The 57,671-nt window shown below is 45.0% G+C and carries 62 protein-coding genes and 1 pseudogene (1 of these 63 running past the window's edge); 27 read left to right on the top strand and 36 right to left on the bottom strand.

The window, feature by feature from the left end:
- From B0680_RS03230 to hppD, 5 genes are all read right to left on the bottom strand, one after another.
- Positions 1-76 carry the start of an ABC transporter substrate-binding protein gene (locus B0680_RS03230; protein ID WP_228143741.1) on the bottom strand. It extends 917 nt beyond the left edge of the window, so 76 of the gene's 993 nt are visible here — the first part of the coding sequence; it begins with the start codon at positions 74-76; its stop codon lies beyond the left edge, outside the window.
- A gap of 19 nt (positions 77-95) precedes the next feature.
- Positions 96-851 (bottom strand): ABC transporter permease, encoded by a 756-nt coding sequence (locus tag B0680_RS03225; RefSeq protein WP_078253649.1) that lies wholly within the window; start codon positions 849-851, stop codon positions 96-98.
- A gap of 134 nt (positions 852-985) precedes the next feature.
- Positions 986-1,624, bottom strand: a complete 639-nt coding sequence (gene maiA, locus B0680_RS03220; RefSeq protein WP_078253611.1) for a maleylacetoacetate isomerase — start codon at positions 1,622-1,624, stop codon at positions 986-988.
- A 73-nt stretch (positions 1,625-1,697) separates the two neighbouring features.
- A complete protein-coding gene (locus B0680_RS03215; protein ID WP_211271251.1) occupies positions 1,698-3,098 on the bottom strand; it encodes a Na+/H+ antiporter NhaC family protein in 1,401 nt (466 codons plus the stop codon).
- Between the two features lie 338 nt (positions 3,099-3,436).
- Positions 3,437-4,519 carry a 4-hydroxyphenylpyruvate dioxygenase gene (gene hppD, locus B0680_RS03210; RefSeq protein WP_078253610.1) on the bottom strand — a complete coding sequence of 361 codons (1,083 nt, stop codon included), beginning with the start codon at positions 4,517-4,519 and terminating at the stop codon, positions 3,437-3,439.
- A gap of 123 nt (positions 4,520-4,642) precedes the next feature.
- Between hppD and B0680_RS03205 the strand changes: the two genes are divergently transcribed.
- The 3 genes from B0680_RS03205 to B0680_RS03195 all read left to right on the top strand — a co-directional run bounded on the left by B0680_RS03205 (position 4,643) and on the right by B0680_RS03195 (position 6,569).
- The gene (locus B0680_RS03205) at positions 4,643-5,542 is read left to right on the top strand and encodes a LysR family transcriptional regulator (RefSeq protein WP_078253609.1); all 900 of its coding nucleotides are present in this window, start codon (positions 4,643-4,645) and stop codon (positions 5,540-5,542) included.
- A gap of 215 nt (positions 5,543-5,757) precedes the next feature.
- Positions 5,758-6,093 (top strand): hypothetical protein, encoded by a 336-nt coding sequence (locus tag B0680_RS03200; RefSeq protein ID WP_078253608.1) that lies wholly within the window; start codon positions 5,758-5,760, stop codon positions 6,091-6,093.
- 92 nt (positions 6,094-6,185) lie between these two features.
- On the top strand, positions 6,186-6,569 hold the full coding sequence (locus tag B0680_RS03195; protein ID WP_078253607.1) for a surface-adhesin E family protein: 384 nt from the start codon (positions 6,186-6,188) through the stop codon (positions 6,567-6,569).
- A gap of 51 nt (positions 6,570-6,620) precedes the next feature.
- Here the strand turns inward: B0680_RS03195 and B0680_RS03190 are convergent, their stop codons facing one another.
- The gene (locus tag B0680_RS03190) at positions 6,621-6,902 is read right to left on the bottom strand and encodes an ArsR/SmtB family transcription factor (protein ID WP_143821340.1); all 282 of its coding nucleotides are present in this window, start codon (positions 6,900-6,902) and stop codon (positions 6,621-6,623) included.
- A gap of 164 nt (positions 6,903-7,066) precedes the next feature.
- Between B0680_RS03190 and B0680_RS03185 the strand changes: the two genes are divergently transcribed.
- The 3 genes and pseudogenes from B0680_RS03185 to B0680_RS03175 all read left to right on the top strand — a co-directional run bounded on the left by B0680_RS03185 (position 7,067) and on the right by B0680_RS03175 (position 8,776).
- On the top strand, positions 7,067-7,483 hold the full coding sequence (locus B0680_RS03185; RefSeq protein WP_078253605.1) for a YeeE/YedE family protein: 417 nt from the start codon (positions 7,067-7,069) through the stop codon (positions 7,481-7,483).
- Positions 7,484-7,490: 7 nt separating this feature from the next.
- The gene (locus tag B0680_RS03180) at positions 7,491-7,913 is read left to right on the top strand and encodes a YeeE/YedE family protein (protein WP_078253604.1); all 423 of its coding nucleotides are present in this window, start codon (positions 7,491-7,493) and stop codon (positions 7,911-7,913) included.
- 4 nt (positions 7,914-7,917) lie between these two features.
- Positions 7,918-8,776, top strand: a pseudogene (locus tag B0680_RS03175) (MBL fold metallo-hydrolase).
- Between the two features lie 149 nt (positions 8,777-8,925).
- Here the strand turns inward: B0680_RS03175 and B0680_RS03170 are convergent.
- From B0680_RS03170 to B0680_RS03135, 8 genes are all read right to left on the bottom strand, one after another.
- On the bottom strand, positions 8,926-9,153 hold the full coding sequence (locus B0680_RS03170; protein WP_078253603.1) for a hypothetical protein: 228 nt from the start codon (positions 9,151-9,153) through the stop codon (positions 8,926-8,928).
- 377 nt (positions 9,154-9,530) lie between these two features.
- The gene (radA, locus tag B0680_RS03165) at positions 9,531-10,949 is read right to left on the bottom strand and encodes a DNA repair protein RadA (RefSeq protein ID WP_078253602.1); all 1,419 of its coding nucleotides are present in this window, start codon (positions 10,947-10,949) and stop codon (positions 9,531-9,533) included.
- Positions 10,950-11,109: 160 nt separating this feature from the next.
- Positions 11,110-11,913, bottom strand: coding sequence for a hypothetical protein (locus B0680_RS10945; protein WP_228143740.1), 804 nt, complete (start codon positions 11,911-11,913; stop codon positions 11,110-11,112).
- Between the two features lie 70 nt (positions 11,914-11,983).
- Positions 11,984-12,286: a hypothetical protein gene (locus B0680_RS03155; RefSeq protein WP_078253601.1), complete on the bottom strand. Its 303-nt coding sequence runs from the start codon at positions 12,284-12,286 to the stop codon at positions 11,984-11,986.
- Positions 12,286-12,588, bottom strand: a complete 303-nt coding sequence (locus tag B0680_RS03150) for a hypothetical protein (RefSeq protein WP_078253600.1) — start codon at positions 12,586-12,588, stop codon at positions 12,286-12,288. Before B0680_RS03150 ends, B0680_RS03155 begins: the two co-directional genes overlap by 1 nt.
- Positions 12,588-13,265, bottom strand: coding sequence for a ribulose-phosphate 3-epimerase (gene rpe, locus B0680_RS03145; RefSeq protein WP_078253599.1), 678 nt, complete (start codon positions 13,263-13,265; stop codon positions 12,588-12,590). Before rpe ends, B0680_RS03150 begins: the two co-directional genes overlap by 1 nt.
- Before the next feature lie 130 nt (positions 13,266-13,395).
- A complete protein-coding gene (locus tag B0680_RS03140; RefSeq protein ID WP_078253598.1) occupies positions 13,396-14,874 on the bottom strand; it encodes an OmpP1/FadL family transporter in 1,479 nt (492 codons plus the stop codon).
- Between the two features lie 200 nt (positions 14,875-15,074).
- A complete protein-coding gene (locus B0680_RS03135) occupies positions 15,075-15,299 on the bottom strand; it encodes a SlyX family protein (RefSeq protein ID WP_078253597.1) in 225 nt (74 codons plus the stop codon).
- Between the two features lie 111 nt (positions 15,300-15,410).
- On the opposite strand from B0680_RS03135, the gene B0680_RS03130 reads away from it, so the two are divergent.
- From B0680_RS03130 to panD, 4 genes are read left to right on the top strand one after another with little or no spacing between them, the layout of a single operon-like run.
- On the top strand, positions 15,411-17,384 hold the full coding sequence (locus B0680_RS03130) for an ATP-binding cassette domain-containing protein (protein WP_078253646.1): 1,974 nt from the start codon (positions 15,411-15,413) through the stop codon (positions 17,382-17,384).
- Positions 17,381-18,427, top strand: coding sequence for an LpxL/LpxP family acyltransferase (locus tag B0680_RS03125; RefSeq protein ID WP_078253596.1), 1,047 nt, complete (start codon positions 17,381-17,383; stop codon positions 18,425-18,427). The genes B0680_RS03130 and B0680_RS03125 overlap by 4 nt, the downstream gene beginning before the upstream one ends.
- Positions 18,428-18,463: 36 nt before the next feature.
- A complete protein-coding gene (locus B0680_RS03120) occupies positions 18,464-19,693 on the top strand; it encodes an AAA family ATPase (RefSeq protein ID WP_078253595.1) in 1,230 nt (409 codons plus the stop codon).
- A 42-nt stretch (positions 19,694-19,735) separates the two neighbouring features.
- Positions 19,736-20,119 (top strand): aspartate 1-decarboxylase, encoded by a 384-nt coding sequence (gene panD, locus B0680_RS03115; protein ID WP_078253594.1) that lies wholly within the window; start codon positions 19,736-19,738, stop codon positions 20,117-20,119.
- An 8-nt stretch (positions 20,120-20,127) separates the two neighbouring features.
- On the opposite strand, the gene B0680_RS03110 is transcribed toward panD, so the two are convergent.
- From B0680_RS03110 to pheA, 6 genes are all read right to left on the bottom strand, one after another.
- Positions 20,128-20,772, bottom strand: a complete 645-nt coding sequence (locus B0680_RS03110) for an FMN-binding negative transcriptional regulator (protein WP_078253593.1) — start codon at positions 20,770-20,772, stop codon at positions 20,128-20,130.
- A 35-nt stretch (positions 20,773-20,807) separates the two neighbouring features.
- Positions 20,808-21,230: a 2-amino-4-hydroxy-6-hydroxymethyldihydropteridine diphosphokinase gene (locus tag B0680_RS03105; RefSeq protein ID WP_078253592.1), complete on the bottom strand. Its 423-nt coding sequence runs from the start codon at positions 21,228-21,230 to the stop codon at positions 20,808-20,810.
- A complete protein-coding gene (folB, locus tag B0680_RS03100; protein WP_078253591.1) occupies positions 21,227-21,586 on the bottom strand; it encodes a dihydroneopterin aldolase in 360 nt (119 codons plus the stop codon). The genes B0680_RS03105 and folB overlap by 4 nt, the downstream gene beginning before the upstream one ends.
- 27 nt (positions 21,587-21,613) lie before the next feature.
- Positions 21,614-22,507 (bottom strand): EamA family transporter RarD, encoded by an 894-nt coding sequence (rarD, locus tag B0680_RS03095; RefSeq protein WP_078253590.1) that lies wholly within the window; start codon positions 22,505-22,507, stop codon positions 21,614-21,616.
- A gap of 110 nt (positions 22,508-22,617) precedes the next feature.
- The gene (locus tag B0680_RS03090; protein WP_078253589.1) at positions 22,618-24,921 is read right to left on the bottom strand and encodes a bifunctional prephenate dehydrogenase/3-phosphoshikimate 1-carboxyvinyltransferase; all 2,304 of its coding nucleotides are present in this window, start codon (positions 24,919-24,921) and stop codon (positions 22,618-22,620) included.
- Between the two features lie 96 nt (positions 24,922-25,017).
- A complete protein-coding gene (gene pheA / locus B0680_RS03085) occupies positions 25,018-26,127 on the bottom strand; it encodes a prephenate dehydratase (protein ID WP_078253588.1) in 1,110 nt (369 codons plus the stop codon).
- 261 nt (positions 26,128-26,388) lie between these two features.
- Between pheA and B0680_RS03080 the strand changes: the two genes are divergently transcribed.
- From B0680_RS03080 to B0680_RS03035, 10 genes are all read left to right on the top strand, one after another.
- Positions 26,389-27,303: a transaldolase gene (locus B0680_RS03080; protein WP_078253587.1), complete on the top strand. Its 915-nt coding sequence runs from the start codon at positions 26,389-26,391 to the stop codon at positions 27,301-27,303.
- Positions 27,304-27,350: 47 nt separating this feature from the next.
- Entirely contained in the window at positions 27,351-27,893 is a 543-nt protein-coding gene (locus B0680_RS03075; protein WP_078253586.1) for a lipoprotein, read from the top strand.
- Positions 27,894-28,012: 119 nt separating this feature from the next.
- The gene (gene rd / locus B0680_RS03070; RefSeq protein WP_078253585.1) at positions 28,013-28,177 is read left to right on the top strand and encodes a rubredoxin; all 165 of its coding nucleotides are present in this window, start codon (positions 28,013-28,015) and stop codon (positions 28,175-28,177) included.
- Between the two features lie 23 nt (positions 28,178-28,200).
- Positions 28,201-29,205, top strand: a complete 1,005-nt coding sequence (locus tag B0680_RS03065; RefSeq protein WP_078253584.1) for an alpha/beta fold hydrolase — start codon at positions 28,201-28,203, stop codon at positions 29,203-29,205.
- Between the two features lie 155 nt (positions 29,206-29,360).
- Entirely contained in the window at positions 29,361-29,996 is a 636-nt protein-coding gene (locus B0680_RS03060) for a fumarylacetoacetate hydrolase family protein (protein ID WP_078253583.1), read from the top strand.
- A gap of 217 nt (positions 29,997-30,213) precedes the next feature.
- The gene (gene purD, locus B0680_RS03055) at positions 30,214-31,491 is read left to right on the top strand and encodes a phosphoribosylamine--glycine ligase (RefSeq protein ID WP_078253582.1); all 1,278 of its coding nucleotides are present in this window, start codon (positions 30,214-30,216) and stop codon (positions 31,489-31,491) included.
- A 136-nt stretch (positions 31,492-31,627) separates the two neighbouring features.
- On the top strand, positions 31,628-32,467 hold the full coding sequence (locus B0680_RS03050; protein WP_158078293.1) for a WG repeat-containing protein: 840 nt from the start codon (positions 31,628-31,630) through the stop codon (positions 32,465-32,467).
- A 99-nt stretch (positions 32,468-32,566) separates the two neighbouring features.
- Complete coding sequence (locus B0680_RS03045) at positions 32,567-33,934, top strand: ABC1 kinase family protein (protein WP_078253580.1); 1,368 nt, start codon at positions 32,567-32,569, stop codon at positions 33,932-33,934.
- Between the two features lie 3 nt (positions 33,935-33,937).
- Positions 33,938-34,297 (top strand): hypothetical protein, encoded by a 360-nt coding sequence (locus B0680_RS03040; protein WP_078253579.1) that lies wholly within the window; start codon positions 33,938-33,940, stop codon positions 34,295-34,297.
- Between the two features lie 173 nt (positions 34,298-34,470).
- The gene (locus tag B0680_RS03035) at positions 34,471-34,974 is read left to right on the top strand and encodes a hypothetical protein (RefSeq protein ID WP_078253578.1); all 504 of its coding nucleotides are present in this window, start codon (positions 34,471-34,473) and stop codon (positions 34,972-34,974) included.
- A gap of 16 nt (positions 34,975-34,990) precedes the next feature.
- Here the strand turns inward: B0680_RS03035 and B0680_RS03030 are convergent, their stop codons facing one another.
- The gene (locus tag B0680_RS03030) at positions 34,991-36,217 is read right to left on the bottom strand and encodes a TIGR03862 family flavoprotein (protein ID WP_078253577.1); all 1,227 of its coding nucleotides are present in this window, start codon (positions 36,215-36,217) and stop codon (positions 34,991-34,993) included.
- A gap of 55 nt (positions 36,218-36,272) precedes the next feature.
- Positions 36,273-36,920 carry a class I SAM-dependent methyltransferase gene (locus B0680_RS03025; RefSeq protein WP_078253645.1) on the bottom strand — a complete coding sequence of 216 codons (648 nt, stop codon included), beginning with the start codon at positions 36,918-36,920 and terminating at the stop codon, positions 36,273-36,275.
- Positions 36,921-37,119: 199 nt separating this feature from the next.
- Between B0680_RS03025 and dnaQ the strand changes: the two genes are divergently transcribed.
- The 4 genes from dnaQ (at position 37,120) to B0680_RS03005 (ending at position 41,603) form a co-directional block, all read left to right on the top strand.
- Positions 37,120-38,517, top strand: coding sequence for a DNA polymerase III subunit epsilon (gene dnaQ, locus B0680_RS03020; protein ID WP_078253576.1), 1,398 nt, complete (start codon positions 37,120-37,122; stop codon positions 38,515-38,517).
- On the top strand, positions 38,514-39,392 hold the full coding sequence (nudC, locus tag B0680_RS03015; protein ID WP_078253575.1) for an NAD(+) diphosphatase: 879 nt from the start codon (positions 38,514-38,516) through the stop codon (positions 39,390-39,392). The genes dnaQ and nudC overlap by 4 nt, the downstream gene beginning before the upstream one ends.
- 81 nt (positions 39,393-39,473) lie before the next feature.
- Positions 39,474-40,310, top strand: coding sequence for an RnfABCDGE type electron transport complex subunit B (locus B0680_RS03010; RefSeq protein ID WP_078253574.1), 837 nt, complete (start codon positions 39,474-39,476; stop codon positions 40,308-40,310).
- Between the two features lie 18 nt (positions 40,311-40,328).
- Positions 40,329-41,603 carry a DUF2868 domain-containing protein gene (locus tag B0680_RS03005; RefSeq protein ID WP_078253573.1) on the top strand — a complete coding sequence of 425 codons (1,275 nt, stop codon included), beginning with the start codon at positions 40,329-40,331 and terminating at the stop codon, positions 41,601-41,603.
- 123 nt (positions 41,604-41,726) lie between these two features.
- Here the strand turns inward: B0680_RS03005 and B0680_RS03000 are convergent, their stop codons facing one another.
- The 3 genes from B0680_RS03000 to B0680_RS02990 are packed head-to-tail and all read right to left on the bottom strand — an operon-like array spanning position 41,727 to position 44,088.
- Positions 41,727-42,128, bottom strand: coding sequence for an ExbD/TolR family protein (locus B0680_RS03000; RefSeq protein WP_078253572.1), 402 nt, complete (start codon positions 42,126-42,128; stop codon positions 41,727-41,729).
- A 9-nt stretch (positions 42,129-42,137) separates the two neighbouring features.
- Positions 42,138-42,686: a MotA/TolQ/ExbB proton channel family protein gene (locus B0680_RS02995; RefSeq protein WP_078253571.1), complete on the bottom strand. Its 549-nt coding sequence runs from the start codon at positions 42,684-42,686 to the stop codon at positions 42,138-42,140.
- 16 nt (positions 42,687-42,702) lie between these two features.
- Positions 42,703-44,088, bottom strand: a complete 1,386-nt coding sequence (locus B0680_RS02990) for an energy transducer TonB family protein (RefSeq protein ID WP_158078292.1) — start codon at positions 44,086-44,088, stop codon at positions 42,703-42,705.
- 419 nt (positions 44,089-44,507) lie between these two features.
- Here B0680_RS02990 and B0680_RS02985 point away from each other — a divergent pair, with 419 nt between their 5' ends.
- Positions 44,508-46,154, top strand: coding sequence for a peptide ABC transporter substrate-binding protein (locus tag B0680_RS02985; protein WP_078253569.1), 1,647 nt, complete (start codon positions 44,508-44,510; stop codon positions 46,152-46,154).
- 154 nt (positions 46,155-46,308) lie between these two features.
- Here B0680_RS02985 and leuB read toward each other — a convergent pair whose 3' ends face one another.
- The 6 genes from leuB to leuC form a co-directional block, all read right to left on the bottom strand.
- Positions 46,309-47,379 (bottom strand): 3-isopropylmalate dehydrogenase, encoded by a 1,071-nt coding sequence (leuB, locus tag B0680_RS02980; RefSeq protein WP_078253568.1) that lies wholly within the window; start codon positions 47,377-47,379, stop codon positions 46,309-46,311.
- 18 nt (positions 47,380-47,397) lie between these two features.
- Positions 47,398-48,126, bottom strand: a complete 729-nt coding sequence (locus tag B0680_RS02975) for a hypothetical protein (RefSeq protein ID WP_143821337.1) — start codon at positions 48,124-48,126, stop codon at positions 47,398-47,400.
- A gap of 11 nt (positions 48,127-48,137) precedes the next feature.
- Positions 48,138-48,788 (bottom strand): 3-isopropylmalate dehydratase small subunit, encoded by a 651-nt coding sequence (gene leuD / locus B0680_RS02970; RefSeq protein WP_078253566.1) that lies wholly within the window; start codon positions 48,786-48,788, stop codon positions 48,138-48,140.
- Positions 48,785-48,952 carry a hypothetical protein gene (locus tag B0680_RS10795; RefSeq protein ID WP_158078291.1) on the bottom strand — a complete coding sequence of 56 codons (168 nt, stop codon included), beginning with the start codon at positions 48,950-48,952 and terminating at the stop codon, positions 48,785-48,787. Before B0680_RS10795 ends, leuD begins: the two co-directional genes overlap by 4 nt.
- Before the next feature lie 82 nt (positions 48,953-49,034).
- Positions 49,035-49,352, bottom strand: a complete 318-nt coding sequence (locus tag B0680_RS02965; RefSeq protein ID WP_078253565.1) for a hypothetical protein — start codon at positions 49,350-49,352, stop codon at positions 49,035-49,037.
- Between the two features lie 28 nt (positions 49,353-49,380).
- Positions 49,381-50,799: a 3-isopropylmalate dehydratase large subunit gene (gene leuC / locus B0680_RS02960; RefSeq protein ID WP_078253564.1), complete on the bottom strand. Its 1,419-nt coding sequence runs from the start codon at positions 50,797-50,799 to the stop codon at positions 49,381-49,383.
- Between the two features lie 311 nt (positions 50,800-51,110).
- Here leuC and B0680_RS02955 point away from each other — a divergent pair, with 311 nt between their 5' ends.
- Positions 51,111-51,416, top strand: a complete 306-nt coding sequence (locus B0680_RS02955; protein ID WP_078253563.1) for a hypothetical protein — start codon at positions 51,111-51,113, stop codon at positions 51,414-51,416.
- A gap of 108 nt (positions 51,417-51,524) precedes the next feature.
- Positions 51,525-52,418, top strand: coding sequence for a LysR family transcriptional regulator (locus tag B0680_RS02950; RefSeq protein WP_078253562.1), 894 nt, complete (start codon positions 51,525-51,527; stop codon positions 52,416-52,418).
- Positions 52,419-52,523: 105 nt separating this feature from the next.
- On the opposite strand, the gene ruvA is transcribed toward B0680_RS02950, so the two are convergent.
- The 5 genes from ruvA to B0680_RS02925 all read right to left on the bottom strand — a co-directional run bounded on the left by ruvA (position 52,524) and on the right by B0680_RS02925 (position 57,394).
- Positions 52,524-53,144, bottom strand: coding sequence for a Holliday junction branch migration protein RuvA (gene ruvA / locus B0680_RS02945; RefSeq protein ID WP_078253561.1), 621 nt, complete (start codon positions 53,142-53,144; stop codon positions 52,524-52,526).
- Entirely contained in the window at positions 53,145-54,182 is a 1,038-nt protein-coding gene (gene fba, locus B0680_RS02940) for a class II fructose-bisphosphate aldolase (protein WP_078253560.1), read from the bottom strand.
- Between the two features lie 186 nt (positions 54,183-54,368).
- Entirely contained in the window at positions 54,369-54,632 is a 264-nt protein-coding gene (locus B0680_RS02935) for a lipoprotein (protein WP_078253559.1), read from the bottom strand.
- A gap of 152 nt (positions 54,633-54,784) precedes the next feature.
- Positions 54,785-55,987: a phosphoglycerate kinase gene (locus B0680_RS02930; RefSeq protein WP_078253558.1), complete on the bottom strand. Its 1,203-nt coding sequence runs from the start codon at positions 55,985-55,987 to the stop codon at positions 54,785-54,787.
- A 156-nt stretch (positions 55,988-56,143) separates the two neighbouring features.
- Positions 56,144-57,394, bottom strand: a complete 1,251-nt coding sequence (locus B0680_RS02925) for an FAD-dependent monooxygenase (RefSeq protein WP_228143739.1) — start codon at positions 57,392-57,394, stop codon at positions 56,144-56,146.
- Positions 57,395-57,671 lie beyond the last annotated feature (277 nt).

The following is a 57,671-nucleotide window of genomic DNA, read 5'->3' as shown; positions in this document are numbered from 1 at the left end:
TTTGGCAAGCAAATAGCCCTGCACTCATCAGCGCTGCCAAAGTCACACCAACCAACGGGCGAAATTTAAACTTCATCTTCATATCCTTTTTAGAGTCATTGTTGAAATTTATAAGCCATCAGGCGTTTTTCGAGCCATTTGACCAAGGCAATCAGCACCAAAGTCAAAAAGCTAATCAAAAAAATCACCGCAAACATATTATCAAGCTCATAAGACTTACGCACACGGGTCATATACACCCCAAGCCCATGATAGCCACCAAGCCATTCTGCCACCACCGCAGAGATTAGCGCATAGCTTAAGGCAACTTTTAGCCCTGTAAAAAAATACCCCATCGCTGATGGTATCTTAAGATGTCGATAAGTCTGATAAGTCGTAGCTTTCATTGAGCGGAATAAATTGAGCTCGTCTGCCCCCACCGAGCGATAGCCATCAAGTAGCGCAATAGTCATCGGAAAAAACACCGACAGCACCACAAGCACAATCTTTGGTGTGATGCCATAACCAAGCCAAATCACAAGCAGCGGCGCAATGGCAATGGTCGGAATGGTTTGATTGAGCAGCAGCACAGGATAAACGCTTTGGCGAAATCCACGGGACAAATCCATCAATATCGACAGCACAAAGCTTAAGAGCAGTCCAATCATCGTACCGATAAACGCCGTCGCCAATGTGTATTTGGCGTGCATGGCAAGCAAGGCAAAATCATCAATGAACGCCTGCACAATCTGCCAAGGACTCGGCAACAGATAATCTGGCATTAAGCCCATGCCAATCACCGCTTGCCAAACAAGCAAAATCAACAGCACAAGACTGTATTGGCGAGCCAAACGAGATAAGGAGACAGACATGGCAAATGGCAAAATGCGTGACAAAATGATGCTTATTGTAACATAATTTCACCCCAAATAGGCGAGATAATGCCGTCATGTAAGCCAAAAAAATCACCGCAGACTTAACTTGCGGTGAGTTGGATAGATTGCATTTACGCAACTGGCGTATCAGGCTGATGGTCAGGATGTGCCTTGATAAAGGCAGGCAAAGTTTCACAGTTTGCGACGATTTGGTTAATCAGCGGATAGACACTGATATCGACATCGAACCGCTTGGCATTATACACCTGCGGTATCAGACAGCAGTCCGCCATCGTCGGCGTATCGCCATAGCAGAACTTGCCTGCGTGCTGTTTTAGCATCATCTCAAGCGATGCAAAGCCTTGATGAATCCAATGTGCATACCATGCCATCTTGGTCGTATCATCGATGCCAAGCTCGCCTGTCAGATATTGAAGTACTCGTAAATTATTAAGCGGATGCACTTCACAAGCAATCAGCTGCGCCATCGCTCGTACAGTCGCACGCCCAATGGCATCGCTTGGCAATAGTGGCACAGTGTTATCCACTTCTTCTAAATACTCAATGATGGCAAGCGACTGGGATAACACCGCATCATCGACTTGTAAGCTTGGCACGAGCCCTTGTGGATTGATGGCAAGATAATCATCGGTTTTTTGGTCGCCTTTGACCAAATTCACAGGTATGATACTCGCATCCAATCCCTTTAGTGCCAAAGCAATGCGTACTCGATACGATGCCGAACTGCGAAAATATGAGTATAGTTTCATAATTTATCCTTAATAATTGTGCCATTAATCTACTGCCATCAATCCACTTCAGTTAAAGCTTGTAGTGTTAAGCTTATGCCTTATCAAGCTTGGTAATGGTAAAGCCTGTAAATCCAAAAATCAGCGTCAGCACAAAGCATAGGTAGCAAAAGAACGCGTACGGCAGATACGCCACCACAGGCATCCCAAATGTCCCTGCCAAAAAGCCCCCGTACACACCCCACGGCACAAGTGGGTTGATGACTGTGCCCGCATCTTCGATGGTGCGTGATAGGTTTTTTGGGTGTAGTCCAAGTCGCTTATACTCCGGCAAAAACGCATTGCCCGATAGTAGCAAGCTCAAATACTGCTCACCAACAAGCACATTGATACCCAGTGATGTAAACGCCGCTGCCGCCACGCCACGACTTGCCTTGGTCAATAGATGACGCATACCATCAAGTAACGCAGGCAAAATACCCAAGCCCTGTAGTAGTCCGCCCAATGACAGTGCCAAAATCACGAGTAGCTGGCTAAAGAACATACTTTGTAGTCCGCCACGGCTGACGATTTTGCCAACATCCCCCAAATTAAGATTTTCTGCTGGTGCATAGCCTGTAAAGAACCAATTACCCAAATCAGACAAGCTTGGCGTACTGTGCGTAAAGGTAAGCGCCAATGACACCGCAATGGTCGCTGAAATGGTATAAATGGCATTGACTCTCAGAACTGCCAACACAACAAGCATCACAAATGGCAACAACGCATAGCTATGCACCAAGCCACTCGTGATAAGCTGTTCTTTGAGCACAGCGACATCGCTTAAATCCGCTGCCAAGTGCGCATCTGACAAGAACCAAAACAATCCTGCGCTGATGAGCCAAGCTGGCACAGTGGTGTACATCATATTTTTGATATGGTCAAACAAATCCACACCAACAATGGATGCGGCGATACTGGTCGTGTCTGACAGTGGCGACATTTTATCACCAAATAATGCGCCGGAAACCACTGCGCCGGCGACGATGGCAGGGTTTGTGCCGAATGCTGCCGCCATGCCCAAAAACGCCACACCAATCGTCGCACAAGTCGTGAAGCCACTACCAAGCGCAATGCCGACAATGCTCGATAAAATGAATGCCGATAAATAAAACATATCAGCGGACAAAACACCAAAGCCATAATAAATCAGCGTCGGAATTGCCCCAGACATCATCAAAGCCGACACCAATAGCCCAATGAATGAGAACAGATAAATCGCCCCCATGCCCGCCCCGACACCGCTGATCATCTTATCTTGCATGGCGTCAAATTTGACACCCTTGACAAGCCCAAACATCATCAAGCCGATAATCACCAACAGTAGCGACAGATGCGGTACCCAGCCCCAAGCAATCATGGTTACACCCAAGACGATGACCATCACAATCGCCATCGGTACGGCGGCGCTTGGACTGATTTTTAATAATGGTTCGTGTTTGTTTTGTTCGTTCATATCCATATCCTTAACACTCAAAATGGATAGCAAAGCGGTAAAAAAAGCCAACATCAATCAACCATTATACCATGACCGCCAGTAGGCAATCATGTCGAGAGCAACACGAATATCCATCACGACTGCGCCGATTTGTCATTACTATAACAAACTTTTGGCACGCAATGCTTACACAAAAACTGATAAATATCGCAAAAATGGTGATATATCCCTAATCGATCATTTGCTATCCATCGCAAAAAAAAAGACACCCACCAACCCAAAGCACAGTTTGAGATGATCAACACTTGGGATGATGGATGATGTCCGCCGTTATTTGGCGGCATGGTTAATAACGCTTATTCCACCGCCAGCGCACCACGGCGAATTTGGTCACGCTCAAGGCTTTCGAACAATGCCTTAAAATTGCCTTCACCAAAGCCTTCACGATAATCGCCCTTACGCTGAATAAATTCAAAGAACACAGGGCCAAGCGCCGTTTCTGAAAAAATCTGCAGCAACAGTCGTGGCTGACCGCCTTCGGTCGTACCATCGAGCAAAATACCACGAGATTGTAGTGCTTTGACATCTTCGCCATGATTTGGCAGACGCTCATCAAGCATCTCATAATAGGCATCATTTGGCGCAGTCATCAGCGGAATACCAGCAGCGCGTAGCTTGTCAATCGCACCGAGCAAATCATCGGTCAATAGCGCAATGTGCTGAATGCCTTCACCGCCGAACGCCATTAGATACTCTTCAATCTGACCGCCACCCTGCTTGGCTTCTTCATTCAGTGGAATACGAATTAGCCCATCAGGTGCTGTCATCGCACGGCTGGTTAGCCCTGTGTATTCGCCTTTGATGTCAAAATAGCGGATTTCTTGGAAATTGAACAATTTTTCATAAAATTTCGCCCAATAATCCATACGCCCACGATAGACATTATGCGTCAAGTGATCAACGATTTGAAAGCCATAGCCCACCGGATGACGATCCACGCCTTCGATAAATTCAAAGTCAATATCATAAATGGATTTGCCTTCTTCAAAGCGATCAATCAGATACAAAGGCGCACCGCCAATGCCCTTAATCGCAGGCAGGCGAAGCTCCATCACCGATGTAGCGATATGCACAGGCTGTGCACCAAGCTCAATGGCACGCTTATAAGCAAACTGTGCATCACGCACACGAAACGCCATACCACACGCTGATGGGCCATGTTCATTGGCAAAATACATCGCTTCAGACTTCGGCTCACGATTGATGATAAAGTTGATACTGCCTTGACGGTACAGTAGCACATCTTTGGAGCGGTGTTTGGCAACGAGCGTAAAGCCCATTTTTTCAAATAATGGCTCAAGCACATTTGGTGTAGGGCTTGCAAATTCTACAAACTCAAAGCCACACAATCCCATTGGGTTTTCGAATAAATCTGCCATAATCATTCCTTGTTTGGTTCAAAAAATAAATCCAACGATACTTGTAAAGGATATGTGCCTTATCTTAAAATAGCGCCAACAAATGCACAAATTGATTTTTTCTTGAATTTATCGGATTAGACCATGAATATCACTTTTCGCCAGCTCAAGGCCTTTGTCAGTGTCGCTCGCCACAAAAGCTTTACTAAAGCCGCTGATGAGCTACATTTGACACAATCATCCTTGAGCGGACTGATTAAAGAGATGGAAAATCAGCTGGATACTCGGCTATTTGACCGAACCACACGGCAGATGCACCTATCCGAAGCAGGCGAGCGACTACTGCCCCACGCCCTGCGGGTCATTCATGATATGCAGGTGCTGGGTAATGAGATTGCCGATCTCAAGGATTTTCATCAAGGCAAGGTGCGTATCGCAGCGCCACAGCAGCTTGCCGCATCTGCCATGCCCGAGCTGATTAAGCAGTTTAAACAAGCTTATCCTGATATTCAGGTCAATCTGATTGACTGCTCTGTCGAAGATGTGATCAATTCTGTGCAAACACTCGAAGCGGATCTGGGCGTTGGGCCTGCATTTGCTTATCATACCGATTTGTCAGCGACCGAGCTGTTTTCATCGCCGTTTCAGTTGGTGGTACGCCCCGATCACCCACTAGCATCTCGCACTGATTTGACTTGGGATGCGATGAGTGATGGCGAGCTGATTACACTCCAAGAGCCATTTGCCAAATACATCGCCGATCACTTGCCACTTGATATCAGTAGTAAGGTATTTCGAAGTGATTATGAAGTGAATTTTTTGTCCACAGCGCTTGGTATGGTCAAACAAGGGCTTGGCATGACAATGGCACTTGGCTATGCTAAGCCTTGGGTAGATGAACAAAACCTTGTCATGGTACCCATCAGCGAACCACAAATCAGCTACAAATTTTTGTTATACAAACATCGCTATCGCTCGGCATCGCCTGCTGTAATGGCGTTTGAAGCGTTTTTGACCAGATATTGTAGAGCTTGGCACGCTTAACCCAACTTTTAACCATTGGTTCATTAATTAATCTACTGGAATATTTATGAAAATTTTTAAATTATGTTTGTTGCTTGTTGCATTTTTTGGTGTACAAATACAAGTTCTAGCACAAGAAAAAATTTCAAGATGAATTCGGCTTATACCGCCTCAAAACTCATGATGATTTATCATTTGAATTTGAAACGCCCAATGATGAAACCCCTTTAATTTCATTGGGTTTTGATGATTTTGACAATGAATATTTTTATCATCCAAAAATCATCCATCAAGATGGCAAAGCAATCGCCAAAGTTGCGATTAGTTTTAGATTTGCACAATTATTTCCTGTACAAGCAGAAAATGAGCATGATGATACAAGTCCATCTTATTCATGGTATGATGTCATTGATGCGATTTGGTTATTTGATTGTCAGGGTTCGGTGCAGGTCGCCAATCAAGTCTTTATTCAAAATTCTGGCGTTGCCAAAACCGAACATGAGCCAACTGATTGGAAACAAATCCAAACGGGCACAAAGGCGGCGGCTCTGCAAGCAATCCTGTGCAAATAAATTTGATTTAAATGGTACTTGAATAGTACTTGCAAATTTTTTAACCATCGTTATAATGGCAATAACTCTTGATTTATGTAGGATATAGAGCCATGAAACAATTTTTGGCAAAATTTGCGCTAATGTTAGGCTTGGTAGCGACCAGCACGCCTGCACTGTCTGCACCGGTATTTTTACTTGAAAATGACGATGGTGACGCCTTTTATTATGATGATGAATTTGACTACTCAGAAGACGGCATCACGGTAACGATGTATATTGAGCGTGCAGAAGTCCGCACTAACGACGAAGGTTATGGCTATGATGCCACGGTCGAAGAATGGACTTATGATTGTAGTGACAGTACAGTGCGTGTCGATGATGAGTATTATTATTTTAATGATGAATTGGTTGGCACATCGCTTGGTATTGGCGAATGGGAGCCCGTCCAAAGCGGTACGGTTGGTGAAGATATGCAGTCGGTGGTTTGTTCATAATTTAATCAACCGCACTCACACAACAAAGCACGGCTTTAAACCGTGCTTTTTTTATTGACAATATAATTCGTGAAGCTGAGCAATGAGCTGAACCACTTTTGGATCTGCCACACGATAATAAACATACTTGCCCTGTCTTTGGGTATGCACAATTCCTGATTTACGCAAAACACCCAACTGTTGGGATAGCGTTGGTTGTGCTACACCAGTCAAATGCTCAATCTGACTAACATTGAGCACACCATCACCTAGTACACAAACGATCTTAAGTCGCTCAGGATTAGCAAGCATCTTAAGCACATCCATCACCTGCGGCAACGCATCAAAATTCATGGCCGTGTCTTCAGATGCACCTGTGATCGGTTGCGTCATTTATTTACCCAATTGTCAGTTAAGTTATGTAATTTATTTATGTTAGCATATTTTTGTTAAAACAGCTATCATTATATAATTTTATATATTATAATAAAATAAACTATTATGAATTAGGAATTGCAATGCACCCTTTTTTGTTGGCTTTACTCGGCGGTATGATGATAGGCGTAGCAACTGTTGGCTATCTACATACCACTGGTAAAGTCGTTGGCATCAGTGGTATGATTGCCTCATTACCTAAGACCAAAATTAGCTCTGCGCTGTTTTTCTTGGTGGGGATTGGCTTATCAGCTGTGCTAGCATCGATGTTTGGTTGGATAGATGGGGATAATGTGATACTCACACACTCTACTGGACTGCTCATGATCGCAGGTATGCTTGTCGGTTTGGGGACGCGATTAGGCTCGGGCTGCACTAGCGGACATGGTATTTGTGGCATTTCACGGTTATCACGACGCTCGATTGTGGCGACGCTGACCTTTATGACGGCAGGGATATTGACCGTGCTTATGATGCGATTATTTGGTATAGTGGCGTAGGTGCATGATGACTCAATTTTTCAAACATATCTTAGCACTTGGGTTTGGGCTATTATTTGGGGCGGGATTATTGGTGTCAGGCATGGCAAATCCCGCCAAAGTCATTGGCTTTTTGGATGTTTTTGGCTCATGGGATCCAAGCCTTGCCTTTGTGATGATGGGTGCGATTGGCGTGGCGATTGTACCATTTGGACTTGCCAAACGACAAACACACACGCTGATCGGTGAGACTTTTAGCCTGCCAACTGCTCGCATCATTGATGCGCGGCTGATTGTCGGTGCGGTACTATTTGGTGTCGGTTGGGGCTTGGTGGGGATTTGCCCTGCACCTGCAATCAGTCTAGCGGGTCTGGGTCAACTGCAATCACTGTACTTTATCATACCAATGCTGATCACCATGTATCTGCATGATGTTCTTAATAAAGGATAAGATAATGATTGTTAAAGAGTTTTTTGATAAAGACAGTCAAACTTTTAGCTATGTCGTCGCTGATGACACAAGTGGTATCTGTGCCATTATTGACAGCGTACTTGGCTTTGATATGCCAAGTGCTCGCACCGATACCACACTTGCTGATGACATCATTGCCTATATCAGCACACACGCATGGACGGTGGCATGGCATCTTGAGACACATATTCACGCTGATCATCTGAGTGCCGCCAGCTATCTAAAATCCAAACTCGGTGGGCGTATTGGCATCAGCCACCGTATCGATGAAGCGCAAAGTATCTTTGGCAAAATTTATAATCTTGACTTTAAATCTGCCAATACACTGATGGGATTTGATCATTTTTTTTCAAGATGATGAAAATTTTGCAATCGGCACATTATCCGCCACAGCGATTGCAACATCAGGCCACACGCCTGCTTGTATGAGCTATTTGATTGATGGTGCAGTGTTTGTTGGTGATACGCTATTTATGCCGGATTATGGCACGGCTCGTTGCGACTTCCCAAAAGGTAGCAGTAGTGCGCTATATCATTCGGTACAAAAACTGTATGAACTGCCTGATGACACCACCGTCTATCTGTGTCACGACTATCTGCCACCATCACGGCAAGCATTCATGTATAAGACCACCATCGGCGAACAAAAACAGCACAACATCCATCTAAATAGCACCACCACAGAACAAACCTTTGTCGCTTTGCGTGATGCCAAAGACCGTACACTGCCTGTGCCAAAATTACTTCTACCATCCATACAGGTTAATTTGATGGCAGGTAATTTACCAGAACCAGCGGATAATGGTATAAGCTATCTAAAAATTCCGTTGAATCAATTTTGAGCTGATTTTAAAATATGCCTCACAAATAAACGATAATTTTATCACTTTAACAACTGTATTCTTGTAAAATCTACCAAGTCGATATAATTTTTATCTGACAAAAAAGCCATCTTGGCAACTACCAAGATGGCTTTTTAAGTTTGAACAAATTAAACTTGCGGACGGGCGTTATGTTGCTCTTTATTCATTTTAGACTGCTTTTTTGATTGTTTATTGCAATCTTTTTTGTCATGCTTATTGGCTTGATGTTCTTTTTTAACTGTTTGTGCAGCTGGATTTGGGTCAAGATACTCAGGCTCAGATTTAGCAGCAAATGCAGAAGTTGAAACGGCAAGGCTAAGGATGCCTAGGCTTAGAACTTTGGTTAAGTTTTTCATGGATATACTCTTACAATAAAAGTAATGACGTGTACTGATTGCTATGTTTGATTATTTATTATTATAAAGTATTTGAAAAATATCAGTGTAAATACTATTTATATAGGATTATACAAAGTTTATAATACTCAAAACATCTCAGTGAACAAACGTCAATTTGTTTTGATGATTGTTTATACCACAGTACCGCATTTGGTATGTGCGTATTATAGATAGGATGTTATGTACATTCCATAAGATAAAAGTAGCATTTTCTTGCTTAATCATCCAAACTGTTAAAACCCTTGATATCTTGTAAATATATCAAGGGTTTTGTTACTCAATTTTAATCAAAGCATGGGTCAGGTCGGTAAACTTTTTTTGCATAAAGTAGCGCATCACTCAATCTCAAACGCTTGAGAAATCGCATCATCGAGCCGATCGACAGCAATGATGGTGATACCATTAAACTGACGACTGCCTGCCTGCGGTGCATTGGCTCGTGGCACGATAGCATGGGTAAAGCCGTGTTTCATTGCTTCTTTTAGGCGTTCTTGACCGTTTGGCACGGGGCGGATTTCGCCTGATAAGCCCACTTCACCAAACACGCACAAGCGATTGGGCAACGCCTTTTCACGGATACTCGACGCACAAGCAAGTAGCACCGCCAAATCCGAACCTGTCTCCATCACCTTGACACCGCCGACGACATTGACATAGACATCCATACCGCTCGTATGGATACCACCATGACGGTGCATGACGGCAAGTAGCATAGACAGTCTTTGATAATCAAGACCAAGCGCCATGCGTCGTGGCTGCGCTTGAGAGCTATCGACCAGCGCTTGCACTTCAACAAGTAGCGGGCGAGTCCCTTCACGGCTGACCATCACCACCGAACCTGCAATCGGTTTATCATAGCGGCTCAAGAAAATCGCCGATGGATTGGCGACTTCTTTAAGCCCTGTATCAGTCATGCCAAAAATCCCCAGCTCATTGACCGCCCCAAAGCGATTTTTGACCGCACGAATCATACGAAAGCGACTGTCCGACTCCCCTTCAAAATACAGCACCGTATCCACCATATGCTCAAGCACTCGTGGGCCAGCGAGCGCGCCTTCTTTGGTAACATGACCCACCAAAAACAGTGCCGTGCCCGTCTGCTTGGCATAGCGAGTCAAAATTGCCGCCGACTCACGAATCTGTGCTACACCACCAGGGGCGGACTGTATCATCTCAGTAAAGAGCGTCTGAATCGAGTCAATCACCGCAATGGCAGGCTGTTCAGCAGTCAATGCCATACAGATGGTATCCACATTGGTCTCAGCCAGCACTCGCAAACGGTCGGTCGGCAGGCCAAGTCGCTTGGCACGCATCGCCACCTGCGATAGACTTTCTTCACCTGTGATATACAGTGCAGACCCTGATAAGCTATCGCCTGCCGCCATATTGATGGCAGTTTGTAGCAGGATGGTTGATTTGCCAATCCCTGGATCACCGCCAATCAGCACCACCGAACCTGCCACCAGTCCACCACCGAGCACCCTATCAAACTCGCCAATCCCTGTCGGCATCCGAGTCTCAAGCGTCACACCCACGCTATCAAGCGTCATCACGCCACTGGTCGCGCCTGCATAGTTGGCGGTCTTTCGGGGGGCAGCTGCCGCAGTGCTTGATTTTTTGGTGTGGTGTGGCAAGGCGGTATTGGGCGCTTCAATCAGCGTATTCCACTCACCGCAGTCGGTGCATTGCCCTGCCCATTTGCCGTACATTGCACCGCAGTTTTGGCAGACATAGCTGGATTTGGCTTTTGCCATAACTATTCCTAAGGCTTAAGATTTAACGAGATTGTAGCATTTTTATGGATTTTGACAAGGCTTTATCGTGCCTTTTATAACCCAAATACAGCCCAAACTAAAAAGCCCAAATCCGTGATTTGGGCTTTAATCTTAAGATACAGCATTAGCCGTATCGACATCAGCTATAATGTACTGGCTCTTCGTCATAGACATGAGCGTGCCAAAAATTCGCCTGTCGCTGAACCACGCTAGCAATCGCCGCATGAATCATCGCTTGACCGACCATGCGAGCATCACCGCCAAGCATCTCTTTGACCTTATCCGAAAAAGCAATACTCACCAGTGCTTCAGTATCGCCCACTTCACGCAGGGTCATCACGCCATTGGCATCTTCGACGAACTCAAGCATGGTTTCTTGTGCCATCGGCGTGCGTTTGTTGGCAGATTTACGGCGTTTTGGTTTAGAGCTTTCATCTGCTTGCACATCGTCACTGGCTTTTTTGCGCGTGCGTCGCTTTGGCTTTGGCGTATCCACTTCATCTGTGGCAGAGCTATCATCAGCATTAGCGGCTTTTTTGCGAGTACGGCGTTTTTTTGGTGCTTCAACGGCTTCGACTGCTTCAACTACTTCATCGGTCTTTACTTGTACATCACGGCTATCAGTGTCTGCATCGGCTGATTTGGCGGTGGCTTTGCGTGTACGGCGTTTTTTTGGCTTAGGCAGTGGTGGCAAGCCCAACTCTTCAGCCATTTTTTCGACGATGGTTGGGTCAATGCGTTCAGCAATCGCTGCCGCTAGCGTGTCAGTCACCACAGGATTTGCGCCATGTTCCATTTCTAAGAAAAACAGCTCGTGCAGCACACCCAACGCATCATCTGCATCCAAATTGGCTTTGCAGACATCATCAATCATCTGCAAACGCTCATCAATCGACAGCGCCTGCCACATTTGCGAATGTTCTAAATAATCGTCGTCATGCATGGGTAATGTATTCCAAATCAATTTGTGTCATTTTGCTCATTGATATGGGCGGTGGTGCGTATTTTCAAGGTCATCGCCAGTAGCGAAGTTTTGCCATCATAAACAAAAACGCCACAAACATCCCCAGATAGTACGCCATCTTGACATCAAAGCTGTCATCACGCCATTTCATCGGCATCGCCACAAGTGCAGTAAAGGCAGGAATGATGATTAAGCTGACCAGCCAATTTTCGAGCACGTGTAGCCACCCTTCGAGCCCACCATAGCGCAGACCCGATAAGCCAATCAAAAGACAAGCAATAATCAGTAATAAAATCAAGCCCTTAGGGATACCGACCGGCGTGATGGCATCAGGAATGAGTTTGTTCAGCATCAGCTATATACCCCCATGATGGATAATAGCGCCACCACTGACAACAGCCAGCCGAGCGTCAAGGCATTGCGTGGATGAATTGATGCTTTGCCCATTTTGTTAAGTCCGACACTGCCAAGCCACATCAGTGCAGGCAATACGATGACAAAAAATGGTACAACGACCATCGCATGACGCAAGACCGCAGCCACATCATCCCCGAACATCAAGCGAAAGCCATAGCCAGCGACGCTTAGCACGATACTTGCCAAGCACAGACCAATGGTGAAACTCATTGGCACAACGCTTTTTTGAGCACTCATCAAGCACCCACCTTGGCAAGCTCATCACGCATCGCATCAATGACTGCTTTGTAATCAGGCTGATTAAAAATCGCACTACCTGCGACAAACATATCAGCACCCGCTTCAGCGATGGCACGGATATTGGCAACATTGACACCGCCATCGACTTCCAGGCGAATATCACGACCGCTATCATCGATACGCTTGCGTACCGCTTTGAGCTTATCAAGCGTACCATCGATGAATTTTTGACCACCAAAACCTGGGTTGACGCTCATGAGCAAAATTTGATCCACTTTATCAATGGTATAATCCAAATAATGTAGCGGTGTCGCAGGATTGAACACCAAGCCGCACTTAGCACCACCATCTTTGATCAGCTGTAAGCTGCGATCGATATGCTGTGTGGCTTCAGGGTGAAAAGTGATGATATCCGCCCCCGCTTTTAAAAACTCTTCAATCATGCGATCCACAGGTGATACCATCAGATGTACATCAATCGGCGCTGTGATGCCATAGTCTTTGAGCGCTTGGCAAACCATCGCACCAAAGGTCAGATTGGGTACATAATGATTGTCCATGACATCAAAATGCACCACATCAGCACCAGCATCCATCACGGCTTTGACATCATCGCCAAGACGGGCAAAATCCGCTGACAAAATCGATGGTGCAATCAAATAAGGCTTGGTCATAATCGTATCCACTATAAAGATAATAATCGTATATCATACCAAAAAAGCAATCAAACATAAAGAAAATCAGCACAAACAAAAAACGGCTTGGCAAAACCAAACCGCTTTTTGTAGATTAAGCGAACGCTGATTATTTAGCTTGATACGCCAATTTGACACCAGCGATATAGCCATCATTGTCAGAGAACTCGCCAGCTGTCATACCATTTGGTAGATTAGCGGTTGCATCACCGAATTTCAGATATTTACCACCGACAGACACTGACCATTCAGGGGTGACGTTATATTTCGCACCCAAGCCCACACTGTAGTAGCCTTCGATAGGACCTAGCGTGCTTGCTGGGTTGCCAGCACCTGAATCATAGCCAACAGTGCCTGATACCGCAAGCTTATCGTTTAGCTTTTTACCAAGTCCGACTTCAGCCGCCCACTGGTCGTCTGAATAACTAATGATTGGCAAGCCAGACAAAGCTGTATAAGTGGTTGGTTTAATGTCAAAATTTGACCACGGCACATAGCGTACTTTAGCAGTCAATAGCGTCGTTGGGTTGACACCAGTTTGGAAGTCTAGGTTATAAGACTCTGGCAAAGTTACCTTAAAGTCCTTGGTGGTTGCAGGATTAAGGCCGCGCAAGGCGACATTTGGGAATACTTCAGCGATACTGGTCTCATGCTCAATCTCTGAGCGGTAAGTCAAAGCAGCTTTTAGGGCGATCTCAGGCTTGCTATAAGCAACACCCGCTACCCAGCCTACAGAAGTATCTGTGCTGATTTTGGCATCATAGCCAGATGCAGCTTGGTAAGCGATGCCACGCAGGTGTACTTCACCATTTAGGCGCTGTGCTGCAGGACCGCCATAAACTTGGAAATTGCGCTTTTCACCGAATTTAGCACCAACCAAAGCAGTCACATTATTGGTACGAATTTCTACATTGGTACCTTCACCGTCAAGCGCAGTAGCATTAGCTGCAACGGCTTCCAAGCCGTTTGCCGCACTCGTGGCAGCAGCTTGAATTGCTGCAAGCTGTGCAGGAGTCATTTGTGCTGCAGCTGCACCCATCAAACCTGCTAGCTGTTGTGGATTTTTTAGCATTGCTGCAACTGCTTGAGCTTGCTGTGGCGTGGTAATGCCAGCAGCGATTTGACCAACTTTTTGCTTGACATTGTCTGGCAACGCAGAATTTGCCAATTGAGATGAAATAAGATTAACGCCTGCCACAGTTGCGCTATTGGCATCAGTGACAAAATTATTATCGCCCATATATTGAACCGCTGCACCAAATGGCTCATCATAGAGTACACCGACGCTAAAGCGATCATTAACATCCGCTTTCACACCAAAGCGGAAAAAGTCATAAGCTTCTGCGCCATCGCCAGTTGCTTTGCCTTGTACATAATTATTGGTTGCAGCGCCAGCTGTTACGCCATTATCATGACCTGATACATCAGCATCGATATAAGTATAAACAAATTCAGCATAGGTACCGTCTTGCAAGAATGCGGTGACATCCTGACCTGAACGATCCAAACCTGCTGCTTGTGCTGTAGTCGCTGCCAATCCTGCAACAACGGCCAGCGTTAATGATTTATAGCCAAATGATACACTCATAGTATTCTCCAAAGTTTGAGTTCCCTAAATCCACAAAACACCGCTACTTTCTTACCTAAATGTAAGCAAATGTTTTGTCTTTTGTATATTAAATCAAAATAAATCGCAACACAAGCAAAAAATACACCAAAATCATGCCAAATACTGATAAATCGCATTTTTTTGATGTATTTTTTGACTCTGATAAATGGATGACATCATCAATAATGTGGCGGTCTATCGGCAAGCAGATCAAATGGTGCAACGCCTGCATCTTCTTTGGTGGTCATCTGTGCATAGATGAGCTTGAGCTGATCTTGTAAATCCATCAGCTGACGGTCTTGGCGGGCGATGACTTCATTGAGCTTATCACAAGTATCTTCTAGGAAGCTTAAGCGTGTTTGTAGCTCAATGATATCATCATAGCTTGGGGATGTTGTACTCATGGCGTATGGGTTTATGCTGCTAAAAGTTGCCAATATTGTACACAATTTTTGGCGAATTTTTGGTATTATATGCACCTTTATACCAAATTTTTTCTATACATTGACTGTTTTATGGCATTAATACAACTCAAAAATATCCACTTAGCCTTTGGTGTCGCACCAATTTTGGACGGGGTAAATTTTAGCCTTGAACCCAATGAGCGTGTGTGCTTGATTGGGCGAAATGGCGAAGGCAAATCCACCCTGCTTAAGCTCATCACGGGCGATCTGCACGCTGATGATGGCGAAGTGCTAATCAAAGACGGCACTAAGATTGCCATGCTCGCCCAAGATGTACCCGATGGCGATATGGCGGTCTTGGATGTGGTAATGAGCGGTAATCAACACATCGCCGATACACTCAAAGCCTATCAAATCGCAAGCGATGCCTGCGGTCTGGGTGATCATAAAGCTTGTGATGAGATGAGTCATCTACAGCATACATTAGATGTGCTACACGGTTGGGACTTTGAGCGTAAGGCTCGTGCCATCATTGATAGCATGGGGCTGGATGCAACCGCCAAGCTTAGTGAGCTGTCAGGCGGTCGTAAGCGCCGAGTACTGCTCGCCCGTGCACTGGTCACTGAGCCTGATGTGCTACTGCTTGATGAGCCGACCAACCATCTGGATATTGAGAGCATCGACTGGCTTGAAAATTTCTTATTAAATGAGCGTTTGACCGTGCTATTTATCACCCACGATCGCAAATTCGTCGATCGTCTTGCCACTCGCATCATTGAGCTTGATCGTGGTCAGCTGGGTAGCTATGATGTCAATCAAGGCGCAGGCGGCTATGCCCGCTACCAAGAGCTCAAAGAGCTTGAGCTTGCCAGTGAACAAAAAAGCTTTGCCGAATTTGACAAAAAACTCGCCCAAGAAGAAGCATGGATTCGTCAAGGTATCAAAGCGCGCCGCACTCGTAACGAAGGTCGTGTGCGCGCCCTAAAAGCTCTGCGTGAAGAGCGTAAAGCCCGCCGTGATGTCGTCGGCAATGTACAAATCAGCCAGAATACATCCGAAAAATCAGGTAAAATCATCTGCGAAGTCAATCATCTGACACTTGAGTATGGTGATAAGATTTTATTAAAAGACTTTAGTACATTACTACTGCGTGGCGATAAAGTCGGTATCATCGGCAAAAATGGCGTTGGTAAGACCACCTTAATAAAAACCATCTTAGGATTGGATAATTCTGCCGTCAAACAAGGCTCAGTCAAGCTTGGTACGAATCTTAATATCGCCTTTTTTGACCAATTAAAAGATGACCTAGACCCCGAAAAATCGGTCGCAGACAATGTCTCTGAAGGCTCAGACCATGTCGAAGTTGGCGGTCGCAAGACGCATATTTTGGGTTATCTACAAGACTTCTTATTTAGCCCAAATCGTGCTCGCACCCCTGTCAAAGCCCTATCAGGTGGCGAAAAAGCCCGAGTACTGCTTGCCAAATTACTGCTAAAACCTGCCAATGTCTTGGTGCTCGATGAGCCGACCAACGATTTGGATATGGCGACACTTGAGCTACTCGAAGAGTTTGTGGTGAATTTTGATGGTACGGTGCTACTCATCAGCCACGACCGTGCCTTTATGGACAATGTCGTCACCCAAACTTGGGTCTTTGACACCGATAAGCATGGCAATGGCGTGGTGCTTGAGTATATCGGCGGTTATGAAGATTATTTGGTGCAACATGAACGGTTTTTGGCAGCCAATCCAAAACCTATGGCAAAACCTACTGACAATAAAGCAGACAAAGTAGAGCAAACAGACAAACCTGCCCAATCTGCAACCGCTACAGCGACTGCTCAAAAAACCGAAACCAAACGCAAACTGTCTTATAAAGAACAGCGAGAGCTTGAGAGCCTACCTGATGAAATCGCCGCTTTAGAAACCGAGCAAAGTGAACTTAATGCCAAGCTAGAAGATGGCTCGTGGTTCACCACAGATTTGGCGGCAGCTACAGCAGCAAGCGGGCGACTGGGTGAGATTGATGAATTATTACTTGCCAAGCTTGAGCGCTGGGATGAGCTAGAGAGTATTGCCAAATGAGCTGCGACAACCATCAATGCGGCTGTGGCGATACAAAGCCTGTCAGCACCACGCCCGCCATCACGCTGACGGATAATCATAAGCAGACGCACATTGCCGAACCTAAGCCGTTTCAATGGGCATTTTTACACCCAAAGAACTGGGGATTTTGGCTGGCGATGGCGCTGATTTTGCCACTCATCTATCTGCCGCTACGGATTCAGTTTATGATTGGGCGAGCAATTGGCAAGCTTGTGTTTAAGTTTGTCAAACGACGGGTCAATGATACGCTGACCAACCTTAAGCTTGCCTTTCCCAATAAGACTGATGACGAACGCCAAGCCATCGCCCGCCAAGTGTTTATCAATCAAGGCATTGGTATTTTTGAGAGTCTGTGCGCATGGTTTCGCCCCAATGTCTTTGTGCGTAGCTTTAGCATCTCAGGGCTTCAGCACCTTGTCAATGCCCAAAAAGACGGCAAGGCAGTGATTTTGCTCGGCGGTCATTATACGACACTGGATTTGGGTGGCAGACTGTGCACGCAGTTTTTTGGTGCTGATTGCGTCTATCGTCCGCAGAATAACGCGCTACTTGAATGGTTCATTTATAACGCACGCCGTCGTATTTTTGATGAACAAATCTCTAGCCGTGATATGAAAAAACTCATCACCCGCATCAAGGCTGGGCGAGTGATTTGGTATTCACCCGACCAAGATTTTGGGCTAGAGCATGGCGTGATGGCGACATTTTTTGGCGTACCTGCTGCCACCATCACCGCACAGCGTCGCCTTGCCAAGATGGGCGATAAGTCCAATCCGCCTGCGGTGATGATGATGGATATGGTGCGTCAGACGCCTGATTTTATCCCGTCGGGTCGTCGTCCGCATTATCATATCACCTTAAGCCCTGCACTTGAAAATTATCCATCTGCCGATGAAGTCGCCGACGCCGAGCGTATCAACCGCTTAATCGAAGCCAATATCCAAAAAGATGTCAGCCAATGGATGTGGTTTCACCGTAGGTTCAAAAATCAAGCCGATGGTACGAATTATTATCAAAAATAACTAAACTATGAAATCATCTCATCAGGAAAGCCGCTCATGAAAATTCGCACGCTTGCCAAACTGTGTGGCGTACATCGCTACAAGAGTGATACGCCAACACCTGATGAGATTTTTAATGATGCCAACAAACGCATTTTTCATCAAGATGATGCCCTATTTCAGCTGTCCAACATTTTGCATTATCATTTAAGAAATCTTGAAAATTACCAAAAATATTCAGAACGAAAATCCAAGTACAACAGCTTTTTGCTTTATGGTCAAACCCAAAACATTGAAGGCGATTATCTACAATTTAAGCCAGCAGTACCTGCACCGCTACGCCAGCCGCCCATCTTTTTGACCGGTACTACAGGCAGCGGCAAAACGCATATTATTAAGCAGCTCTGCACACATCTTGATTTGAATTTTGCTATTGTTGATAGCACACATTTGGCACCCCAAAGCTATCGTGGTCGAAATATTTGCGATGTCGGCGAACAGCTACACATCGATGCCAAAGGTGATGAGCTCAAATTGCAGTTTTCGGTGGTGTTTTTTGATGAATTTGACAAATTATTCGCCTATCGGGACTCATCTTTTTCTGAATTTCGTCGCTCTATTGCCACTGAATTATTAACTTTGGTTGAAGGCAACGCCCTGTTTCCTTGTCGCACCGAAAGCCTGTCATTTAATTCTGAAAATGTCTTATTTATCTTAGGCGGCAGTTTTAACCTTACTAAGGTCAAAGACGATAACAGCGGTATCGGCTTTACCACGACACCACCAACCAACGCCAAAGCCAAGCCACCAAGCACCTTGATGGAGCTGTCAAATCTTGGCTTGCCCGATGAATTGGTCGGTCGCTTGGGTAAAATCATCACCATGCAGCCCCTAGACGGTACGATGCTGAGTGATATTTTGCTTAACAGTCCAACATCGCCGTTTGTACTGCTCAATAATAAGTTGCGCATGGTGCAATCGATTGCGACCATCAGCCCAGACACCATCCAAGCCTTGATTGACCAAAACCAAGAAGCCATCAAGACCTTTGGTGTGCGTGGCTTATATCAAGGTTTTAATGCACTGCCTTATCTTGCCACATTGCTCAATGAAGCGGTGAATAATTGTCAAGAAGAAATTTACAGTCAATTTGAATTAGGTTTAGATAAATATCAAGTCATCTATTCTGTTGATGAAGAAGAGGACGAGGAGGAGGCTGAAGAATCTTTGGAAAAACCATTTTTCAATACCTATATCAGCACGCCCAATGATGATATTCCATTTTAATTATTAGCTATTATTTACAATAATCATAAAAAGAGGTCAATTATGATTCGCACATTATTAGGTGGTAAAATCCACCGAGCCACCGTCACCGAAGCCAATCTTAACTATGTCGGTAGCATCACCATTGATGTCGATTTACTTGATGCTGCTGGTATTTTGGTGAATGAAAAAGTTGCCATCGTCAATAACAACAACGGCGAACGCTTTGAAACTTATACCATCGCAGGCGAGCGTGGTAGCGGTATCGTCTGTCTCAACGGCGCTGCCGCCCGCAAGGTGCAAGCAGGCGATATCGTCATCATCATGAACTATGTGATGATGGATGATGATAAAGCCAAACAGCACCAGCCCAATGTCGTGCTGGTCGATGGCGATAACCGCATCACCGATGTGCTACATTATGAACCTGCCAATACAGTTTGGTAATATTGGTATCAGCTTTTGGCAAACTTGGCGACAAGCTTTGCCATCATGTCGGATTCATGCGTATTAAGCTGTGATAATCCATCAATGACGCCCTGCCTGTTTTGGGCGTCTTTATTTTGGCTTAGCTTAAATGATGCTTGAATATCAATGACTTGCAAATCAATCGCCACTAACGCTTGGCACATCTTCTGAATAAATTCATCTGGTGCATCAGTCAGTCGCCACGGCGTGTGTTCTGAATTGATAGTATGTAGCTGATTTTCAAAATAATCAGTGGTCTTGGCGAGAATTTGGATTGCATCCGCCCCTGTTGCAATGCTTGGCATTGCACGGATATGCACCGCTTGGTAGTTATAAGTTGGCACTTCTTTGTGCGTGAGTGCCTTAGACGGATACCAATTGGCACTGATGTAGTGACTCGCCCCGACGAAAGACAGCAGCCAAGGTGTATCAAGGTGTTGCCAAATCGGATTGGCACGAGCGACATGGGTAAATAGCCGAATGCCGCCATCAGTGTGCTCGCTAAGTACAGGCACATGACAAGCTTGAGCTGTGCCATCAGCCACATAACTCACCGTCGCCAAAGGATAAGCCCCAATCAGCTCAATGATGGCATCCATGTCATATTGACGAAACGGCTTTGGGATAAACATCAAACCACACCTTATTAAGTTTAAACAATTAAAATTCAAGCAAGCAAAAACCCAGCCACTTCTTTGACACCTGATAAATCATGGCTTTTTAGCGGTAGGCGTGCAGGATTCATCTGCCACTTGTCATCAGCGAACACCGCCAAAATATCCAAATCCATCGCCACTTCATAATCATATTCGGCGCATTTTTTGGCAGGATTGCGGCCACAATCTCGCTCGATTTGTTTAAGTAGCTGTTCTATGTCTGTATATTGCATTGACTTTGTCAGTACAATATAAGCACAAGCATTGTGATAGACACGCTGACTACGCCCTGTGAAATCCCGCCCCATCACCACTTGCGATAACTGTATCTCACCAAGCTCATTAAGCTTATGCAAAGCACAGGCAAAAGCAGTATCCGCCTGATGGTTACTGCCTAAGGCAATCACAAGGCGTTCGACTTGCCCATCTGTCATACAGCTGTCCTGCGTACGATTTTGACGCCGACACTTTTGGCTGCCTTGATGGCATTGGGCTTGTGGATGGTGAGCGTGATTTGACTGCATGGATAATGGCTTAGGATATGCTCGGCAATCTTATCCGCCAAAGTCTCAAGTAGCTCCGCCTGAATCTCATGGCACAGTCGTTCGATGTCTTCGCTGACCGTTTTGTAATTAATCACGTGCGCCACATCATCATCCATGATGGCACGGCTCATATCACAGACCATCTCGGCATCAAAAATCAGCTGCTGCTTAATCGCACGCTCCCACGAATACACGCCAATCAGCGTATTCACTTCAAGACCTTGGATAAAGACGATGTCACCCATAACGGTTTCCAATGATAAAATTAGTAATTAGTTAGATTTTCTTTGCAATAAATCAGCACTAAATATCGCAAGCGCCGACCAAATCAGCCCAAAGACGACGATATTTTGGATGCTAAATGGCTCTTTGTACAAAAATACCGCAAGCAAAAATACGATGCTTGGTGTCAAATACCCCATAAAACTCAGCAAAGTAAAGCTGACCATCTTGGTGGATTTGTTGTACAACAGTAGCGGAATCAGCGTAATCGGCCCTGATAGCATCAGTAGCCAAATATCCGCCGATAGCCACAAATCAAGGCTTGAGCTTGCCACGCCTGCTTGTGATAACCAAAGCAGACACAGTGGTAACAGCAAAGCCGTCTCAAGAAACAAGCCATCAATGGCATCAAATGGCGTCTGCCGCTGAATGATACCATAGACACTAAAGCTCAATGCCAACAGCAAGCTCACCCATGGCAGACCGCCAAGCCACACCACCTGTATGCCGACGGCGATGGTAGCAAGTAAGACAGCGATTTTTTGTAGTGGGCGCAGTTTTTCTTTTAGAAAGACTAAAGATAACGCCACACCCATCAGCGGATTGATAAAATAGCCAAGGCTAGCTTCAAGCACTTGGTCGTGTGTCACCGCCCACACATAGGTCAGCCAGTTTGTGCCAATCAGCAGTGCTGCAATAAAGGTAATCCCAAGCCATTTGGGTTGATGGCGAATCACACCAAGCCACGCTGTGCGATGGCTAAGCGTCAGCACGACGAGCAATAGCACAAAAGTCCACACCACCCGATGTACGATGACTTCGATGGCATCATAATGACTTAGCTCTTTGAAATATAAAGGAAAATTCCCCCATAACAAAAAAGCCACCAAAGCGGTGATGATGCCTTGGGTGGTGGTTTTGACCGTTTTGGTTGGCTGATTCACGATGGGTTTTCCTTATTAGCCTTTCAAGCTTGGCAAATGATGCGATGCATTGAAAGGCTTTTTTGGTTAATCATCAACTAAGATGTATGAATTAAACTATCAAATACAGCTTATTTTACATCAATGCTTAGACCGACCGAATTGGCAAGTTCGGCAAAGCTTGGGAAGCTGGTATTGACCGTCTCCGTGCCTTGAATGATAATCTCATCAGATGCACGAGCTGACGCCACCGCAAAGCTCATGGCGATACGATGGTCATGATGCGATTCAATCACACCACCGCCAAAGATGGCATTGCGCTCGCCTGCCACGCCACGCCCTACAATGATGATACCATCATCAAGCACGGTCGATTCTACACCCAAAGTCGCCAAGCCATCTGCCATCACCGCAATGCGGTCTGACTCTTTGACTCGCAGTTCTTTTGCGCCGGTAAGCTTGGTTGTCCCTGTGGCACAGCTAGCAGCGACGAACAGCACAGGAAACTCATCAATCGCCAGTGGCACTAGATGCTCAGGGATGTCGATGCCTTTTAGGTCAGATGGCTTGACAGTGATGTCGGCGATAGGCTCGCCACCGACGATGGTTTCATTGGTGACAGTGATGTCAGCACCCATCAATTTTAGAATATCAATCACGCCTGTACGAGTCGGATTCATGCCGACTTTTTGGATGGTCAGGCCATCACCACCACCGATTGCACCCAGCACCATAAAAAACGCCGCACTTGAGATATCGGCAGGTACGATGATGTCTGTGGCAGTCAAGCGGCCACCGCCTGTCACCGTGATGACATTGCCATCGGTATGCACAGGATAGCCAAAGGCGTTCAGCATACGCTCAGTGTGGTCACGGCTGACTTCAGGCTCACGGATGGTAGTTGTGCCATTTGCCCAAAGCGACGCCAAAATCAAGCATGACTTAATCTGCGCTGATGCTACAGGCAAGGTATAATCGATAGCGGTCAATGACTGCGAACCTGTGATAGATAATGGCGCTGTGCCTTTTTCGCCGGTCGATTGGATGACTGCGCCCATTTCACGCAGCGGCTTTGCCACACGCTCCATCGGTCGCTTGGATAGGCTGACATCACCGGTCATTACGCTATCAAATTGTTGAGCGGATAAAATCCCTGCCAATAGGCGCATACTCGTGCCTGAGTTACCCATATACAACGGCTCTTTTGGCGCTTGTAAGCCATCAATGCCCACGCCATGAATGGTGACTTTATCGCCATCTCGTTCGATTTTGACACCCATATCGGCAAATGCCTGCAAAGTCGCAAGCGCATCTTCACCTTGCAAAAAGCCACTGACATGGGTCACGCCATCAGCCAGCGAACCAAACATGATACTGCGATGAGAAATGGATTTATCCCCCGGTACAGTAATCGTACCTGTAATGTGGTTTTGGGGGCGGATATGATAGCTTTGGCTCATAATCGTGTCCTTGATGGCATCGGTTGTGATGATGCTATTGGGTTTGTGTGTGGATTTTTTGGCAAGCATATGCCCAAAATGACGGCGTGCATGGCGAGATGTCGCCAGCCAATCAAGTAGTTTTTGTGAATTTTGTGTTTCGATAATTTCTTTAAATTCATTCAAATGCTGTTGAAATTCATCCAAAGAGTTCAGTAGTGCTGATTTATTGGCAATAAAAATATCATGCCACATCACAGGGTGGCTAGCAGCAATGCGACTAAAGTCACGAAAGCCCCCTGCGGCATAGCGGAAAATATCCAAATTATCATCATGGCTTGCCAGCTGATGCGTCAGGCTAAACGCCAACAAATGCGGCAGATGACTGGTATAAGCCAAAATCTCATCATGACGCTTGGCATCCATCTCAATGACATCTGCGCCCACGCCCTGCCATAGCTGACGCAGTTTGGCAAGTTGTGCCAAATCCGTGCTATCAGTCGGACATAGGATTAACTTATGCTGTACAAACAGCTCGCCATTTCGGGCATGAAAACCTGAATTTTCGGCACCGGCAATCGGATGCCCACCGATAAAGTGATGATGTGCGCCAAAAATTTCATCAGCAAGCATTGCCACGCTTTCTTTGGTGCTACCCACATCACTGATTAGGCAGTCTTTGGCAAGCACGCCTGCATCCATCGCAGCTTTGAGTGCAGACATCACAGATGCCATTGCCTTGACAGGCACGGCAATCACCACGATATCAGCGCCCTGCACAGCCTTGATAATCTCGGTGCTACCATCAGCAATCACGCCTGCATTGATGGCGTCTTTGATGCTGACGGCATTGGTATCCATCGCCGTGATTTTGCCAACCAGTGGCGTGCTACGGCGCTGATTGGCATTATGCACCGCTTGCACCAGCGATGCACCAATCAGCCCCAAGCCAATCACGCACAGATGGGCAAATAGCGGCTTTGTCATCTCATCCATTGGTGATATTTTCCATTCGATTGATGATAATGGTCAAACAAATATCAAGTGATTCTTTATAAAATATAAAAAAATCACCATCAATTCATACGCAGATTATAGGACGGCTTTTGGGTATGAGCCAAGCACTCGCAAATCTTTGACCAATGGGCGAATATCTTCGATGGCAGCGGCGACATTGTCATCACTGATATGACCATTCATATCAATAAAGAACACATACGCCCATTTGTTCGGACGCTCTGGGCGAGTCTCGATACTGGTCATCGATACGCCATGACGACGCAGCGGCTCAAGGATTTCAATCAATGCACCTGCCTTATCAGGACTTGACACCATAATCGATGTCTTGTCCGCACCTGATGCCGCCACGTCTTCACGACCGATGATTAAGAAACGGGTGGTATTACCTGGGTTATCTTCGATATTTTCGTGTAGCTTGTGCAGACCATATTCAGCGACTGCCACATCACCTGCGATGGCTGCTGAATGCCATTCGTTTTGGATACGGCGAGCCGCTTCGCCATTACTTGATACCGCCACACGCTCAACGCTTGGGAAATTGACATCAAGCCAATGACGGCACTGCGCCAACGCTTGTTGGTGTGCATAGATACAGCTTAGATTTTTGACTTTGGTGTGCTCGGCGACCAAAAAATTATGATGAATCGGCAGTTCAACTTCGCCGATGATTTTTAAACTTGAGCCAAGAAACGCATCTAGCGTATGATTGACCACGCCTTCTGATGAGTTCTCGACAGGCACAACACCATAAGACGCACTGCCTGATTCCACTTCACGAAACACATCGGTGATGGTCGCTAGCGACACTGTGGTCGCCGCTTTGCCAAAGTGCTTAAGCGCTGCTGCATGAGTAAATGTCCCCACAGGCCCAAGATACGCCACCTTTTGTGGGGCTTCAAGCTCTAGGCAGACCGACATAATTTCACGGAATAGGCGAGCCATTTTTTCGCCTGACAATGGGCCTTCGTTACGAGCCATCACCGCTTTTAGCACTTGGGCTTCACGCTCTGGACGATAAAAAATCGGATGGTCTTCGTGATTTTTTTTGGCAATCGCCACTTTTTGGGCGACTTTGGCACGCTCATTGATAAGCTGTTGGATTTGTTCATCGATGCTATCAATTTGATTGCGATAGCCTTTGATTTCGTCTGTATTAATCGGCAAGGTTGGCGTTTCGCTCATTACAGCTTCCTTTTTTTGAATCAACATAAATATGCCAATGATACACGATTTTTATGTTTTGGTGTAGTGATTTTGACAAACTTTCTTTTATAATCGTTTTAGCCAATACCGCTGACATTCATTGTCAAGGCACAAGATTTATCCGACCGATTTGTATCAGATTTGCCTGATGGTGATTGTCCAAATTAATATCAAAACAGTGGCGAAAATTGTCCAAATGTGCTACTTTTAACCCACCTTTTAGACCATTGAGATTTTTTTATGAATAGCTTAGAACAATTATCACAGCTCACCACCATCGTCGCTGACACTGGTGATTTGACCGCCATCGCACGCCTAAAGCCTGTTGATGCCACCACCAACCCAAGCCTAATCACCGCCGCCTTTGCTAGTGGCGAGCATGACGAATTATTAAGTCAAATCAAAGGCTTGGACACAGATACTGCCATCGACACACTCACGGTGGCACTCGGTCATCAAATCAGTCAGCTGATTGCAGGGCGAGTCTCAACCGAAGTGGATGCACGACTATCATTTGACACTGATGCGACCATCGCCAAAGCGCACGACTACATCGAACGCTATGCCAAACTTGGCGTCGATAAAGAGCGAGTACTCATCAAAATCGCATCGACTTGGCAAGGTATCAAAGCTGCCGAACAGCTTGAAAAACAAGGCATTCACTGCAATCTCACCCTGCTATTCACCGACACCCAAGCCCGTGCGTGTGCTGATGCGGGCGTGACTTTGATTTCACCATTTGTCGGTCGTATCACCGATTGGCAAAAGGCTCACGAAAATCGCCAAGACATCGCCATCAGTGATGACATGGGTGTCAATTCGGTCAAGTCGATTTATCAGTTTTATAAATCGCACGGCTATCACACCCAAGTGATGGGTGCAAGCTTTCGCAGTATTGAGCAAATCATCGCCTTGGCAGGCTGTGATTTATTGACCATTTCGCCCGCCCTACTTGATGAGTTGGCAAACAGTCAGCTGGCTGTACCAAGACAGCTTAGCGCAGCTGATAACATCACCGCCAAGCCTGCAGCACTTAGCCAAGCTGACTTTGAAAAAGCTCAAGAGTCACATCCGCTAAACAGTCTGCTTATCAAAGGTATTGATGGCTTTATCGCTGCTCGTGAAAAATTGGTCGAGCAATTAATAAAAGCTTAAATATAAATTTCTTAATACTTTCGTAAGTTTGCAAAATTGAGAATGTTATGCGTAAATTATTTCCAACAATGGTATTGTTAGCACTTCTAGCTGGTTGTGGTAATTCTGAGCAACCTGAGCAGCAAACCGAAGCACAAACCGAACAGACAGAACAGAAATCCACAGAATGGTATCAAGATGACTTAAGCCAACCTGTTGAAAAAGTTGGTGTGAATAATGCTCAAGAAATTCTAAAAAGTGCAGGTCTTACAGCTGCAAAAGTTTCTGATAGTACCGACAATAAAGGTGAGCCCAAGAAAATATACAAGCTTGGTGATAGCAGTCTAAGTGCTCAACTTGAGCATAGTAAAAATGAAATCATTATTGCTTGGTATCAAGCAGAAGATACAGATAGCGGTATTGAGCTAAGCCAAAAAAGTGTCAAAGATGCTTATTTGCTAGGTCGTGCAGTTTTGGGTGCTGATGGGGTGGATATTATTCGTCGTATCTCTCGTGGTGGGTTTTATAAACAAGAACCATTTAATGATTTCATCTTAACTGGTAATTGCTTTAGCGGTTTGTGCTCGGTTAATATAAGAGTTAATCAGTAAATTAATTGTCCAAACCCAAAATTTTACTTGCAAAAAATCGATACATCTGTAAACTAATCATCTGATAATTTTACCCAATATTGTGCGCCATCAGCACAATCAAGGCAACAAGGTGACCTATGAAAAAATATCAATGTATCGTCTGCGGTTGGATTTATGACGAAGAGCTGGGCTGTCCCGAAGAAGGTCTAGCCCCTGGCACTCGCTGGGAAGACATCCCTGAAGACTGGCTATGCCCAGAATGTGGCGTCGGTAAAGCCGACTTTGAAATGGTCGAAATCTAATCAAAAAAAATCCAATCATAGCCATGAATAGCGAAACCCCCTTTCACACACAGCCGAGTGTCGTACCCGAGAGCTGGCGACGATTTGGCGATATCGACTGGTATCCATCGGATTTATCCGAGCATCTGTATCAAGCCATCATTGACATCGGTGATGGCATACGCCTGTGTGTCGAAGCTGGGGGCAATCCTGAGCATCCGCCGATGATTTTTGTGACGGGTCTTGGCTCGCAGATGTTGTTTTGGTCGGATAGTTTTCTTAAACTGTTTATCAATGCAGGCTTTTTTGTTATCCGCTTTGATAATCGGGATACGGGGCTGTCTAGCAAAATTCAAATCGACGGTCTGCCACGACTTAACAAGCTTAAGATGATGCTCAAGGTGCAAGCTGGTTTGTCAAACAAAGGCGAGCAAGTACCCTACACGCTCACCGACATGGCTGAAGATGTGGCACGGCTGATTAAGACCATGCATCTGTCTGAAGTCAATCTCGTCGGTGCATCGATGGGTGGTATGATTGCCCAAATCGTCGCTGCTCGCTATCCCAAATATATCAAAAATCTTACCCTGCTATTTTCTACCGCCAACCGTGCGTTTTTACGCCCACCCAATCCCAAGCAGTTTATGACCTTTGTGCGTCGCCCCGAGAGTCATTCGGAGCGAGATATGGTACGCCATAGCGTATGGTTTATGACGGCTGTTGGCTCACCAGGACATCTGGATATCAAAGGCACTCGTGCCATCGCCGAAAAACGCTATCAGCGCAATTTTCACCCGCTAGGCGTGGCTCAGCAGCTGACTGCGATTTTGGCATCAGGCTCAATTTTGAAGTTTACCAAGCAAATCCGTGCCAACACCTTAGTCATTCATGGCGATAAAGATGGGCTCGTTGCACCAAGTCATGGCAAATTTCTTGCCAAAGTCATCCCCAATGCTCACTTTGTGCTGGTCAGTGGCATGGGTCATGATTTGCCTGCTTATTATCATCCTTATCTTGCGACTTTGATTAGTAATCATTGCAAATCCTAAACCATCGCCCAAATATTGATTAACCCTATCTTTACTATCAGTCATCAGCGGATAACTGGCGTTGATTTGATGGGGTAAAATTTGTTATGATGCTAGCAGTGTTACACCTTTAACGACAATCATGATAAATATTCACATGATAATAAGGATGGATAATGAAATCAGTGATTTTTAAAGATGGCAGTCACGCCCCTCTTGGCAATATCTACTGCATCGGTCGCAGTTATGCCGAGCATATCAGCGAGCTTGGCAACACACCAACCGGTGAGCCTGTGGTCTTTATGAAACCGACCACCGCACTCACCCAAGATAACACACTGACCTTACCAAGCTTTAGCGATAATATTCATCACGAAGTGGAGCTGGTTTTGTATATCGGACAAGATGTGGCAGATGATACCAACATTGATTTAAGCATCATCACAGGCTATGGCGTGGGGCTTGATTTGACCGCTCGTGATGTACAAGCCAATCTCAAGGCAAAAGGTCTGCCATGGACACTTGCCAAAGGCTTTCGTGATGGTGCTTGGTTATCACCTTTGACACACGGCACACCCCCTGCTGTCAGTACGCTGTTTTTGTCAGTCAATGATGAAGTGCGTCAGCATGACACTACCGATAAGATGCTGTTTGACTGCTTGTATCAGTTGCAGTATTTGCACCGTCATTTTGGGCTACGACAAGGCGATTTAATTTATACAGGCACACCAAAAGGCGTGGGCAAACTGGTAGCAGGTGATGCACTCGTGGCTAAGCTTGATGATGATGCCTATGTCATTAGCATTACCTAGGCTGTGCTGTTTCAGACTTATAATCGCTGAACTGGCTTTGATGGTTGGTCGCAGTCGACTTGTCATCAAAGCCATGTTTTTAGCATAGTTTAAAACACATGGCGACTTTGCCAAATCCACAACAAAAGCGTATTTAATTTCACCAAAGCCTAAAATTTTTGTTAAAATAACGCCATTGAGTTGATTTTCCCGTTTTATTTATTTTCTAAGGATTATTATGAATATTTTAGTACTGGGCACTGGTGGTCGTGAGCACGCTTTGGCATGGGCTTGTGCCAAAGATCCAAAAGTCGCCACCGTCTATGTCGCTCGTGGCAATGCAGGTACGGACATCGAAGCTAAGCTTGTCAATGTTGATCTTGATGTCGCCAATCATGCAGCGGTCATTGAGTTTTGCCAAGCCAATGACATTGCCTTTGTGGTCGTCGGCCCTGAAGCGCCATTGGTCGCAGGCGTGGTCGATGATTTGCGTGCCGCAGGTATCGCCATCTGGGGCCCGACACAGTACTGCGCACAGCTAGAAGGCTCAAAGGCATTTGCCAAAGACTTTATGCAAAAGCACGGCATCCCAACTGCCTTTTATGAAGTCTTTACCGAGATTGACCCTGCCAAAGCATTTGTGCAAAAAAATGGTGCGCCAATCGTCATCAAAGCCGATGGTCTAGCTGCTGGCAAAGGCGTCATCGTCGCCATGAGCGAGCAAGAAGCCTTTGATGCGATTGATGATATGCTTGCCGGTAATAAATTTGGCGATGCAGGCAGTCGCGTGGTGATTGAGCAGTTTTTGTCAGGTGAAGAAGCATCATTCATCTGCATGATTGATGGCGATAACATTTTGCCGATGGCAACAAGCCAAGACCACAAGCGTATCTTTGAAGGTGATACAGGCGCAAACACAGGCGGTATGGGTGCATATAGCCCTGCCCCTGTGGTGACCGATGAGGTGCATAACAAGGTCATCGAGCGAGTCATCCGTCCTGTGGTTGATGCGATGAAAGCGAACAGCACGCCTTATACTGGCTTTTTGTACGCAGGTTTGATGATTGATGAGCATAACGATCCGTATGTGATCGAGTTCAACTGTCGATTTGGCGATCCTGAAACACAGCCAATCATGATGCGCCTAGAAAGCTCATTGGTCGAGCTGATTGAAGCAGGACTCAAAGGCGAGCTACCTGCCACTGCCAACTGGTCAAAACAAGTGGCGCTTGGTGTGGTGCTGGCAAGTCGTGGCTATCCAGAAACCAGCTCAAAAGGCGATGTCATCACAGGACTTGGAAATGACACCGACAGCCTAAAAGTCTTCCATGCAGGCACCAAAAAACAAGGCGATGACATCGTCACCGATGGCGGTCGTGTGCTATGCGTCACAGCACTAGCCGACACCATCAAAGATGCACAAGCCAAAGCACTACAGGCCATCGACGGTATCAGCTTTGATGGTATGCAGTATCGCCGTGATATCGGTTGGCGTGCGATTGATAAAGGGTTCTAAAAATCAATTTATCAGACTACAAGATAATTGCGAAACGGCAGGCAGGTCATTGCCTGCCTTTTTCGTTGAAAGTATGCACTATTTTTATCAATCAATCACGGTTATTTATAACGTTTTCATATATTTGGGCACTATGATGAAATCCACCAAAATCAAATCATTGAGCCATTTGGCATTTGTTGCAACTTTGGCAGGTAATCTTCTCATCATCCAAGCCACATGGGCGTGTGAGGTCGTAGATGCCCAGATAGTCAATTCCACCACCGAACCCAACTGTTCATCCAAAGCAGAATTAGCATATTATAAAAAGGATGGCAAATCTGGTATTGTCAATCAAGCTGGTGAAATCATCATCCCATTTGAATATGATGAAGTTGGATTAATTAATGGAAATTTAATTACAGTTCAGAAAAATAACCTATGGGGAATTTTAGATTGTACAGGAAAAGCCGTCATTCCCATACAATACTCAAAACTTGGCTATTTTTGCGAAGGCTTATTATTTGCCAAAAAAGATAACCACTGGGGATATGTGGACAAACATAACAATACAGTGATTGATTTTCAATACGATTTCGCCATGAGATTTAGCGAGGGCTTGGCAGCGGTTAGAATGGGCAATAAATGGGGATTTATTGATAAATTTGGACAGCCAACAATTCCCCCGCAGTATGATTTAGCATTGGAGTTTCAAAATGGTTTGGCAATGGTTGAGAAAAATGGTCAATGGGGATTTATTGACAAATCAAACAATGTTCATATTGCAATTCAATATGATGAGGCGAGCGAATTTAGTGACGGTTTGGCAATGGTGGGCAATAACAAAAAATACGGATTTATTGACAAAACTGGTCAGGTAATCATTCCCCTGCACTATGATTATGCAACCAGTTTTAAAAATGGTGTCGCATTGGTTAAACAGGATGAAAATTTGTTTTTTATTAACAAGCAAGGCAAACAAATAGAATATCCTTAGATATTTCCTTGAACTATTAACATCATTAGCCAATCATAGCGATACAGGCGAATTTTTGCTATAATAAGCCATCATTTTTCATTATAAAATCAAACACGAATGACCCAGCCAATTGATAAGCTAAAAACCACGCCCCTATCTCGCCGTCTGTCTATCGCCAAAACTTCGCTCAATATCGGTAAAAATTGGGCAAAATCCAGTGTCGGCAGTCTGTTTATGAGCCAAGAACAGCGAGCCAATGCCAAGCATACCCTGCTCCAAGAGCAAGCGGATTATTTGGTGAGCGAGCTTGGTAAGCTCAAAGGTTCGGTGGTCAAAGTCGGGCAGATGCTAGCATTGTATGGCGAGCATTTTTTGCCACCGCAAGTGCTTGATGCCCTGCACACGCTCGATGCCAGCACCACGCCACTGGCTTGGCACATCATCTATGATGCGCTAAAGAGTGAGCTTGGTGAACGAGTGGCGGATTTTGAGATTGACCGTACGCCGATTGGCACAGCAAGCCTTGCCCAAGTACACAAAGCCATGCACAAATATTCAGGCCGTGAAGTCGTGCTCAAAGTGCAATACCCGGGGGTAGCAGCATCGATTGACGCTGATTTGTCAATTTTTAAGCATTTATTAAAAATTACCAATGCTGTACCACAGACCAAAGCGCTCGATGCGTGGTTTGAAGAGATTGGCGAGCTACTACATCGTGAAGTGGATTATACCCTAGAAGCCAATACCACCAAGCGATTTGCCCAGTATTTGGCTGATGATGCACGCTATATCGTGCCGACGATTTATGATAACTATAGCACGCCACGCTTGATTTGTATGAGCTTTGAGCATGGCGTATCACTCAATGATAACAGCCTAAAACAGCTACCCCAAGCACGCAAAAACGCCCTAGGTCAAGCCGCCATCGAAGTGGTCATCCGTGAGCTGTTTGAGTGGGGTGAGATGCAGACCGACCCGAATTTTGGGAATTATCTTGTACGCTTTGAAGATGGCATTGATAAGCTTATCTTATTAGACTTTGGGGCGATTAAGCAGTTTGACGGTCATCTGCTTGGCATCGCTCGTGGCTTGATACACGCAGGATTTTATCAAGACAAGCCCATGATGATGGATGCGATGACAGGTTATGACTTTTTTGATAAACTTAACGGTAAGCCAAAATCAGATATGGCGGATGTCTTTTTGATGGCGTGTGAGCCTTTTGCCAAAGCGGCAGCACTCAATCAAGTGGCTCACGGTCAGCATCCGCATCTAGACAGTGACGGACGCTATATTTGGGCTGGTAGCGACCTGTACGCCCGTGTGATGCAAAAAGCCAAAGACGGGATGCAATCGCTAGAATTTAGCCTACCGCCCAAGGAAATGATGTTTATCAGCCGTAAATTTATCGGTGCTTATGCGCTACTTGTGGCACTCGATGCACGGACGGATAGTGATGCGTTGGTTGGGAAGTTTGTGGAGTAATTTATGAAGAAAATCTATACAGTACTTGCTTGCTTGGCATATGGTTTGACCGCATTGGCAAGCACTCAAGCAATAGCAAAGACCTATCCAATTTATGAAGGCAATCAGCTATATTCACTAAAAATTTCTTCGGTCAAATCAGCACCCGATGGCAAAAAAGGCTTGTATGTCGTTGATTTTGATTTATTAGGCTGGCAAGGCGAGTCAATGGCGACACATACATACCGTGTCTATTGCCCCACCAAAACCGTGCGTAACATCTCAAATGGCATCACACGCCCTGCACGCACCGCCAAACAAGAAGATATGCAAGTTTGGTCTGGTGACTACACACTAAGATATGTTGTAAAAGCGATTTGCTAATTGAATATAAGCATTTTGTATCAGCTTGCTCATTGATTTACCATTGATTAGTTTGACACAAAATGATAAATTCACTTCAGGTGATAATTTATACTTCTTATCAAGTTGCCATTTGCCAAAGAACTTGCTACAATCACATTAATTCAACTTTTATTTAATTATGGACAATGAATATGAAGTTAAATTCAATCAATCCAGCCATTGCAATCGCTTGCTTGACCGCCGTTAGCACGCCATCATATGCAATGTATAATGATTTCCCCGCCGAAACAACGACTTGCACCATATTCAAAAATAATAAATTGCTCAAAAAATCAAAATGTCGCTACGAATATACAATGGGCAATGGTTTTATGAATGGTTCGGATTACTATTTCCACCATATTTTTGAAATCAAAAACATTGCAGGATATGGCAAATTCAAGCTTGAAAGTTACAGCCAAGCAAGCAATCAACAAGAAGATGGTAGTTATGCAAATTATAGTAGCTACAATGCGATTAACGGCAAAAAAGCCAATGTAAAATCCTATTATCGCCATCCAAAAACATATAAAATTCTTAGCGACTCAGAATTTGACAAGCTAACTAATGCAACACCTGCCACCACGCCATTACTTTGCTATTCACAAGGCAAGAACAAACTTGAAATTTGTCTTGTTGCTATTAAGTATGCATAATGCATCAGCGACTTAATCAGTTGGTTAAGTCGCTGATTTTTAACATCTTTAGCACACCCATCGCCGCCGCTCGCCCTGTAGCAAAACAAGCGGTCAATAAATAGCCCCCTGTTGGCGCATCCCAATCAAGCATCTCACCACAACAGAACACGCCTGCATGGGATGTTAATTGCAAATTATCCCCCATTGCCATACGCTTGACACCACCGCCTGTGCTGATAGCTTCATCCATCGGACGAAATCCTGTACAGCTGATGGCTAGCGATTTGATGTGCGTTGCCATTTTTGATAAATCCGACCAGTCGGTTTTATCCGTACATTCTCGCAATAGCGCAATTTTAACAGCATCAAGTCCGAGTTTTTTGAGCGCCGTATTGAGTGATTGTTTCTTATTTTTGGTTAAGTTTTTATAAATAAAATCAGCTGATTTATCAGGCAATAAATCCAAATACAAGGTAAAGTTTTGATGCTCATCCATCGCTTGTCGCATGGCGAAATTAAGCTTATAAATCAGTCCGCTTTCTAGTCCATAATGACTGATAATAATATCGCCTTGATGTCCGTCATCATCAGCTACCCAAGCCCGCACACGCTTGATAGCCTCACCATATAAAGGGGTCATAAACGCCGACCAACTACGTAACACACCGACATTACTGGCATACAGCGGTGTCAGCTCATCAGCACTTAGCCATCTTTGCCATGCGCCATCACTGCCTAGATACGCATACGAACCACCACCACACGCCAATATCACCGCATCAAATGCTTGGTCAAATCGCTCAATGATATTACCCTTATTATCCAAGATTTCAAAGCCAAGTACACGATTATTCATCTTGACACAGCGATGACGATAGTGAAATTTTACTTGATTATCATGTAGGCGATTTAGCCATGCTCGCACAAGCTTGGATGCTTTCATCTCGACAGGAAAAATTCGCCCTGTCGAGCCGACATAGCTATCAATACCAAGCGATGTCATCCATGCACGGATGTCATCAGCACCAAATGCCTGCACATACGGCGCAAGCCAATCAGACGGCGTATAGCGAGTGACAAAATCCGCCATCGGCTCATTGTGCGAGATGTTCAGCCCTGTTTTACCCGCCATCAAAATCTTGCGTGCGGCGGTGGGTTTTTGGTCAAATACATGGACATCGACATCATAAGCCGACAGCACTTCTGCCGCCATCAGCCCTGCCGCCCCTGCGCCAATAATCGCCACATTTGCCTGAGTCATGCTATTTCCAATAATTTAATTTTACTTATTTATCAATACGATTTAAAACGTCGATTTATAAAGACATTGCAGGTATATCATCAAAGCGAGTGAGATAGCCATCAGGCTTGGTGATGATAATCTCTTGGCACAGCTCATCTCGAGCCAAATACTTAATCTCAAAATGCGTACGAGCCGATGACTTGGCGATGGTCTGCTTGACATAAGGCAAATACCATACAGTATCAAGCAATTCTACCGCTTCATCGATGTATTCAGTGATGTTGCTAGCTAGAGTAATCGCCGCCCCTGCTTTCATACGCGATAATAAAAACTCAAAAAATGGCATATTGAGCCATCGTTGATTTTTGTTATGCGGTTCGGGATTGGGGTACAGGATAAACACGCCATCTAGGGAATTAGGATGGATAAAATGCACCGTAAACGCAATCGCATCAGCATGGATATTGGTAAGATTATCTAATGAATTGGCATGGCTTAATTTGTCAAATGCGCTAAATTTCTCACTGGTACGCTCAACCGCAATCAGTCGCTTATCAGGATTGGCAGTTGCAAATAACACAGCGTGCTTGCCCTTGCCTGCGCCAATCTCAAGATACAGCGGTCTGTCATCATGGCAGATGCTGACGGATTTTGGGGCGTGTAGAAACTTGGGATGAAACACTCGGCGAAACTGATGGCTTGGCGTGATGGTTGATGTCATGATTCTTTGTGCTAGTTGTGCTAAATGGATGAATAATTTGCCATTATACCACATTCACCCGCGCAAAAATAAATGTGAAATCTGCATCAGACGGACTGATACCCCAAAGCCATCATAAAACTACGCAGAAATTCGCATAAAGTGGTGCAATGCTTTATAATAGGCACATTTGCTACAATCATTGACACGAACGATTTTTATGACTTATCCAATCATTGCATATACCGATGGCGCCTGCAAGGGCAATGGACAAAATGCCGTATCGCCAGGTGGCTATGGCGTGCATCTACAGTATGATACAGGCGATGTGCGCAATCTGTGGGGCGGGGAAGCGAACACCACCAACAACCGCATGGAGCTGATGGCGGCCATTACCGCACTTCAAAGCACGCCTGCGCACTTGCCGATACAGATTTGGACGGATTCAGGCTATGTCAAAGATGGTATCACAAACTGGATTAGTGGTTGGAAAAATCGTGGTTGGAAAAAAGCCGATGGCAAACCGGTACTCAACCTTGAGCTATGGCAACAGCTCGATGCACTTAGCCAAAACCGCCAAATCGACTGGCAATGGATCAAAGGTCATGCAGGACACGCAGGCAATGAGATGGCGGACAAGCTTGCCAATCTTGGCGTTGATGGTCAGGGAGATGAATTTATCATCAATCCTGCTCACGTGGGTGAATCGTGGGTCATCGCCCAAGGATTGCAGCACTATCATCAAGCAGGCAGTGCTGTTCAGCCCATGTATGACTTGGCTGAACCTGTAGCGGATCATACACCGACTGCTGATTTATCCACCATGCAATCACGCCCTGCACCCAAATTAAGCGATTTTAATACCGAACAAAACCCTGATTATGACGGCGATACATCTCGTGCCAATCCTGATTTTTGGGCAATTTTGCCACGCCCTGTCAATAAAGGTGTCGCCAATCGTCAGCTGATCATGGATACAGAAACCACCGGCTTTGATGATCAAAATGGCGATCGCATCGTTGAAGTCGGTATCATTGAGCTGATTGGTCGTAAATTTACCGGCAACAAACTTCATGTCTATATCAATCCCGAAAAGCAGATGGATGATGATGTTATCCGAGTTCACGGCATCAGCAATGAGTTTGTCGCTGATAAGCCAAAATTCGCTGAAGTTGCCCAAGCGGTGTATGACTTTATGGCAGGTAGCGAAGTCATTGCGCACAATGCAGGCTTTGATATGCGCTTTTTGGATATGGAATTCAAAAAAGCAGGGCTGCCAAATTTCTTGGATGAAATTCAAGTCACTGACAGCCTTGCGATGGCACGGCAGATGTATCCTGGACAAAAAAACACCCTAGATGCACTCGTTGCTCGTCTTGGCGTCGGTCAAAAAGACCGTACATTCCACGGGGCTTTGCTGGACTCCGAGATTCTCGCCGAAGTGTATCTGGCGATGACCGCAGGTCAGATGAGCCTTGCGATGGATGATGATGGCGGTGCTGATGCAGGCGATCAAGAATTGCATTTTCATAATTTAGCCAATCTTGCCAATCTGCTCGTCGCATCCCAAGCAGACAGCGATGCTGATAGTGCATGGCGAACAGAGGTGCTCAAATGAGCATCACCCTATGGGTCATACAAGCAGACAGCCTAGTCTGTCATGCTGATGGTACGCCCTTTGTGCTAAGCTTAGCAAATGCCCCAAAATACGCCATCCATCTCGGCTATAGCGAATCGCACAATGACAGCCCAAGCACCATCGCACAGCACCACGAGCACCCTGTCAGCCATGTGATTGATAGTGAGCACGCCTGCAAGCTTGGCTTGATGATGAGATTTGGTGATGGCTTTGACACCAAAGATGTCCAAAACCTAAAAGCCATCAGCTTTCGCAATCTACTAAACACACTCGATAGCTCAAGCCTTGATGCACTAAGCCGTGCGATTATGCTTGTACAATGGCAAAATGACCATCGCTACTGCTCACGCTGTGGCACGCCGACACACGCCCACGCACACGGCGAGCACGCCAAAGTCTGCCCCAAATGCCGTCATCACGCCTATCCCCGTGTACAGCCGTGTATCATCGTCGCCATCACTCGCCATTGCCCTGATACGCATAAGCCACAGATACTACTTGCATTACATCATCGCCACCGCCAAAAAGGCGTCTATGGTTTGATTGCAGGCTTTGTTGAAGCAGGCGAAACGCTTGAAATGGGCGTGCACCGTGAAGTATTTGAAGAAGTTGGCATCCATATCCATACCCCCACCTACATCAGCTCGCAGCCGTGGCCATATCCGAGCAATCTGATGGCAGGCTTTATCGCTGACTATCACAGTGGCGCTATCCGTGTGCAGGCAGGTGAGATTAGTGATGCCAAGTTTTTTGATTTGGATAATTTACCACCCATCCCTGCGACAGGTACGATTGCCCATGAGTTGATTAGCCTTGTCAAACAACGGTATCTGCCCACCGCCACAGATGATTAAGCTTGATAAATCCGCCATTTTTTCCAATTTGCCTGTTTTGCCCAATTTGCTTAGTATTGATTAATTAAATTTAAAAACCTTATGACCGATTGCACCACCCGATTAGATGACTTGCCGATTTTATTTGAGCCATTGGCATTGGCGACACTCAGTGATGATAAGCGTATCCGCATCGCACAGATTGATGCGCTACTACCCCAGACCCAGTGCGGACTGTGCAGTCATCATGACGGCTGTCTGCCCTATGCACACGGTATCGTTATACAAGGCGAAGCGCCCAACTTATGCGTACCCGGTGGACAAGCTGTCAGTGATGGCATTGCAAGTATCCTAGATGTCGAGCCACAACCTGCCACACCGAGTAAATGGCAAATTGACCCAATTAGCCATCGCCCAATTGAAGTGCGTGCCATCATCCGTGAAGATGACTGTATCGGCTGCACCAAGTGCATCCCTGCCTGTCCTGTCGATGCCATCATCGGCACTGCCAAGCATATGCATAGCATCATCACCGAGCTATGTACAGGCTGTGAGCTCTGCCTTGCGCCCTGCCCTGTGGACTGCATTGATTTGGTCGAACATCCACGCCATATCGACGATAGCACACGCCAAAAAGAACAAGCACATCTACGCCAGCGTTATCACAAGCATCTAAACCGTGTCGCCAAGACCATTGAAGATGGCACAAAGCCTGTCGTCAGCACCATCGAATCACAGATGGTCAATGTCATGAATACAGCGCCAAGCCAAGCTATTAATGCCCAAAACGCCAAAAACACCATCGCCGCCGCCAAGCTACGCACCCAAATCAAAAAACTGGGCAAACAGCTTGCCGTGCGTGCCGATGATGAGCTACAAGCACGAGTGGATGCGCTCAGCCGTGAGCTTGCCATGCTTGAATCCAATTCCCAAACTTAAGCCAAACCATCGCTTGCTATGACTCAGACCACCCCCAAGACACCCCAAGAACACGAACGCTTAGAGTTGATTCGCCGACTTGAAGCGCGGGATTATATCTTTGCCCAAGACCCAAAGCTTGTCACCGACACGCTCAAAGGCGACAATCATTCTGCGTATGACAAGCTATTTATCCGTGCCGAAAAAATCGACAGCGACGGACATCTGCTTGATGTCATCACTAGCACGCATCAGATGATCGCATCATCTAAGCGATTGATTTATATCGTATATTTTGTGCTTGGCATGGTGGGCGTTGCTGGGATTTTGGCAAGTAGTGTGGTCAATTTTTTCTATGTCTTGGTGGCATTATTGGGCTGGCATAGTTTGTCTTTGCTGTGGTGGCTGATTGGTTTGGCTCGCCCCAAGCACTCGCTGCTGACAAGCTTTTTTGATAAGCTTATCCTACAAAGCCCCATCGCATCAGGCGTGTTATCAAGCAATCACACGGCGAACAAAACCGCCCTTAGTGTCATCCTTGATAACATTCGCCCCATCAAATCATGGTATCTATCCACCATCATGCATGGTGCTTGGCTATCGGGTTTGGTGGGTAGTATGGTAGGCTTATTTGGTTTATTTTTATTTCGTCGCTATGGCTTTGGCTTTGAATCGACATTGCTTACTGATGCACATTTTTATGAACTATTAGCCGTAATTGGCTATTTACCTGCCAAGCTTGGGCTGGTTCTGCCGACAGCGAGCGATGGCACGCCAGCGCAGTTTGCTTATCTTGTGCTTGCCTGCCTTGTGCTGTATGGACTACTGCCCCGACTGATGGCGTATCTGTATTGCCGTCTCAAATCTGTCGTCAGCGTCCGCACCGATACCAATCAGCCATATTATCAAGCGCTGATGGCGCAGTTTAGCCAGATCATCATTGATCATGATGATTATCAAGTGCCAAATGTCAAGCCAATACACCCTATCAGTGATACACCGCATGAGCGACTGATCAAAGCTACCCTTGAGCGTGCTGATACAGACTATGTGATGACATTGTCCGTGCTTAGTGATGCAGGCGTAGTGGATACTCGTGATGAGCTGATGGCACTGATTAATGAGTGCGATAGCCATGATGCACAGCTGTATCTTGGCATTGATACCAGTACACCGCCTGATCGGGGGATTTTGCGTAAGATTCACGCCCTACAACAAATCCACCACGGCATCATCGTTACTTGGCTTGGCAAACCAACTCACATCGATGCATGGCAAATGGCAATGAATGAACGGGGGATCTTGGTGGTATAAGCCAAATTATCCGATTTATTTGATAAATAGATATTAAATATATTTTAAAAGATAAAAGCCACAACACTGTGGCTTTTTTTACTGTGGTTTTGTTGATTGAGCATATCTTTATAGAGCCAATCATTATTCGCTGACAAAGGCAATCTTTTTTAGCCCTGCTTCGCCTGCCACCGCAAGCACTTGGGCAACCATATCATATTTACCCGACTTATCAGCACGCAGATTGATTTGTGGATTGTTGCCCTGTTTGACTTCTTCGCCAAATCGACGATTGAGCTCATCAAGGCTGATTGGCTCTTTATCCCAATAGATTTGGCTGTCTGCATCAATGCTGATTTGCAGCACCTGTGGCGGTGCATCATTGACGCTAGCAGCAGTTTTTGGCAAATCCAGTGGCACGGTCGGATTGAGCACCGTCGCTGTCACAAGAAAAATAATCATCAGCACAAGCATGATATCAATGAGCGGAATCAGATTCATCTCATTCATGCCTTGATCGTCATGATCTCCAAGCTCGAACGCCATATCGCCCCCTTATTGTGCCGTTTTTGCCAAGATTTGATGCGCGGTATCTGTGGCGATGTGCAGGGCTTTTTTGTTGATGCGTACAGCGATATTATAAAAAATCACCGCAGGAATCGCCACCGCCAAGCCAAGACCTGTCATAATCAGCGCTTCACCCACAGGGCCTGCCACTTGTGCAAGACCTGCTTGTCCGCTTTTGCCGATACTGTGTAGCGCATGAAAAATGCCCCACACCGTGCCAAATAGCCCAATAAACGGCGCAATCGATGCCGTCGTCCCAAGCACTGGCAAGCCTTTTTCGAGCTCAAAGCGAAAACGGGCAATGTGCTGAAGTAGCTTTTGTTCGGTAATCATCTTTTTTTGGTTAAAATCCAAGCCATCCACCGACACATCCGCCATCGCCGCTGTCAGGCATTTGTCAATCGTGCCCGATAGACGCTTGGAATTGAGCACACGGATGATGCCCACAATCCAAGATGTCACTGACAATGCCAATAGCACAAAAAACAATGCCTTGCTCACCGCATCAGTATGCGACCAATAAAATGCAAAATCCATAGTTAGTTACCTTTAATTACTTAATTTCTTCTGTAAGACTGTAAGTAGCTGTACCACTCGCAGCTGAACCCTTAACAACATGGGGATGCAATTTGGCTTTTTTAATTCGTTTAGCCAATTCATCATCCAATTTTCTATCACCAGTTGATGTAATCACTTTAACACTATCAATACCACCTTCGGCATTTACCTTTAATTGTGCTGTATATCTGATATGATTCGATATAAATTCATTTGATTTTAAAGTTTTAATCTTTGATGCCAATTGTTTATTAAATGCCTTATCACTGGTTTGAAATTTCCCAACATAACTAACCGCCCCTTTGTCATTAAAGCTTAGATTAGTAGATAGCTGAATTGTTTGCCCTGCCAAACTTACTGATTGTAAGCTTTTTACTGCTTGTTCAATTTTACCATCCAATGCCGAATCGCCTGATTTGGCATTGACTGCACTCACTTGACCTTGCTCATCAAAAGTAACACTTAATGACAAATCGGTTTTTGCTTTATTATTCTCCGATGTCTGCAAATTGCTCAAATTTGGTTTTTTTAACCAACTTGCACTACTGTTATTTAGGCTACCCCAGTTATGATTGGTAATTGGTTGAGTATTGGTTGCTGTACCGTCGGGTACACCAACTTTTGTGCCTGCACCAACATCAGGATTTTTACCCGCACCAGCTTCAGGATTTTTGCCATTGCCTTGATTGTTTGTCGTCGTATTATTAACTACATTTGTTGGTGAAACAGTATTATTGACTACATTTGTTGGTGATACATTCGCAGGCGCAGCACTCTCAGGCGGTGTAGATGTCGGCGTCTTGTCCACCGTTGTAGGTGTAGTTACTGGTGCAATGTTGTTATCCTGTACATCTGCTGGATTAGTAGCAGGTGTCACAGTATGGTCATCACTCGATGTCACTGGTGTAATGGTTGTAGTAACAACAGGTGTAACAGGCTCAACCGTCGGTGTATCAGGCACGACATCAGGCGTGGATTCCAAACTTGGCGTTATTGGTGTTGTCTGCACTGGGTCGGTTTCGATAGTTTGTGGCGGTGTTGCCACATCTTCCGTTGCAGGCGGTGTATCATCAGATGATGGACTGTCCTTGACTTCAGATACTTGCGTATCGCCTTTTGGTGGCACAACCGCTTGGGTATTTTCCATTGCAGGTTTTGGCTCTACCTTGACAGGTTCAGGCGACTCAAGGTTATTTAAAATGATTTTTTCGGGCTCAGGCTTTGGTTCAGGTTTGATAAATTCTACTTCCAAAGGCGGTGTAATTTTTGGCGGTGTCAAAGTCTTGATTTGCATATTTGCCACGCCAAAGCCTGCCACGCCATGCAAAACAATCGCCACAGCGAGCGCCACACCCTTAATCTTGTTTGCAGAATCCAACACGAACACACCCATCAGTCATACCGTTGCCCAAATCTTGGCAAGCGAATTATTGTTGTTTAAAAATACAAATAAAAACGATAACGATTATCAATTGACATATTATAAATCGTTTTGACAAAATTTCAATCACTTAATCACGTTTTTGCATAAAATTCTCATTATCATTTGATAATCAACTCAATAAAACGTGATAGTATAACATATTTTATTGCAATCCAAACCTTTACAATTCAGATAATTTAAGCTTAGAACAATTGCAATAAATATATCTACAAATCCAGTATATTTTTCTTGACAATGTCATGTAATTTGTTAATATTCTGTATGCCAAAGGTAACTGGATGTAAATTGATGTATTTTGGCATATCGATGCATATCATGCATATTGTTTTTGTAATAGTAATTAAGGAAAATTGCAAATGACCCTACTAAAACCAACCGCAATCGCCCTAGCGCTTACCACGGCATTTGGTCTAACCGCCTGCGGTAATGAAGACAAAACTGCTGCACCAGCTGCTGAAGCTTCGAAAGCCACCGCAAAAGTTCCTGCCGGTAAAGATACATTGATTATTGTCAATGGTACTGAGCACGCCACACTCGATCCAACCAAATCTCAAGATACAACCAGTTCGGCGATTATCCGCCAGATGTTTGAAGGTCTTGTGATGACCGATCAAGAAGGCAAAACAGTACCAGGTCTAGCTACAAAATGGGAAACAACAGATAATAAAGTCTGGAAATTCACCCTACGTGATGCCAAGTGGTCAAATGGCGATGCCATCACCGCTCATGATGCCGTCTATGCCCTACGCCGTCTTGTTGACCCTGCAACAGGTGCATACTATGCCAGCTACCTAGGTGATGCCAAAGTACTAAATGCTGAAGCGGTTGCAACCGGCAAAGCACCACTTGATCAATTGGGTGTCAAAGCATTGGATGATAAGACGCTTGAAATCACCCTAACTGAAGCCGTGCCTTATTTTGTTGATATGCTAGCGCTACCAGTAACCTTCCCAGTCCCTCAAAAAGCTGTTGAAGCTCATGGTGATAAATGGGTTAGTGCCGAGAATATTGTCGTCAGTGGTGCTTACAAGCTTTTGGAAGACGTTGTTGGTAGTCATGTAACTTTGGTAAAAAACCCTGAGTATTACGACGCTGCCAAAGCCACCATCGAAAAAGTACAATTTCTACCAACCAAACCTGAAGCAGGCGTTTTGCGTTATCAAGCAGATGAAGTTGATGCAGTTGGCGTACCTGGCGATCAGTATGAGAAAATCAAAGAATCTCACGGTAGTGAAATCTTGGTTTCACCTCGACTATGCACCTACTATCTTGAGCCAAATACAGTCAAATCACCAATGGATGATGTCAAAGTTCGCCAAGCATTGTCAATGGCTGTTGTGCGTGAGACCATTCCTGCCATCTTGAAACGTGGTGAAGAGCCTGCTTATCAGCTAACCCCACTGGCAATCAATGGCATGGTTGACGCAGCACCTGAGTGGAAATCACTGGATCAAGCCGCACGTAACGAAAAAGCCAAAGCATTGCTTGCTGAAGCTGGTTATTCAGCAGAAAAACCGCTGAAATTTGAGTTCTTGTACTCAACTAGCGAAACCGGCAAAAAACTAGCCAGTGCAGTAAGCGCCATGTGGAAAGAAAACCTAGGCGGTATCGTTGAAGTTTCACAAGTCAACCAAGAATGGAAATCTTTCCTTGATACCAAAAACCAAGGTAAATTCACCATTGCAATGGCCGGCTGGTGTGCAGACTATAACGAGCCATCAAGCTTCCTAAACCTGCTAAAAACTGGCAACAGTAGCAATACTGGTAAATACAGCAATGCCAAGTATGATCAGTTGATGATTGATACGCTAAAAGCAGATACCACTGCAGAATCTCGTACACAGCTATATAAAGAAGCTGAACTGCAAGCCGGTAATGATGCTGCACTTATCCCATTATATACAGCTGTTAGCGTTCGTTTAATCAAGCCGTATGTTCAGGGCTTCTCAAGTGCTGATGTTATGGACGGTTATTTGGTTAAAGATCTATCATTCAATAAATAATCAATTGATTGATTACAGATTAACACCAAAAGCACCATTGTTGATCAATGGTGCTTTTTTGACCCATAAATTCTTAAATTCTATGGATATAAAATGGGTGCAAAAAAAGCCAAAGCTTGATTTAGCTCTGGCTTTTGCTTAATGCAAAATCAGCTTACAAAGCCGCAAGCACCGCATCACCCATCGCTGTACATGAGACCAGCTGCGTGCCATCTTCATAGATATCCGCAGTGCGCAAGCCTTGCTCTAGCACCTTGCCCACCGCATCTTCGACTTGCTTGGCTCGTGCTTCATCGGCTAGGCTATAGCGTAGTAGCATGGCAAGCGATAGGATGGTCGCTAGTGGATTTGCCTTGTCTTGACCTGCGATATCAGGGGCAGAGCCGTGACTTGGCTCGTATAGACCCTTGCCATTTTCGTCTAGACTAGCTGATGGTAGCATACCAATAGAACCTGTCAGCATTGATGCTTGGTCAGATAGGATATCACCAAAGATATTGCCAGTCGCCACGACATCAAACTGCTTTGGTGCTTTGACCAGTTGCATCGCAGCATTGTCCACATACATATGGCTAAGCTCGACATCTGGATAATCTTTACCCACTTCGGTGAAAATCTCTTTCCACAGCTCGGTAGCTTCTAGCACATTAGCCTTGTCCACGCTGCATAGTTTTTTATTGCGTTTTTGGGCGGCTTCAAAGGCAACTTTGGCGATACGGCGAATTTCACTTTCAGAGTATTTCATGGTGTTAAAGCCTTCACGCTCACCATTTTCAAGCGTGCGAATACCGCGTGGCTCACCAAAATAAATGTCGCCCGTCAGCTCTCGTACGATCAAAATATCAAGCCCTGCTACCACTTCAGGCTTAAGAGTGGATGCGTTGGCAAGTTCTTTATAAAGAATGGCAGGACGCAAATTTGCAAATAAATTCAAATCCTTACGAATCGCCAATAGCCCACGCTCAGGACGCAAGGCACGCTCTAAATTATCGTACTGCGGCGAGCCGACCGCACCGAGTAGCACTGCATCCGCCTTACGCACGATTTCTTGGGTTTCACTTGGATAAGGCGAGCCATATTTGTCATAGGCAGAGCCGCCAAGCTCAGCATATTCATAGCTAGCATCCAAGCCGTTTTCAATCAACTTATCCAGCACTTTTACCGCTTGAGCGATGATTTCAGGTCCGATACCGTCGCCTTTTAAAATTGCAATGTGTTTGGTCATTGTTATTTCCTCTTAAGATTATTCAAAACGCCCTGTTATCCAATATTTGCCAAAAATAATATTGCCAACTTCGGGTATTTTATAAAACATATCAAACGGATAAACCGCTTCATAATTTGAAGCATAAGTTTGAATTAGACACCAATAAAACGGATTATTGGTTAATTGATTGGTGCGTAATTCACTTTTTAAAACAGTACCACTAACCAAAACTTGGGAATGCGGAATTTTATCAAATACTTCTATAGCAAAGAAGCTTTCATGGGCAATCTTAACACCGCCTTTGTCATTACATTTGTAAAATTCATGTGTATCAACATACAATTCCACATCATTTGCAAATAAAGTCAAGTAAGCCGTTTGGGCGTTTTTCTTTATTTGATGATTTAAATAATCTGGCAAATGAATAACAAGCGGAAAATCCCCATCAATAGAATGATTGTCATAATAAATTGGGTTTAACCAAGCATGGGCAAAAACTTTTTTATTTGTACCCTTTGGTTTGATTTTCAAAACACCAATTTTTTGGGTTTGCTTTGGTAAAAAGCTTGGGATTGTGTTGATAATATCGCCACGCTTTTTATCTTTGCAAACCCAAATTTGTGCACCGCTTGGGTCAGTGTAACAAAAATATACTGCTTTTTTATGCGTAGAGTAGCGATGAGCCATTTGCAATATGTTTTCTGTCAATAAAAGCAAATCATCGCTAGTCTTAACATCAAATCCAATTGTAGAAAAATGGCTCATACTTTTGTCAATCAAGATGCCAAATCCTTAAACACCCACGGTCTATCTGCACGGGCTTTTTCTTCAAAGGCACGAATGCTATCGCTATCTTGTAAGGTTAAACCAATATCGTCTAAACCATTTAAAAGGCAATGTTTACGAAACGCATCTACTTCAAAATGATATTCGCGACCGTTTGGTGAAACAACTTTTTGGTTTTCCAAATCAACGGTTAAGGTAAAGCCCACATTTGCTTCACATTCTTTAAATAGCTCATCAACTTCACTTTCAGTCAAAATCACAGGTAACATACCGTTTTTAAAGCTATTATTAAAGAAAATATCGGCATAACTTGGTGCAATGATGGTGCGGAATCCGTATTCATTTAATGCCCAAGGTGCGTGTTCACGGCTTGAACCACAACCAAAATTACTGCGAGTTAGTAAAATGGTTGCACCAGTATAGCGCGCTTGATTTAGCACAAAGTCAGGATTTTTTGGGCGTTTGGCAATATCTTGACCCAAATAGCCTTCATCAAGGTAGCGTAATTCATCAAATAAATTATCGCCAAAACCTGTGCGTTTAATCGATTTTAAAAACTGTTTTGGGATAATTAAATCCGTATCAACATTGGCACGGTCAAGCGGTGCAACAATGCCTGTTTCAATGGTGTATTTTTTCATAATGAATCCTTAAATTTGTCAATTTGATTATTTAAGTTCTGTTTGAGACTTTCATCATCAATAGAATTTTTGAGCAATTCAATAAATTTTAATTTATCTTCATTGCTCCAATTTTTAACTTCTTGATAAATTTTATCAATAAGTTTTTGATTATCTAAGTCCACAAAATTTACCTTATCAATAACTTGTATGCTAGCTACAATTTGACCATATATTCAACAATAGAAATTAGCATTTTGATAGCTCCTATTCTGATAAATCAAACTGTTTTGTCAGTTCAGTTAAAATGGCAGATAAACAGCTTTCAACATCAACAAAATAATGTGGTTTATGCGACATCTCAAGACGGTAGTTTTCTTGGACAAATAGCGTTTCACTTGCAATCCAATCAGGTTTGATAGCAAAAGTTGGTTTGATATCATAGCTATCTTGTCGCCAAAGTTGTGCAAAATAACCTTTTTGAGAATGTCTTAAAATCTCAATTCTAAATAGCCATTCTTCATCATCAGCCATAGGAATAGGGTCAAGCTGGATTATTTTTACAACTTCTGTATAAGTAATCATCACTTGCCCCTATCTTAAAAACCTTTTTTTAGAATGTTCTCACATCTACAAAATGCCCTGCAATCGCTGCTGCTGCTGCCATCGCTGGACTCACTAAATGTGTACGACCGCCATTACCTTGACGACCTTCAAAGTTACGGTTACTGGTACTGGCACAATGTTCGCCTGCTTGTAATTTATCCGCATTCATCGCAAGGCACATTGAGCACCCTGGTTCACGCCACTCAAAACCTGCATCGATAAAGATTTTATCCAACCCCTCGATTTCTGCTTGTTTTTTCACCAGACCAGACCCCGGAACAACCATCGCTTGTTTAATGGTATCAGCAACTTTACGTCCTTTAACCACTTCAGCCGCCGCACGGATATCTTCAATGCGTGAATTGGTGCAAGAGCCAATAAATACTCGGTCAAGCTTGATGTCAGCCAGTGTCTGTCCTGCGGTTAACCCCATATATTGGTAAGCACGCGTCCAGTCATTTTTTTGTACATCGTCTTTAGCCTCATCAAGGGTTGGTACATTTTGCGTTACTGGAATGACCATTTCAGGTGATGTTCCCCATGAAACTTGTGGCTCAATCTCTTCGCCCTGCATCACAATTACGGTATCAAAATGTGCATCATCATCAGAATGTAAGGTATTCCAATATGCTACCGCTTTGTCCCAATCTTCCCCTGTTGGGGCATACGGACGACCTTTAACGTATTCAATGGTTTTGTCATCAACCGCAACTAAGCCAACTCTCGCTCCGCCTTCGATTGCCATATTGCAAACGGTCATACGTCCTTCAATAGACATATCACGGAACACTTGTCCGCCAAATTCGATGGCGTGTCCTGTTCCGCCTGCTGTACCAATTTTACCAATGATGGCGAGTACCACATCTTTAGGGGTAACGCCTTTGCCAAGTTTACCGTCCACACGAACCAGCATATTTTTCATTTTCTTTTGTACAAGGCATTGTGTCGCTAAAACGTGTTCAACTTCACTGGTACCAATACCGTGTGCCAGGCAGCCAAATGCCCCATGTGTTGCAGTATGGCTATCACCACAGACAACGGTCATTCCCGGTAAGGTCAAGCCTTGCTCTGGCCCTACGACATGGACAATCCCTTGACGTACGTCATTAATGGTAAATTCGGTAATGTTGAATTTTTGGCAATTTTCGTCCAAGGTTTGCACTTGAATGCGTGAAGTTTCGTCTTTAATGCCGTTTACGCCCTCAGAACGTTCTTTAATTGATGTAGGCACGTTGTGGTCAGGGGTTGCGACATTTGCCGATAAACGCCAAGGCTTGCGACCTGCTAACTCTAAGCCTTCAAATGCTTGTGGTGATGTTACTTCGTGTAATAATTGACGGTCAATATAAATCAAACTTGAGCCATCATCACGTTGTTTGACCAAATGGTCGTCCCATAATTTGTCATAAAGGGTTTTGCCTGCCATTTTGTACTCCTAAATGGTTGGGTAAATTTAAAAATTATTAAACAATCTATACTAATTCGGTATAATCATTATACCATAAAACAAAAGCACTTCCCAATCGTCCGTTTATGATGGTATATTGTCAAGTTTTGCCTTGTTCGATTAGCTATAGTTTAATAGATATGCGTAATTATAGCAAAAATATAACCATAATAATAATTTATAATTTTTATCAAATCAATAACTATATGGAATGAAATTGTATAAGTTGAAGTATTGTTATTTTTATGTTATGTTTATGTAAATACTCAGTGAACTGACGGAGTTTGACCGTGCTGATTTATGCCGTTTCCACCCTGCTCTTTGTGCTTGTCTTTGTCTGTGGCTATCTCATCATCCGCACCAGACCCACATGGGCAGAAAAATCATCTGTTACACTCAGCACACTTGGATTTGTCTGTCAAATCGGGATTAACTGGGTATTTTGTGGCAATGGCAGAATTTACAACCCCTATGCACTCAGCGTCAGCACCGAGAAGTCAATGATTTTATTCTTATTTTTGTGCTTGGTGAGTATTTTTTGTTATTCTGCGCTATTGATGGTGTTTTATAAGGCGTATGAATTTTATCATGAATAATTGGCATAAAATTGCGTGAATTAATACATTCCGATAAATTTTAATTGCAAAACTTTTTGGAATGAATTAAGCTATTGCCAAGTAATCGCTTTTATCCAAGATGATACCATGAATACCACCAATCTTGTTACCTTCGTCGCAGTCATGCAAACAGGTAGTATCTCAGGCGCTGCCGAGAAATTGTACATCACACAGCCCGCTGTCAGCAAACGCATCAAGAATCTTGAAGATGAGTTTGGCACGGTGCTGTTTGATACCGTTGGTCGTAGCATCATTCCGACGGCAGCCGCGCATGATTTGCTACCGTTTGTGCGTCGTTGGCTCGATGATTATGAAGCGTGTAAAGCTAGCCTACAGCACGCCAAAGAAGTGGCATCGGGTCGCTTGGTCATTGGCACTAGCCATCATATTGGCTTACATCACCTTGCACCCGTGCTAAAGCGGTTTATCCAGTCCTATCCTGCCGTACAGCTTGAAGTGCGTTTTGTGGATTCTGAAGAAGCGCACAAGGCAGTGCTTGAAGGTGAGATTTCCCTTGCCTTTTTGACCTTACCGCCGACTTTTGATCGCAGGCTCAATTATCACACGCTATGGAGCGATCCTTTGTACTTTGTGACAGGTACGCTTAGCCCTCTTGCCCAAAAATCAAAGGTAAGCCTACTACAGCTCGCACATCATCCTGCTATCTTGCCAGCTGCTAACACCTTTACCAGTCAAATTACTTTGGCTGAATTTGCCAAGCACAACCTACGCCCCTATGCGACGATGAGTACCAACCCGCTTGAGTCCATCCGTATGCTCGTTTCTGTTGGTCTAGGCTGGTCAGTGCTACCCGAGACCTTGATCAATCAAGATCTCATCAAAATTGACATGGCAGAAAATATCGAACTTCAACGCCATCTAGGTGTCGTCACCAACCCAAATCTGACTCGTTCAGCCAGTATGCAGGCACTGCTATCGATGCTATCTATCGATGATCATGTGCAAACAAGCTTTAACTAACTGACAGACACTCACTGTTGCATATTTACAAATAAAGCCAAGTAAATCAATTACTTGGCTTTATTAAATACAAAATACAGTCAATGCACTGACATTGTTACTACATCAAAATCCCGACAACTGGCGCAAAGCGGCTTTTAGCAGGGCTTGTGTGGTTGTGGCGTCGTCTGATTGTGCATTTTTGATGGCGGCTTGAGCTTCTTTTTCTTTGTAGCCAAGACTTATCAATGCACTTTCGACTTCGGCAATCACCTGCATTGGATTGCTGACAGCGTCCGATGGCTCAAACAAACCGCCAACATCTGTTGGGGAGACATCGCCAAATTCAGCCAATTTGCCCTTAAGATCTAGGATAATACGCTGTGCGGTTTTTTTGCCAATGCCCGGTACTCGCACTAAGACAACATCATTATCCTGCTCAACAGCTCGCTTGATTTCACCTGCCGATAGCGTGGATAACATGGCTAGTGCCATTTTTGCACCAACGCCATTGATTTTGATTAGTTTGCGAAATACATCACGGTCTTGCTTATCAATAAAACCAAACAAGCTGTGCGCATCTTCACGCACGGATAGGTGCGTAAATACGCAAACTTCTGCGCCAAGCACCAGCTGACAAAATGACGGTATCGGCAACTCAATCTCATAGCCAACACCGCCACTGGTAACAATACAAGCAACAGGTGCATTCAGCGACTGCACCTGTCCTTTGATTAGACCAATCATTTATTTGTAATATCCGACCATCGATTCTAGGCTGATTGGACGAATCTTGCTGGCATTACCCGCTGCACCAAAGGCTTCATAACGAGCAACGCAGATTTCTTCCATCGCTTTCATTGACGCTGCCAAATATTTGCGTGGGTCAAACTCAGCTGGATGCTCAGTCATGAACTTACGAATCGCACCGGTTGATGCTAGGCGCAAATCGGTATCGATATTGATTTTACGCACGCCATGCTTGATGGCATCGACAAGCTGTTCTACTGGCACGCCATAGGTCTCGCCGATGTTACCGCCATTTTCGTTGATGATTTTTAGCCATTCTTGTGGCACTGAGCTTGAGCCATGCATGACTAGGTGGGTATTTGGCAGTGCTTCGTGGATTTCTTTGATACGGTCAATTGCTAGGATATCGCCTGTCGGTGGACGAGTGAATTTGTACGCACCATGTGATGTACCCACCGCAATGGCAAGCGCATCGACATTGGTATCAGCGACAAACTGACGAGCTTCTTCGACTGAAGTCAATAGCTGGCTGTGATCAAGCACGCCTTCAGCGCCGACGCCGTCTTCTTCGCCCGCCATACCAGTTTCTAGGCTACCTAGACAGCCGATTTCACCTTCGACTGAGACACCACAAGCGTGTGCCATTTTGACCACTTCACGAGTTACACCGACATTGTAGTCATAATCAGCAGGGGTTTTGCCGTCTTCTTTAAGAGAACCATCCATCATCACCGAGCTAAAGCCAAGCTGAATTGAGCGTTGGCACACTGCAGGGCTTGTGCCATGATCTTGGTGCATCACCACAGGAATGTGTGGCCACTCTTCGATGGCTGATAGAATCAGATGGCGCAAAAATGGCGCACCTGCGTATTTGCGAGCACCTGCAGATGCCTGTACAATCACTGGCGAATCCGTCTTGTCAGCTGCCATCATAATGGCACGCATTTGCTCTAAGTTATTGACATTAAACGCAGGCAAGCCATAAGCGTGCTCACCAGCATGATCAAGTAATTGGCGTAGTGATACCAATGCCATATTCATTCTCCTAGATGCCCTGTGGGCGTGTTAATTTGAGCGTTATTATATCAAAAATTCACATCACTTGCACTTGTTTGCATCGCTTGCGTGTGCAAATTTTTGTACATTAATAATAAAAACAGCATCAACGAACATAGCTCATTGATGCTGTCAATCTCATCGAATCACAACGAGTGGTACTAATTAGTACTGCTGATCTTCTGAGACCTTTGATTCTGCTGTATCGCCTTGTGGCGCTGGTTGCTCTGCAGGTTGTGCTGCATTATCAGCTGGTGCAGGCTCAGTTGTTGCACCTTCTTGTGCAGGGGCGACTTGTTGAGCAGCAGCTTCGGCTTCTTTGGCGACTTGCTCAGTCTGTGCCGCAGGTGCTGGCTCAGCTTTTTGTTCTTGTTTTGAGCAAGCTGCTAATACAAGTGCAGCAAGGGCTACCAATGCGATTTTTTTCATATTTAATCTCTCTTGTTGATTGCTTACCCAAATACGGGCAATCAGACCTACTTACGCCACTTAGTTTAGCCAAAGATGCTTGATTTGACAAGCACAATCAAGCAAATGCAACAAAAAGTAACAATGGCTTAAGTTAGCTACTTTATTACAAATTATTTGTTACTTTCAGCCAAAGCTGCAATCGCAGGCAAGGTCTTACCTTCAACAAACTCAAGGAACGCGCCGCCACCTGTTGATAGATAGCTGACATCATCCGCCACTTGATATTTGTCAATCGCCGCTAGCGTATCGCCACCACCTGCGATGCTAAAGCCTGCACTGTCTTTGACCGCCAATGATAAAATCTGAGTGCCTGTGCCAAATTTATCCACTTCAAACACGCCCACAGGGCCATTCCAAAGGATAGTCGCTGCCGATTTGATGTGCTTAGCAATCTCATTGGCGCTGGCTTCTGAGATATCCAAAATCATCTCATTATCACCGATGTCATTGACTGATTTGACCACCGCATCCGCTTTGGCAAGCGAACCCAAAAAGTCTTCAAAATCGATTTGTGATTTGTCAGCCACCACCACTTCTGATGGCAGTAGAATTTGGGTCTTGGTCATGATTTCTTTAGCCGTGTCAATCAAATCAGGCTCATAAAGCGATGCACCGACATTGACACCAGTTGCTGCAAGGAATGTATTAGCAATACCACCACCGACGACGATGCTATCGCATTTATCAGCTAGGCTAAGTAGTACATCAAGCTTCGTTGAAACTTTTGAGCCGCCGACGATAGCTAGTACAGGCGCAGCAGGATTATCCAGTGCACGAGATAGCGCTGATAGCTCTTCGGTCAATAGATTGCCTGAGCAGACCGCTTTGCCTTGTGCTGCAGCTGCACGGATTACCCCTTCGGTTGATGCTTGTGCACGATGTGCCGTACCAAAAGCATCCATCACAAAGACATCACACAGGTTGGCATATTGCTCAGACAACTCAGCTGAATTTTTCTTTTCGCCAACATTAAAGCGAACATTTTCAAGCAATACCAGCTCGCCTGCCTTGACATCCACACCGCTCAGATAATCCGTCTCAAAGCGCACAGGCGCATCCAGATGCTTAGCAAGATAGTCCGCCACTGGCGCCAATGAATATTTGGCTTCTGGCTCACCTTCGGTAGGACGACCCAAGTGTGATGCCACAAGCACCGCCGCCCCTTGCGCCAGCGCATCTTTGAGTGTCGGTAGTGCTGCTTGCAGGCGCACATCACTGGTGATGACGCCATCTTTGATTGGCACATTGAGATCTTCACGGATTAGCACGCGTTTACCTGACAAATCAAGCGACTTCATGGCGACGATTGACATAAAAGTATCCTTTGGTTGATTGAATAAAGGCAGTTGGCACAACCCCACCGCCTGCAAATTTACTAATTATAAATCAAACTCGCAAAGTCTGACAAGATAGATTTATCTATAAAATGGTGTCATAAATTTATAAAATACTTTTCACGGCTAAATAGCTCATTGCCCACTGGCACGGCGCTCAAAAAACTGCATGATCGTGCGATTTTTGCCAATAGCATTCATCACTTCGCTACGCAGATGGCTAAAGCCATTCAGGTCAGCAATACCTGATGCAAAAGCAAAGTTAATCAGCGAAAAACTGTGCATCATCAAGGCATTATGACCCTTGGCAGCTCGCTCATAGTCATGCAATAGTCGTGGATGTAGTGTGTTGTCATAGCGATTTTTGTGAGCATCTAGGCATTCAAGTAGTTTAATGACATCGAGTAGTCCTAAGTTTAGCCCCTGCCCTGCCAAAGGATGCACCCCATGGGCTGCATCACCGATTAGCCCGATACGCCCCTGGTGATAGCGACTTGCCACCTGAGCCGATAGCGCAAAGCTGGCAACGGACTCTACCGCCAAAATCCGACCAAGCTCAAATCCACTCGCCTGCTCAAGTCGCAAACGCAGTGAATCGGGTTCGTGTCGATAATCCGCCAAGTAATCCTGCGCCACCGCCTGTGGTAATGTCCACACCACCGACTGCCATCGCCCATTGTCGTCATCATGCAAATCGGCAATCGGCAACAGCGCCAAAGTGCCTGTCGGTAGCATAACCTGTCGTGCGGTCTGCGTATGCGCTTTGTCGGTATGGATAGCGCAGCAGATGGCAGTTTGATGATAATCAAGCGTCTCGATACCAATACCCACCGTCTGACGCACCATCGACCCACGCCCATCTGCACCTAGCAGAAGTGATGTGCGTACACACCGCTGTTGTCCGCCATGATGAAAGCGCAACACCACCCCATCTGCTATCTCATCAATTGCCATACCATCAGCACATAGGCGTGCCTCATAACAGACAGTCAAATAATCTGCCAAATCCTGCATCTGACCACGACACCACAAAGCATAATCGATGACTGACGGCTCGACCATCGAGCCAAGCATCATTTTACCGTCACCAAAATTCAGCTCACCGCAGCCATCCCTTGCCCAGACTTGCATACGAGTATAGTCAGCTTGCCGTGATAGCATCTGCCAAACACCAATAGACTCAAACAGTTCAATACTGGCACGATTGAGTGCGTACACACGAGCATCACGATGTGCCAGACGACGATCAAAATCCGCCTGCACAGGTGCTGGCTTATGCTCAAGCAATAGCACCCTCAGTCCACGCTGTGCCAAAGCAATCGCACACGCCATGCCTACTGTACCTGCACCGACGATGGTCATATCATAGCTAGTTTGCAAATTCACACGATTATCCAAATTTTTTAAGTGATTGAGCTATTGTAGCTGAAAGCCTGCTTTTTAGCCATTGATAATTTTACCCCAATTCAAGCCATGGTAGTTTGCAAAATTCCGCAAATGTATTCATAAAATTCCTTGGGACAATCTAGGACAATTTAACCAATATCCACCCAAAATTTACCCAATTCCATTCATTTTATCCCAAAACAAATACTTACAGTCTATATGATCCACCAATAAAACAAACCCCAAAAGCGATCTACTCTGAACCGCACCCCAAAAG

The organism is Moraxella pluranimalium (assembly GCF_002014825.1).
Taxonomy (GTDB): Bacteria; Pseudomonadota; Gammaproteobacteria; order Pseudomonadales; family Moraxellaceae; genus Moraxella; species Moraxella pluranimalium.
This window is presented reverse-complemented; position numbering and strand designations above follow the sequence as displayed.

Coding starts and splice junctions, on each gene's coding strand:
- B0680_RS03225 (WP_078253649.1), bottom strand. CDS start 851: ATGTCTGTCTCCTTATCTCGTTTGGCTCGCCAATACAGTCTTGTGCTG.
- maiA (WP_078253611.1), bottom strand. CDS start 1,624: ATGAAACTATACTCATATTTTCGCAGTTCGGCATCGTATCGAGTACGC.
- B0680_RS03215 (WP_211271251.1), bottom strand. CDS start 3,098: ATGAACGAACAAAACAAACACGAACCATTATTAAAAATCAGTCCAAGC.
- hppD (WP_078253610.1), bottom strand. CDS start 4,519: ATGGCAGATTTATTCGAAAACCCAATGGGATTGTGTGGCTTTGAGTTT.
- B0680_RS03205 (WP_078253609.1), top strand. CDS start 4,643: ATGAATATCACTTTTCGCCAGCTCAAGGCCTTTGTCAGTGTCGCTCGC.
- B0680_RS03195 (WP_078253607.1), top strand. CDS start 6,186: ATGAAACAATTTTTGGCAAAATTTGCGCTAATGTTAGGCTTGGTAGCG.
- B0680_RS03190 (WP_143821340.1), bottom strand. CDS start 6,902: ATGAATTTTGATGCGTTGCCGCAGGTGATGGATGTGCTTAAGATGCTT.
- B0680_RS03185 (WP_078253605.1), top strand. CDS start 7,067: ATGCACCCTTTTTTGTTGGCTTTACTCGGCGGTATGATGATAGGCGTA.
- B0680_RS03180 (WP_078253604.1), top strand. CDS start 7,491: ATGACTCAATTTTTCAAACATATCTTAGCACTTGGGTTTGGGCTATTA.
- B0680_RS03170 (WP_078253603.1), bottom strand. CDS start 9,153: ATGAAAAACTTAACCAAAGTTCTAAGCCTAGGCATCCTTAGCCTTGCC.
- radA (WP_078253602.1), bottom strand. CDS start 10,949: ATGGCAAAAGCCAAATCCAGCTATGTCTGCCAAAACTGCGGTGCAATG.
- B0680_RS10945 (WP_228143740.1), bottom strand. CDS start 11,913: ATGCATGACGACGATTATTTAGAACATTCGCAAATGTGGCAGGCGCTG.
- B0680_RS03155 (WP_078253601.1), bottom strand. CDS start 12,286: ATGCTGAACAAACTCATTCCTGATGCCATCACGCCGGTCGGTATCCCT.
- B0680_RS03150 (WP_078253600.1), bottom strand. CDS start 12,588: ATGAGTGCTCAAAAAAGCGTTGTGCCAATGAGTTTCACCATTGGTCTG.
- rpe (WP_078253599.1), bottom strand. CDS start 13,265: ATGACCAAGCCTTATTTGATTGCACCATCGATTTTGTCAGCGGATTTT.
- B0680_RS03140 (WP_078253598.1), bottom strand. CDS start 14,874: ATGAGTGTATCATTTGGCTATAAATCATTAACGCTGGCCGTTGTTGCA.
- B0680_RS03135 (WP_078253597.1), bottom strand. CDS start 15,299: ATGAGTACAACATCCCCAAGCTATGATGATATCATTGAGCTACAAACA.
- B0680_RS03130 (WP_078253646.1), top strand. CDS start 15,411: ATGGCATTAATACAACTCAAAAATATCCACTTAGCCTTTGGTGTCGCA.
- B0680_RS03125 (WP_078253596.1), top strand. CDS start 17,381: ATGAGCTGCGACAACCATCAATGCGGCTGTGGCGATACAAAGCCTGTC.
- B0680_RS03120 (WP_078253595.1), top strand. CDS start 18,464: ATGAAAATTCGCACGCTTGCCAAACTGTGTGGCGTACATCGCTACAAG.
- panD (WP_078253594.1), top strand. CDS start 19,736: ATGATTCGCACATTATTAGGTGGTAAAATCCACCGAGCCACCGTCACC.
- B0680_RS03110 (WP_078253593.1), bottom strand. CDS start 20,772: ATGTTTATCCCAAAGCCGTTTCGTCAATATGACATGGATGCCATCATT.
- B0680_RS03105 (WP_078253592.1), bottom strand. CDS start 21,230: ATGACAGATGGGCAAGTCGAACGCCTTGTGATTGCCTTAGGCAGTAAC.
- folB (WP_078253591.1), bottom strand. CDS start 21,586: ATGGGTGACATCGTCTTTATCCAAGGTCTTGAAGTGAATACGCTGATT.
- B0680_RS03090 (WP_078253589.1), bottom strand. CDS start 24,921: ATGGATGAGATGACAAAGCCGCTATTTGCCCATCTGTGCGTGATTGGC.
- pheA (WP_078253588.1), bottom strand. CDS start 26,127: ATGAGCGAAACGCCAACCTTGCCGATTAATACAGACGAAATCAAAGGC.
- B0680_RS03080 (WP_078253587.1), top strand. CDS start 26,389: ATGAATAGCTTAGAACAATTATCACAGCTCACCACCATCGTCGCTGAC.
- B0680_RS03075 (WP_078253586.1), top strand. CDS start 27,351: ATGCGTAAATTATTTCCAACAATGGTATTGTTAGCACTTCTAGCTGGT.
- rd (WP_078253585.1), top strand. CDS start 28,013: ATGAAAAAATATCAATGTATCGTCTGCGGTTGGATTTATGACGAAGAG.
- B0680_RS03065 (WP_078253584.1), top strand. CDS start 28,201: ATGAATAGCGAAACCCCCTTTCACACACAGCCGAGTGTCGTACCCGAG.
- B0680_RS03060 (WP_078253583.1), top strand. CDS start 29,361: ATGAAATCAGTGATTTTTAAAGATGGCAGTCACGCCCCTCTTGGCAAT.
- purD (WP_078253582.1), top strand. CDS start 30,214: ATGAATATTTTAGTACTGGGCACTGGTGGTCGTGAGCACGCTTTGGCA.
- B0680_RS03050 (WP_158078293.1), top strand. CDS start 31,628: ATGAAATCCACCAAAATCAAATCATTGAGCCATTTGGCATTTGTTGCA.
- B0680_RS03045 (WP_078253580.1), top strand. CDS start 32,567: ATGACCCAGCCAATTGATAAGCTAAAAACCACGCCCCTATCTCGCCGT.
- B0680_RS03040 (WP_078253579.1), top strand. CDS start 33,938: ATGAAGAAAATCTATACAGTACTTGCTTGCTTGGCATATGGTTTGACC.
- B0680_RS03035 (WP_078253578.1), top strand. CDS start 34,471: ATGAAGTTAAATTCAATCAATCCAGCCATTGCAATCGCTTGCTTGACC.
- B0680_RS03030 (WP_078253577.1), bottom strand. CDS start 36,217: ATGACTCAGGCAAATGTGGCGATTATTGGCGCAGGGGCGGCAGGGCTG.
- B0680_RS03025 (WP_078253645.1), bottom strand. CDS start 36,920: ATGACATCAACCATCACGCCAAGCCATCAGTTTCGCCGAGTGTTTCAT.
- dnaQ (WP_078253576.1), top strand. CDS start 37,120: ATGACTTATCCAATCATTGCATATACCGATGGCGCCTGCAAGGGCAAT.
- nudC (WP_078253575.1), top strand. CDS start 38,514: ATGAGCATCACCCTATGGGTCATACAAGCAGACAGCCTAGTCTGTCAT.
- B0680_RS03010 (WP_078253574.1), top strand. CDS start 39,474: ATGACCGATTGCACCACCCGATTAGATGACTTGCCGATTTTATTTGAG.
- B0680_RS03005 (WP_078253573.1), top strand. CDS start 40,329: ATGACTCAGACCACCCCCAAGACACCCCAAGAACACGAACGCTTAGAG.
- B0680_RS03000 (WP_078253572.1), bottom strand. CDS start 42,128: ATGGCGTTCGAGCTTGGAGATCATGACGATCAAGGCATGAATGAGATG.
- B0680_RS02995 (WP_078253571.1), bottom strand. CDS start 42,686: ATGGATTTTGCATTTTATTGGTCGCATACTGATGCGGTGAGCAAGGCA.
- B0680_RS02985 (WP_078253569.1), top strand. CDS start 44,508: ATGACCCTACTAAAACCAACCGCAATCGCCCTAGCGCTTACCACGGCA.
- leuB (WP_078253568.1), bottom strand. CDS start 47,379: ATGACCAAACACATTGCAATTTTAAAAGGCGACGGTATCGGACCTGAA.
- B0680_RS02975 (WP_143821337.1), bottom strand. CDS start 48,126: ATGAGCCATTTTTCTACAATTGGATTTGATGTTAAGACTAGCGATGAT.
- leuD (WP_078253566.1), bottom strand. CDS start 48,788: ATGAAAAAATACACCATTGAAACAGGCATTGTTGCACCGCTTGACCGT.
- B0680_RS02965 (WP_078253565.1), bottom strand. CDS start 49,352: ATGATTACTTATACAGAAGTTGTAAAAATAATCCAGCTTGACCCTATT.
- leuC (WP_078253564.1), bottom strand. CDS start 50,799: ATGGCAGGCAAAACCCTTTATGACAAATTATGGGACGACCATTTGGTC.
- B0680_RS02950 (WP_078253562.1), top strand. CDS start 51,525: ATGAATACCACCAATCTTGTTACCTTCGTCGCAGTCATGCAAACAGGT.
- ruvA (WP_078253561.1), bottom strand. CDS start 53,144: ATGATTGGTCTAATCAAAGGACAGGTGCAGTCGCTGAATGCACCTGTT.
- fba (WP_078253560.1), bottom strand. CDS start 54,182: ATGGCATTGGTATCACTACGCCAATTACTTGATCATGCTGGTGAGCAC.
- B0680_RS02935 (WP_078253559.1), bottom strand. CDS start 54,632: ATGAAAAAAATCGCATTGGTAGCCCTTGCTGCACTTGTATTAGCAGCT.
- B0680_RS02930 (WP_078253558.1), bottom strand. CDS start 55,987: ATGTCAATCGTCGCCATGAAGTCGCTTGATTTGTCAGGTAAACGCGTG.